Consider the following 57671-nt stretch of genomic DNA (forward strand, 5'->3'; position numbering starts at 1 on the left):
CTTCCCGAACTCAGAAGTGAAACCTCTTCGCGCTGATGGTAGTGTGGCACTTGCCATGTGAGAGTAAGTCATCGCCAGCTTTTAAATTCTAAACACCCCAGTCTCGTAAGAGGTTGGGGTGTTTTTTTATGGCGCATAGAAAATAATAGATAACTTTAAGGCCCAATTTAAGGGCCTTAAAATTTAAATAGAGAAAAATTTATTTAGTATTGATATTAGGACTGGCATGATTTTCTATACACTTTTATCTGGTATTGGCGCGGTCTATTTATGTTTCTTAATGTGGAGCAGATTGAAAAAATCCAAGCAAAAATATCAAGCACCTAGAATAATTCGTAAATGGGTCCTTGATAATCCTGAAGGAGAGCTTTATGAAGCTTTTATCACATCTGATAAGAAAGTCTGGTCTGCTTGCGGGCGTTATGCACATTCTTCTGGTTCAGCGAGTACAACTTGGTCTGATTTTCTCTCAGGCGATTTAAATGAACTTGTGCAAAGTACTATGGGGCAGAAAGTGCTTGAAGAAATGTTTGAATGTCTTAAGCAACAAAATATAAAGTAGTTGATACTTCCTCACCATAAAAAGAAGCAATCTGCTCTGATAAGTGTTTCCATTTAACTCGAACTATCATTTTCAAGAGAGCGTTGAGGTTAAAGTAGACTTCGTATTACAATAAATATTTATACTTTCGCTAGTTTTTTGAACAAATAAGTCAGTAGAAAAGAATTTTCCTTGTAGGCGTAAACATTTCTTTATGTTATAAATAATTTTATAGGCATGTTTTTTGCTTGATTTTTGAAGGAAGATTTTATGAGATTATCTGTTGGGTTGAAAGTTACGAATAGTCTATCGCTAACTCCTCAATTGCAGCAGGCGATTCGACTCTTACAGCTTTCAAGTTTAGAGTTAGAGCAAGAAGTACAAATACAATTAGATAGTAACCCGTTACTGGAAAAAATTGAAGAGATTGGCACAACAGAAAGCTTATCTACATTAGAGCCAGCGGAAAATGCGGATTTAACAACAGAACTTAATGCTGATCATCTACCAAATGATTTACCCGTTGATACAGAATGGGATGATATTTACACCCATCAGTCTACAGCTTTAGGATCACCTGAGTATGAAGAACGAGAAGATAATCGACAGGTTCAACATAATCTAAAAGAACATATTTTAGAACAAGTTAATTTATTACATTTTTCTAATATAGATAAGTTGATTGCATATTGTTTAGTAGATTCTTTAGATGATAAAGGATTCCTAGATGCTGATTTAGATGAAATTCTGTTTGCCGTAACGCGCATATTGCAAGAAATGGATAGTGAGGAAGAGGTTGAATTAGATGAAATCGTTGTTGTTCTTAAACATATTCAACATTTAGATCCAGTTGGTGTCGGTTCGCGAAACCTTGCAGAATGTCTTATGATTCAACTCGAAAGTTTGAACGAAAAATCTCCTTATGTGGCTGAAGCAAAGAAGCTTCTGAAGAGTTATGAGCTGCTCATTGCAAATGATTTAAATAAGCTGTTAAAACAAACGGGCCTATCTAAAGAGCAGTTAAAAAGTGCAGTTGATTTATTAAAAACTTTGAAGCCTTATCCTGGTTTAGAGTTCAATCAGCAAGAATCTGAATATCAAGTTCCAGATGTCGTTGTTGCTAAAAAAGATCTACATTGGCAAGTGCAACTTAATCCTGATGTCATTCCAAAATTGAGAATCAACTCCTTTTATTCCAGCATGATTCGTCGTGCTGATCAAAGTGATGATAATGTTTATCTACGCAATCAGATGTTGGAGGCTAAAAATTTCATTAAAAGTGTTGATGAGCGTCATAAAACATTATTAAAAGTCGCGACGTGCATTGTTGAACATCAAAGAGCATTTTTAGAGTTGGGACCTGAGGCGATGAAGCCTTTGGTGTTGCGTGATGTAGCTGAAGAAGTTGAACTACATGAGTCGACAGTGTCTCGCGTGACAACCAATAAATATATGCTGACACCACGTGGACTTTTTGAATTGAAATATTTCTTTTCAAGTCATGTCGGAACAACGGCAGGTGGGGAGGCTTCTTCCACAGCGATTCGAGCCATGATTAGAAAATTAGTTTCGAATGAAAATCCACGTAAACCTTTGTCGGATAATATAATTGCTGAGATGTTAAAGGTAGAAGGAATTGAGGTCGCTCGACGGACCGTCGCAAAATATCGTGAATCGTTACATATTCCATCATCTTCTGAAAGAAAAGTCTTGATCTGAATTTCAAGGTGTGACTATTCTAGGCATTCATTATGACCAAATAATGAATTTTTTAATAATCACTAGAGGACTCGCTAAGATGATTTAATGAGTGTTGAACCACATTATGTGCATTAGATTGCTTGGGCGATGTTTTCGTATCCTAAGAAAAGGTGAGGGATAGAATTATGCAAATAACGATTCGTGGACACCATTTAACCATTACACCTGCAATTGAAGAGAATATTAAAGAAAAGTTTAGTCAAATGACCAAGCATCTAGATCAAGTCAATAGTATGCAGATCAAACTGGCTAAAGATCATCAAGTCGATAAACGTTCACATAAAGGGAGTGCAAACCATATTGCAGAAGCAATTATACGTCTGCCGGGGGTTGAATTGTTTGCACAGGCGACAGCCGATGATATGTATACTTCGATAAAAAAACTAACAGAAAAATTAAAGCGACAGCTTGCAAAACATAGAAAAATACAATGTTCTTATCAACATGAACTTGCAATTTTGACTTAATTTTTAAGTTGAGTGAAAGAGGCTTTTTATAGAGCCTCTTTTTTTAGTGATAAAAAAAGAAAACGCTTACTGAATTATATGAAAAAGTTATAGTAAAATAGCGCGTTTTACACCAATGGTTGTATAAGAGGTCTTGGCAATGAATAGTGAGCAGCTCACGCAAATTTTAAAAGAAGCTTTTCCTGAAGCAGAAGTAGCAGTGAGCGGACAGGCTGGCAAGTTTGATCTTCGTATTGTTGATGACCAGTTTGAAGGTAAACGTACCGTCACTCGCCAACAGGCTGTTTATGCACCCCTGAATTCTTATATTGCGAGTGGTGCAGTTCACGCTGTTACGATTCGCGCAATGACAAAAGACGAATGGCGTAAAGCAAGCCTTTTCGGAGCATAAATATTAATGGATAAATTTTTAATTACGGGCGGTGTTAAGCTCGAGGGCGAAGTGCGCATTTCTGGTGCTAAAAATGCAGCTTTGCCTTTACTTGCAGCAATGATCCTTGCTGACTCTCCGATTACGCTAACCAATGTACCCAATCTAAAAGATGTAAATACATTAGTTGAACTGATTGCTGGTTTGGGGATCACCATGAGTTATGAGGGTGAAACGGTTTGTGCTGATGCTTCAACATTAGATAACCAATTCGCACCCTATGAGCTTGTAAGAACAATGCGTGCATCTATTCTGGTGCTTGGTCCGTTATTAGCGCGTTATGGTAATGCGAAGGTTTCATTGCCTGGTGGTTGTGCAATTGGTTCACGTCCTGTTGATCAGCATCTAAAAGCACTAGAAGCTTTGGGTGCGCAAATTGAAGTTGAAAATGGTTATGTCCATGCTTCAGTTGATGGCCGCTTAAAAGGTGGCGAAGTTGTTTTTGATATGGTCACTGTTGGCGGTACAGAAAACATTTTAATGGCTGCGGCATTGGCTGATGGTGTAACCACGATTCGTAATGCTGCTCGTGAACCAGAAATTACTGATCTTGCGCAAATGCTGATTAAAATGGGCGCTAAGATTGAAGGTTTAGACACGGATACGTTGGTTGTAACTGGTGTAGAAAGTCTACATGGTTGTGAATACGCTGTGGTTGCTGACCGTATTGAAACAGGTTCATATTTAGCTGCTGCTGCGATTACGGGTGGCAGAGTTAAAACCACACATACTGACCCTTTATTGCTAGAAGCGGTATTGGAGAAGTTTGAAGAAATGGGTGCGGAAGTTACTTGCGGTGATGACTGGATTGAACTAGATATGCAAGGTAAACGTCCTAAAGCTGTGAGTTTTAGAACATTACCACATCCAGATTTCCCTACGGATATGCAAGCACAATTGATGGCAGTGAATGCAATCGGTCGTGGTTTTGCAACGATTTCTGAAACAATTTTTGAAAATCGTTTTATGCATGTACCCGAACTGTCTCGTATGGGGGCAAACATTCAAGTTGAAGGGCATGACGCGGTTGTAACTGGAGTAGATACACTTCAAGCTGCACCTGTGATGGCGACTGATTTGCGTGCTTCATTTTCGCTTGTTCTTGCTGCTTTGGTTGCAGAGGGTGAGACATTGATCGATCGTATTTATCATATTGATCGTGGTTACGAACACATCGAAGAAAAATTGCAAAGTTTAGGGGCTCAGATTAAGCGAGTAAAAGGATGAATGACGTAAGAAACGATGATCCAAATTTTGATGTAATGGGCAATTTTGATCATGGTTTAACTTTGGCGCTCAGTAAAGGTCGTATTTTAAAAGAGACTTTACCTTTGCTTGAAAATGCTGGCATCAACTTACTGGAAGATCCAGAAAAGTCGCGTAAGCTGATTTTTCCAACTACGCATAAAAAAGTACGTATTCTTATTTTACGTGCTTCTGATGTGCCGACGTATGTTGAAAATGGTGCAGCAGACTTTGGCGTAGCAGGTAAAGATGTATTGATGGAACATGGTGCGCAACATGTTTATGAGTTACTTGACCTGAAAATTGCCAATTGTAAGTTAATGACTGCGGGGAAAGTGGGAATGGAACGTCCAAAAGGGCGTTTAAAGATCGCAACCAAATACGTCAACTTAACTCGTCAATATTATGCAAGCCTTGGTGAGCAGGTTGATGTGATTAAGCTCTATGGTTCAATGGAACTTGCACCGCTTGTTGGATTGGGCGATTATATTGTCGATGTGGTGGATACCGGGAATACTTTACGTGCCAATGGCTTAGAGCCATTAGAAGAAATTTGCAAAGTTTCTTCACGTTTAATTGTTAATAAAGCAAGTTTCAAACGTAAACAAGCTTTATTAAACCCAATCCTGACTCAACTTGAGCAGGCGATTAAAGAGCGTTAGAAATAAAAGCTCTTATTCTGTACAAAGGTCAACTTAGGTTGGCCTTTTTTTAGTTTGTCGGGATTTCGCATGACATAGATATTTTGAATCTGCTGATTGCGATCAAATGCAAATGTCATCGCGATCACACAATTATGCTGCTGATCATATAACTTAAAGCCAATATTGCCATTGAGATGACATATTTCCCAAAAAAGCTTATTCCAAGCCTGAAATAGCAAGCGCTCAAAAAAGCGTAACACACTGGGCTGATCGATGAGTGGTTGAGGAATGGCTGAAACCTTACCGCCACCATCTGCAGCAAGCTGAATATCTTCACTCAGTAGTTTTTTAAGTTGATCGAGATTGTGTGAGTGAACGGCATCTCTAAACGCATTTAGTAAAGTCATCTGATGTGAAGTTGGTAATGTCGAAAGTACTTTTGGTTGTTCTGAAATCCGTTTTCTTCCACGTGCTACTAATTGCCGACAATAACTGTGCCGCTCTTGAATAATTTCAGAAACCTCTTGGTACTCAAGATTAAAAATATCGTGTAGTAAGTAAGCTGCTCGTTCTTTGGGGGAGAGTTTTTCAAGAACTAAAAGAAATGCAGTAGATAGGGTGTAATCAGATTCAATCGATATCTGTTCTGTATGTTGATACGGTTCGGGTAACCATGTACCCACATATTCAGTCCGTGACTTGTGGTGTGAACGAAGTAAGTCAATACAATGACGAGTACATACCGAAGTCAGCCAAGCTTGGGGATTGAGGATTTCCTCTTTAGGCTGCATTTGCCATTTTAGAAAAATATCCTGTAATACGTCATCTGCATCATGTGTTGAACCTAAGAGACGATAAGCTAGGCCGAACAAGAATGCTCGGCTTGCTTGAAATAGATCTAAATCGTGTGTGGTTAGATTTTGTTGATTTTGCATCATCTTTAATGTTGTGAAATGCCAATACGATTCCATAAATTAATCATGCTAATCAACAAAGTTAAAGCAGATATTTGCTGTTCGTTGAAATATTCTAATAGGTTAGAACGTAGCGGCGCATAATCTGTTTGAGGGTGTAGTGTCGTTAATGCTTCTACCCAAGCAAAGGCGACTCTTTCTTGGTCGCTATAGTCAGCACAATGACGCCATACAATGAGGCGGTCTAGACGTGATTGGGTCTCACCATCTGCTAACGCTTCGGCAATATGCATTTTGACGCAATAAGCACACCCATTGATTTGTGAAGCTCTTAATAGAACTAAATGATAAAGAGAGCGCGGGATCAAGTCTAAGTCGTCAAGATTTTGGTGCACTTGATGGAGGTGCTGCACTGCATCCGGTAAATGTTTTTGAGGATGAATATTACTGTTCGTCATTTTAAAACTCCTGATATGAACAAATAGGGTTCTTAGATTGACGAATCAGCATTCAAATTTGTGACAAGGATCTAAAAATAATTTTTAAGAAGTTGTTTTTATTTTAAAAATATTTCTAATTAATTAGTAGTTTTTAGATGAGTAATGCTATTGGATTGCTTATTGATGTACTGATTTTCCCTCAATATTTTTTTAGGCTGATATTGCATCCACAAATAGAGTGAAAAAGAGTAAACTTAGCGCTCTCTTATTCGCCTTGTGGGTAAATTGATGCGACGTTTATCGACTCAGGATCAAAATTTTAAACAGACATTTGCTGAACTATTAGCATTTGAAACTGTCAACGATCCTCAATTAATACAAACTGTAGATCAAATTATTGCTGATGTTCGTCAACATGGTGATGATCATGTGCTTAAATTAACGCAACAGTTCGATCGACATCCCGCGCATCAATTCTCTGATTTAGAGCTGACTCAAGCACAACTTAAAACTGCATTTGAGGGATTAACGGTTGAAATCCGTGATGCATTAGAACTTGCTGCAAAGCGTATTCGTGCTTTCCATCAAGCTCAAAAGCAAGAAGGGTGGACTTATATTGATGAGTTAGGAAATACTTTAGGTCAAAAAGTCACACCACTTGATCGGGTCGGAATTTATGTGCCCGGTGGTTTAGCTTCTTACCCATCTTCTGTATTGATGAACGCACTTCCTGCCCATGTTGCAGGTGTTCCTGAAATCATTATGGTTGTTCCGGCACCCAATGGTGAGTTAAATCCATTGGTTCTAGCAGCAGCTTATTTGGCTGGGGTGAGTCGAGTATTTACAATTGGTGGTGCGCAAGCTGTCGCCGCTTTGGCTTATGGCACACAAACTGTTCCAGCAGTAGATAAAATTACTGGTCCAGGAAATCGTTTTGTTGCAGCGGCAAAAAGAGCCGTATTTGGTCAAGTCGGTATTGATATGATCGCAGGGCCTTCAGAAATTTTGGTTTATGCCGAAGGCGAAAATAATGCGGATTGGCTTGCGATAGATGTGTTGTCACAAGCGGAACATGATACGGTTGCCCAAGCTATTTTTATTACACCTGATGAAGATCTTTTGAATGCCGTTGATGCTGCGATTGAAAAGCATTTAAGTGAATTACCAAAAGCTGAGATTGCCAGAACTTCGATTCAAAATCGAGGTGCATTGGTTCTCGTTAGAGATCGAGCAGAAGCAGTTGAATTGATTAATCAAGTTGCACCTGAGCATTTAGAGCTGTGTTTAGATGATGCTGAACAGATGAGCCAAGAGATTCGTCATGCTGGTGCAATCTTTATGGGGCGTTATACGCCTGAAGCAATTGGTGATTATTGTGCAGGTCCAAACCATGTCTTGCCAACGTCGGGTACAGCGCGTTTCTCGTCTCCACTTGGCGTCTATGATTTCCAAAAGCGTTCTAGCCTAATCATGTGTTCACAGGAAGGTGTTAAACCTTTGGCGAAAACTGCAGATGTGCTTGCGGTACAGGAAAATCTAGATGCTCATGCCCGTTCAGCACGCTACCGTTATCAATAAATTTAATTTAAAACTTCTCCCTAAGCCTCTCCTTATAGGAGAGGGAATTAGCCACCTGCAGACTTAATATTTTGGTGGAATAAGTTTGAATATTCCTCTTCGAGAGCTTAGGTGAAGGTTAAAAGAGAAAACAAAATGTCAAATATCACAACAGAACAAATGCGTTTTTGGAGCCCTGAAGTTCGTGAATTGGAACCGTATGTTCCTGGTGAGCAACCTAAAATTCAGAATTTATTAAAACTTAATACTAATGAAAACCCTTATCCGCCCTCACCGAAAGTTGAGGCAGCGGTTCAAGCCGTTTTGGCAAATCAAGCAGATGCTTTGCGCCTATATCCAGACCCTGATGCAACAGCCTTGAAGCAAGCAATTGCTAAGCAACAAAATATTGATATTACACAAGTCTTTGTAGGAAATGGTTCTGATGAAGTTTTAGCGCATATTTTTAAAGCATTTTTTATTCAGAAAGAACCTGTACTTTATCCCGATATTACTTATAGTTTCTATCCTGTTTATAGCCAGTTTTTTGGAATCCACACCCAGCAAATTCCATTGAATGAAAATTTTGAAATTGATGTTGTAGATTATAAGCAAGTGAATGGTGGGGTTATTATTACCAATCCAAATGCACCAACCAGTATTGCTTTGGGTTTGGATCAAATCGAACAGGTTTTACAAGCAAATCCTAATCGTGTCGTTGTGATCGATGAGGCTTATGTCGACTTTGGTGCTGAAACTGCTGTTCAATTGGTTGATAAATATGAAAACTTAGTGGTCTGCCAAACAACCTCTAAATCACGTTCATTGGCGGGTTTACGTGTCGGGTTTGCCATTGCACAAAGTCATTTGATTGCTGCACTTGAAGCAGTAAAAAATAGCTTTAACTCTTATCCAATGGATCGTTTTGCAATTGCAGCTGCGGTTGCCTCATTTGAGGATCAGGCCTATTTTGAAGCACAATGTGAAAAAGTCATAGACAGCCGTGAAAAATTAATCAGTGAATTAACGGTTCTAGGTTTTCAAGTATTGCCATCAAAAGCAAATTTCATTTTTGCCACGCATCCAAAATATGATGCGGCTCAATTGATGCAACAATTACGTGAGCAGGGGATTCTAGTTCGTTATTTCAATAAACCTCGGATTAACCAATTCTTGCGTATCACGATTGGTACAGATGAACAAAATAAGCGTTTAGTAGATACGCTTAAAACGCATATTTTATAAATCCATTTTTGATTTAGAGATCTGTTTTCTGCCATGTGTTGAGTAAATCGAGCATGGCAGAAATTTTATCAAAGCATTCTTGATATTCGGCTTCAGCGTCAGAAGCGATGGTGATACCGCCGCCTGCCCACATGGATAATTCGTTTTGATATTTTTGAATACTGCGAATCAAAATATTCCATCGACCCGTCCCATCAAAATTAAAATATCCTAAACTGCCGCAATAAGCACCGCGGGGCGCACCTTCTAGTTCCTCAATAATTTGCATGGCCCGAATTTTAGGTGCCCCTGTAATTGAACCACCAGGTAGGGCAGACAATAACATTTGCATTGGATTGATTTCTTCTTTCAAGGTCGCGGTAATTTCACTGACCATGTGATGCACTTGATTGAAACTTTCGATTTCAAATAGTTTGGTAGTTGTAACCGAACCTGTCTCAGCGTAAACACTTAAATCATTTCTTAATAAATCAACGATCATGACATTCTCAGCTTGATCTTTTTCTGAGTGACTGAGTTTTTCTTTAGACATCTGATCCTGTTGAGGGTCATTAAAACGTGGCATTGTTCCTTTGATGGGACGTGTTTTTATTTTTCGATTATTTTGGAATTCAATAAATAACTCAGGAGAACAACTGAGTAGTTCAAAATCATTAATTTTTAGATAGCCTGCATAAGGCGCGTGTGTGAGCTGCCATAATGCTTGTGCTGAACTTAATAATGCACCTTGAGCAGTCGCTTTGAACTCTTGGGTGAGATTAATTTGATAACAATCTCCCGCTTTAATATATTCGTGAACGTGTTGGAATGCATTTAGGTATTGTTGTTTTGACCAGCGAGGGTGGAATGCTTCAAGTAAAGTAAGAGCGAACAGGTTCTTAGATGTTGGTTGAGCAATCAGATTAGATATATGTGCATAAATAGCCTGAGCATTTTCTTCACGGCTATGAAAATACCAAGCATTGTCCTGAAATCTCAAGAAAGTTGAATATTGACCTAAGAAAAAGCTGGGTTGAGGGTGGCTGGAAATATTGACATGCTGATTGGCACTGTAGTCATAACTGAAAAAACCAATATACCCTCCATCAAATGCAACATTTTTCTGGGGATTTTGAGTGGTTGGATCAAAGCTTGAGAACTCGGTAACGGTTGTTGTTTTTGGTTGTAATTGATATTGATTGAATGCAGTTTGATGAAACTGTTGAAGTATGGATTGCTGAGATAGTAGAAATTTTTTAGGTAAAAAAGCAATCACTGGAAAATTTTGGTCATGCAAATAGACCAAACCCGTTAAATCATAAAGTTGGGAGAGAAGGTCAAATGCAGATGTAAGTTCTGTATTAAGCTTTTGTTTAAAATAAGACATAAAATGAAAATATATTCATCTACATTTGGGAAAGAGGATTGTACTACAATCAAAAAATGCACGTGATATTTTATAATGATTTAGAATGAAAAACAGACAGACATTTTAATTGTATGATCAAAAAAGCTTGGGACGTAAATGTCAATGTTATTGATACAGAGAAAGGAAAGAAAAATTTTGCTTACATTTTATGGTTACTTTTTAGAGAGTAGACAGAGGGTGTGGTTTTTGACAACTATGATCAAAATTTAAGTGTTTAATTTTTATAAATAACTATGTTTTTTAGATACTTATTTATCTTTATTTATTACGAGTTTGAATGTCTTGATGCGCGCCGTTTATCGGGTTGTTACTAAAAAACATTTAACAGTAGTTGAACATAAAATAACAAACGAGTAATTTAGTAGTTGCTAAGCGAACTACTCAAGGATTGGAAGTTCAGGTTGTCATTTAATAAAAAACAACAGTGGACAGTTTAGAGTAGTGAAAGTCAAAAAATAAATGCTCTTGGGAGAGTGCTCAATGAAAATGTTTACTAAACTAGTTTTAGTTTCTTCAATGGCGATTAGCGCAAATGCAATGGCTATGCAGGCAATGGACGATACTGCACTCAGCGCTGCGACAGGTCAAGATGGGATCAATATTGGTATCGCTTTAGGTGCTGGCGGTATCTCTATCGATAAATTATATATTCACGATAACGATGGTTTACAAGCAGCAACTGGCATTACTGGTGCAACAGGTGTTGCGGGTGCGATCACAATTGATGGCCTTAGTATTACTCAAGTTGGTACTGGTAACTTACTCGATTTAGTGATCGATACTGATGCTGGTACTGGGGGTGAAGCATTCCTGAACATCGCGGCTACTGTTGGTGCGGTAGATGTGAGCATCGGTTCTATCGGTGTTGCGGCATCTAACGGCGCTGCTTTAACTGATACTACGACTGCTGTTCGTGGTGTGGTTGGTACACCAACGGAAATTCTATCTGGATTGGACTTGTCTTTAGGTTCGATTACTGCGAATGTTCAACTAGGTGCTACACCACAAGGCGCGATGATCAAACTTGATTCTACTTTACAAGGTGGTTTGACGATTTCTAACCTTGGTATCAATGATGCTGCGGGTGGCGGTCAAATCTTCTTAGACAATATTTATGTTCGTGGTACGGGTAATGCGACTGGTGACTTAGATATTCAGGCTGATATCTCAGTAACGCAAAATGGGCTTGTATTACAAAACAACAGTACTCAAGGTATGAATGTGTATATCGCTGGTGTGCGTTTGGGTGACAGTGCAACTGCTGCTACTAACGCTTCAATCGGTGATGTAGAAATTCAAGGTTTAAATGTTGGTTCATCAACAATTACCATTTCTGGTCACTAATTTTTATTTAAACAAAAAAAAGCGCTTCATGCGCTTTTTTTGCATTATATGTTTTCCATAATTATTGATATTGTCATATTGTATCTATGGCGATGTTTTGGATACATAAAATTAATCCAATTTAAAAGAAAAATATACATTTCGTCAAAAAAAATAAAAAAAAGCTGTATTTTTTCATAAAAAAAGGTATCTTCAACAAGCAAGGACGTAGTGTTTGTGACTAAACACTAAAAATAAAATGAATAAGGCAAGTGTTGCCACGGTTAGAAAAAGAGACTTATGTTAGAGATCGCTTTAGGCTCGGCATTGATGTATTACTTCTCAACGCAAGCCTTTGAAATAGAAAAAAAACCTGAGGGGACTGTTTACTATACAGAAACCCTAGATTCTCGTAACCCTTCTTTTACACGGAATCACCGTGAAGCAGTCACTATTAAACCAGCAGTAGAGGATCAGTTTCGCGGTATCGTCCGTCAAGCTTATGACTATAGCTGTGGTTCAGCAGCATTAACTACGTTGTTAAATGGTTATGGTGGTCTGAGTTTAACAGAACAGCAAACGATGTCTGGTTTACTTCAGTATGGTGAATATCAACGTATTATTGAGCGTCGTAGTTTTTCATTATTAGACATGAAGCGCTTTGTTACGGCATTGGGGTTGAATAGTGGTGGATATCGAGGGAAGTTCTCTGATTTGATCGAATTAAAACAACCCGCGATCGTTCCTATTACTTATGCAGGCTTTAAGCATTTTGTGGTTTACAAAGCTTATAAGGATGGACGTGTTTATGTCGCTGATCCTGCTTTGGGTAATATCAGTTTTGATGAGGTCCGTTTCAAAGAGGTTTGGGATAATAATACGCTTTTCCTCGTTGATGTGCCTGAGCAATACCGTAAAGACTTATTGGCATTGCAAGATGCGGATATGCGTCATGTAGAAGATGCGACCATAAATAAATATGCACTTGCAGACATTCAATTTCAAACACCTCGGTTTGAGCGTTTAGCGGATAGAGCATCGACCATGCGCCGCGTGTTGGAAACAAACAAAGATTCAGCGAACTACAATCAACCAGTGACGACATATATGCGGATGTACTATAAGCGCAAATAGTTCTTAAGTTTTAGTAAATTAAATGCATAAGTAGGATGTTATAATGAATAATCAATGGATGAATATGAGTGTGCTTGCCCTAAGTCTAAGTGCAATCACAACAACTCTTTATGCGGAAGATCAAACACCACTAGATCAGGTTGAGCAGGTTCAAGACGCGGAACAGACCTTAGCTGTAGAATCAGATGAAGCCGCTGACGTTACGTCAGTTGTGGTAGAGCCATCGCCGGCTGAAAATAGTGTAAATCAGGCCGCTAGTGCATTACAGCAGCAGGAGGGTGATGCGACACAAGAAGCCAATCTGCAAGAGGTCTTTACGTCCAGTGAACGTCAGTATTCATTGATCAAGAAGGGTGTGATTTCTTCCTATTATGACATTGATTATACTTATTATCGTGATAGCCGTATTGATGCTTCGATGGAAGATGGGCGATTAAATAATCTTCGGGTAGAAGAGGATGCCAATCATACATTGACCAATACCTTTACCTTGCAATATGGCTTTTTAGATAACGTTACCTTATCTGCTTCATTGCCTTTTATGGCGAAAAAACAATTATTAGATGATAAAACAGCAGCAGGACTCGGCGATATTTCTTTCAGTGCACGTTGGGAGCCATTTCCACTCAAACAAGGGCGTTTACCTCTGATTGTATTTGGTAGTCTATCAACCAAGACTGGTGATAGTCCTTATGAGATTGCGACTGATGAGCTATCAACAGGTAAGGGCTATTACTCAGTCGGTGGTGGTGCGAGTACGCGTAAATATATCGATCCTGTGGTTTTATTTAGCTCTGTTTCAGCAAGCTACGGTTTTAAGGAGTCAGGATTAAACCAAGTCCGTGGTAATCGTATTTTAGAAAGTTTTGATCCAGGTTTAAGTGGTGGATTCTCGTTTGGTTTTGCTTATTCATTTAACTATGATGTCTCATTGACGATGTCATATCAACAAAGCTTTAACACGGGTGCAAAATTCTATTTCAAAAATGATGAAAGCTTTAAGTCAGCAGATCAAAGTAGTTCCATGTTGTCGTTTGCTTTAGGTGTTCGTGTTTCACCTAAAACCATTGTTAATGGGACTGTTGGAATCGGCTTAACTGAGGATGCACCAGATGTATCATTAGGCTTGTCTTTCCCGCTTGATATTATAGGTTTCGGTAAGAAACTACGCTAAGGAGACGTAATGGTGAAATACCCTAAATTATGTCCTTTGACGATTAGTATCTTGATTGCGGGACTTTCCAATATTACACATGCTCAATTAGGGCAAGATTTGTCGGTTGATTTAAGGTCACTGGCATTGGGAAATGCGGTAACTGCAGATCCACCTGGTATTAGTGCAGTGCATTTTAACCCTGCTGCTCTCGCAAAGTTGGAGGGTTTACAGACCGATGTACAAGGGATTTTAGCTAACTTTTCAATTAAACGGGATTATACAGCACCCGCTGGATATAATGTGTTTGGTTATTCTGATGATCCATTGGTCTGTAATGATGGTCCAGAGATTGATGCGCGAATATGTACAGATTTTAAGGGCACGGTATCTGGAGATGTTGAGTACGCGAGTATTTATGTTCCAGGCTTAAAGAAAATTGTGGATTTAGGGCCGAATATGCCTTTGGTTGCGCCTACGGCGGGCATTTCATATAAGCCCCCAGGCTCTAAAGTAACCTATGCAACAGCAATTTATGCACCCTTAGTGGCTGGCTTTGGTGCTGAAGACGGTAACCCCAGTAACTATATGGGACAGCAAGTTGCATTAGAGCGTATTACGTATTTATCACCATCATTTGGTTATCAAGTCAATGATCACTTAGCGATAGGTGCTTCATTTGGGATGTCGTATCAAGCTATTGCAATGAAAACAGATTTACGTTTTCCCAATGAAATGATTGGCGTATTGCGTATGGTCGATGAGGTTGTCTGTGCTCCATTTAAAGGTAATGGCGATATTATTACCGATTTATTACTTTTTGGTATGTGTAATTCCAAGGAAGGAATGAATCCCTTTAACAAAATGGGATCGTTGGATGTTGCATTAGAACAATCACTAAGCCCAAGTTATAACTTAGGGATTTTATGGGAGCCAACAGACGATTTTAGTTTTGGTATGGTCTATCAAAGCGAAGCAAAAATGCGTCTGCGAGGTAAGTATTTAATCAATAATGCGGTTGCGCCACAGCAACTTGTTGCTGGTCTTAATTCATCAGCAACAGGGCAAATCCTTGCAGCAATTTTAGGCTTACCAGGAGTTGTGCCAGATATTGAGTCTGGTTTGGTTGCGATGGATTTTAAATATCCACAACATTTTAAGGCAGGGATCAAATATAAAATTTTTCCAGACTTACAGATGAATTTTGATGTCGGGTGGACAGATTTCTCTGCATGGGATAAATTTCAATTTGAGTTCGATCGCCAGATTTCATTATTAAAAGTTGCAAAATTATTGTCTGCTGATGTCACCGATCGTTCACTGGCATTGCCGTTGAAATTTCAGTCCTCATGGCGTTGGGGAATTGGTTTTGAATATTCAGCGACAGATCGTTTAAAGCTACGGATGGGATATGAGCCGCGAACCAGTTCAATTCCTGATGATAAACGCAATACCATGGTACCGATTAACAATGCACAGTTGTTTGGCTTGGGTTTAGGCTATCGATTTGACCAAGATACAGACTTAGATTTATCAATTGGTTTTTTACGCAGTCGTGATGATATTCCAGCAAATACCAGTAGCCTAGCCAATAAAACTGGGGTTGATAATATTCTACTCAACCCATATGCGGGTCTAGATATTAAAACAAATACGAAGGTTACATTACTTGGTATTAATTATAGAACAAGATGGTAATGCAAAAGACGATGAAACACGGATCAAAGTTTGCGATGCTCATGCTAGGCGTTGTATTGGCAAATGGATCGACTGGCTATGCAGATGGCTTTTATACAATTATTGGGCCAGATGGTCGCCCAATGATTGTGCCTAAAAAAAGTGTAAAGCAGGAGGCACCACAAAAAAAACAAGTTGAGAGCGTTATACCTCAAAAGAAAGCTGAACAGGTAGAAAAGTCAAAATCTGTGCGATTACAATCGCCTGAGCCGAGATTAAATATAGGCAAAGACAACGGTTTAGTACCACAGCAACCTCAAGCTTCAAATTCTGTCGCAGTTCACGCCTCTCATCCAAGCTCAACGAAAGATACAGCAATCGAAAATCGTGCTCTCAAGCCCTCAGCTGAGAAAGAAATCGTAAAACGCGTGGTGAGCAAGACAAATCCTCCGTTGGAGGGTAAACCTATTCTTCAACCGAAAACAATAGAAAAAATAGAAGTACCAGTTGCTAAGGAAAATAATCCATCACAGGTAAAAGAGACTACCAATCTCTCATCCTCAATCCCTAATCAGCAAACAACAACGCCAAGCGCCTTTGCTAATATTGATGGTATTGAATATGTGAATAATGAATATCTCGAAGACCAAGAATTCAATTTGGATGGAAAAAAGCGTTTTTATATGATGCCAGACGGTAGTGGTCGTTTAGAAACGGTGGAGCGGAAAAAAGGGGTGAGTCGATCAGTTCTTGACAAACTTCTAAATCGTTCAGTACAAGCTGATGCCCCCATTGTTTTGGCTGACAGTTATGTACGGTTGTCTGAACAGGATTTATCGCTCGCATTTGAAGATGACCGTTGCTTTTTAACAGATTACTCTAAATCAATTAAGACATTGGCACCTCAAAAGGAGGTGGGTGTATGGCCACGCAAGCCTTTAAAAGAAAAGTTTGAATATGACTTAGTTAAAATAGATGTTTCCATTGAGTTTATGCAGATTGATTCTTATGCTGTCAGTAATGAAAAGCCTGTTTATTATTGGCCTTTGGTCGTTTTTCTAGATGAAAAAGGCTGTATCAAAGAAGGCGCAAGCGGGTTTAAGAGCGGCGTGACAAATGCGAATTTTTTACAGCATGCGTCTATTCATGGTGTCATCAAAGTCCCTTCGGATGCTCGTTATATGATGATGACGCCGTTAGCTTCTGCAGTGGATGTATCAGAACATGAACTCTCGAATCAAGGACAGATCAAAATCTCTGCTATACAGTAATTAAAATTTAGGATGAATGATGTATGAATAAAAGAATAGTATTGCCATTTGCACTTTCTGCATTCGCCATTCTTTTGAATGGGTGTGGTGGAGAAAGCGCTAAAATTAATGAAGATCCGACAAAGGGTACGAAAGGTGTAACTTCAAATACCAGTTGTGATGTCACAGCAACAAACTGCTTACAGTTTGCTATGGACTATCCTATAGCAGGTTTAAATTTTGATTGTAGTTCAGACAACGTGCATCATTTTGCAACTAAATTTGACAGTAACTCAGTGACGGGTGCCTGTAAATTGGGTGATACGGTAACGTTTTATCTACAAGGGGAAGAGTCGCCGAAGATTAGTTTAGGTGCTGTGAAACTTGATGATATTTCTAAATTAAAAATGAAATCTCCATCTCGTATGAGAGTGATTGATTTGGCAATGGCGCTGACTGGGAAAACACCAACGACTTTGGATGAGACGGATGAGACCATTCGTGTCGCGATGGCATTGGTTAGAATTTTCCAAAGTTTAGGCGCGGAGAAAGGTAGTAATGTTATTGGTGATATTCAACCAACTGAAATAACGCAAGAAAAGAAGAATCAACTTGCGGGTATTGGTGGGTCGATTGGTGTCAATGAATTAAGTAGTGGTCAATATGCTGAGCTAATAAAACCTTGGGTCGATGTCAGCCCAGTTTCTAATAAGCAGGCATTGGATACGTTGACAACATTATTAAACTTTTCTAATACTGGTGTGTGGGTCGCGAACCGAACAGTTTTTAAATCTGGGGACAGTACTAATAAGACACTGCTGCCAGAAGGCTTTTTTGGCTGTAATACGGATTATTCAAAATGTTTAGATGCAAAGGTCAATAATTTATTACATGCGATCGGAGAGGCTTTGTTATTAACAGATCGCCAAGGTTATATCTTTGGTTATGGGCATCAATGGCGAGGAAGTGCGATTAAAGATGGGAATGTGATTGCACCTACTATCCTCACAACGACAACCAAATCTGTGAAAATGCAAGTCAATCCTCAGTACAGTTGGTTAAATCCATTTACACAAGTGATTGAAGTGGATCGACCTTTGTCTTTTAGTTTTAATTCGAATGCATCCGAGAATTTGATTGTTAAGCAAGGGAAGTTGATGAATGGAACGACGATTGCTGGAACAGAAGGATTCTATCGAGGTTTAGTCAATCTTAAAGATAGTGACAAAGTCGATAGCTCTCATTTAGGTCAATGGCAACAAGCCCTAGGCAATCAACCTTTTAGAGGTACGGTTGATATAATAAAAGTGAATCCCACCAGTTTCCTTGCAAAAGATATTTTTAAAACTGAGCTAAATGTTGCATCGGGACAACGATACGTATTCCCACTCTATGCGACATTAACCTTTAGGTTTGATGAAGTTGCAAAACTACCGTCAGTAGATTTAGGTATTGTCATTGATCAACATGGGGATATTCGGACTGATATTCGGAAAGATGCTACAGCAACAGATATGTCTGGACAATGTGCTACAGTCAAGACTGTGAATACCGATGGTACATATACAGATGAATATGATGAAACCCAATATCGTATTGGTACAACGGGCGCAACACAGTTTTCAACCAATGATAAATCTGTCTCTGTACGTATGATCTTATCTCATCCAAAATTTGAGACGATTGATGGTGCGTTATTTGGTTTAAATATTGATGGAATCGGTGGGGCGAAGATTAATCTCCATAATTTATTAGCAGGACAAGCAACAGGGATTAATTTAACGAATTTTTCGAATAATACTGTCGTTTGGGACAATATCCATGCAAATGCTTTGGATAGCTATATACGGTTTTATGACGGACTAAAAACGGATAAGGATAAATATGTTGCGCCTACAGCAGAAGAGCGTGAGCTGGCGAAACGTTGGGCTGGTACAGTAACCATTAAAATCGCAGATCAAAATATTCCTGCGTGTAATGCCATTAAAACCAAGTCCTAAATTTTAGTGATTTAAAAGACCGCGATTTGCGGTCTTTTTTATTTAACCAGTATGGTCTATGCGTGTGCCTAATGTTTCTAAATGGGGTGGAAAGACACCGCTTTTACGGTCAGCAAAATAGTGTCTTAAGGTTTGTTCCACACTTGGAAAGGCAAGTTCGTTCCAAGGGATCTCATGTTCTTCAAACAATCGACATTCTAAACTTTCTTCACCTGCACCAAACGCACCTTGTTTTAATACCGCTTTAAATAGCACATAGATTTGACCAATACGTGGGATATTGTAGGTGCAGTAGAGTTGTTCAATTTCAACGTCTGCTTCAGCTTCTTCACGGGTTTCTCTCGCTGCGCCTTGCTCCATGGTCTCGAATAATTCCATATAGCCTGCGGGTAATGTCCATAGTCCGTAGCGTGGTTCAATTGCACGACGACAGAGTAAAACTTTATTTTCCCAAATGGCCAATGCACCACAAATCACTTTAGGATTCTCATAGTGAATGTGACCACAATGGGTACAAACAAGTCGTGATTTATGATCACCTAGTGGAATTTTTTGTTCGGTTTGATGCCCACACGCAACGCAAAAGCTCATAATTATCATCAGCGATAGAGATAGCTCAGCATAACTGAATTTTTATGACTGCGCATCATCTCTATATTTGCTGTTCAAATTTCAGCTATGATGCATAATAAAGAAAAATGCGAAAAAGAGATGAGTCATATGGAAGAACCATCGTTAATACAAGTTTTACAACAACGGTTGCGTTTTTCCAAACGAATCCAACAGGCGGATGCGGCTGTTTTGATTGCGATTACGCAAGAGGCTCAACCTAAAGTGTTGCTGACACGCCGTTCGATCCATTTATCCCAACATGCGGGTGAGGTTTCATTTCCGGGTGGGAAGCGTGATCCGAGTGATACCAGTAATATTGTGGTTGCTTTACGTGAGGCCCAAGAAGAAACTGCATTAAATCCATTTGATGTGAAGCTGATAGGTGATTTGCCGATCCAACGTGCGCGTAGTGGCCTGCTGGTGAAGCCAATTGTGGGGTTGATCCCTGCGCAAGTCGACTTAATTGCACAGCCTTCTGAAATTGATCGCATCTTTTTTGCTGAGCTTCAAGCGCTGATCGATGCTCCACCTTTGCCGTATGAAGTTCGTTTAGCGCGTCAGTCATTGTATTTTCCAAGTATGCAGGTTGAGAGTGAGGTGGTTTGGGGCTTAACAGCGAGAATGTTGGTTTCTTTGTTCCAATATGGTTTAGGGCATAAAAAAAACTGGCCTTTTCTAGTCAATCCACCTAATTTTGGTCTGTCTAAGTTTTAATTTTTTAAAGAAGTATTTTCTCATGATGTATACGTATCAAGGATTGAGTCCGAAAGCATTGCATGAACCTTGGGATGGCTGGGTTGCACCAACAGCGACGGTTATTGGTCAAGTGGAGTTTGGTCGCCAAGTGAGTATCTGGTTTGGTGCTGTAGTTCGCGCAGATAATTGTGTTATTCGTATTGGTAATTTTTCCAATATTCAGGAAAATGCTGTGGTACATACGGATGCTGGGATTGAACTCAATATTGGTGAATATGTCACTGTGGGTCATAAGGCGATGTTACATGGTTGCAGCATTGGTGATAATTCCTTGATTGGGATGAATGCTGTGATTCTGAATCGGGCGGTGATTGGTAAAAATTGTATTATTGGTGCGAATGCATTGATCCCTGAGGGTAAAGTGATTCCTGATAATTCAGTCGTGATGGGTTCGCCAGGTAAAGTTGTAAAGACGATTGATGAACAGGATGTTGAACGTTTGCGTTGGAGTGCTATGCATTATGCGGAACACTATAAGCATTTTTTAGCATTAGAAGAATTTCATTTTTAAGCGTGTCTTAATCCAAAGTAAAATGTGCCAAACAGAAGTTTGGCTTTTTTGTATCAAAATAGAGAACAACTCGAATATCAGAATGGAGTGGGGTATGATATCGCTCGTTTTTCATCATACTTCGCTTAAGGTTTTTGCATGAAGTTGCTTGCATTGGAAACTGCCAATGAGCAGTGTTCCGTATCATTAATTGATGCGACTCAAGAGCTCTATTTTCAATTAGATGGCCGTGCAAAAGCACAAACACAAACGATTTTGCCTTTAATTGAACAAGCTTTATTACAAACACAAAATCAACTTAAAGATTTGACCGCAATTGCCTTTAGTCGGGGACCTGGTTCATTTAGTGGTGTACGGATTAATGCTGCAGTTGCGCAAGCATTGGCTTGGTCACATGATCTGCCAGTCATTCCTGTTTCCAGTTTACAAGCGTTGGCACAAGCAGCATATCGTTTGCATGGCTTAATTCAAGTAACTGCTGTGTTAGATGCGCGAATGCAAGAAGTGTATATCGCGAATTTTAGCTTGGATGAGCAGGGTGTCATGCAGGCGGTCGATGATGAAAAATTATTGAGATATGAGCAAGCCACAGCCTATTGCAAATATATTGCAGTGGGTTCAGGGGCCGCGTTGATTCAGTCAGAAAAAACACAATCACAAGCAATTGTGGCAACAGCACAAGATATTGCCAGTATTGCGATGGTTTATGCAGCAGAACAAAAATGGGTAGATGCAGCATATGCATTGCCAGTTTATTTGCGCGATGATGCATGGAAAAAAATTCCAGAACAAGGTAAAGCGGGTTAAATATGGATTTGTTACTGCTGCTTAAAGCAGCGATCATGGGTATTGTTGAAGGTATTACCGAGTTCTTACCGATTTCAAGTACAGGTCACTTGATTTTGGCATCGGAATTAATGGACTTTTGGACACCTGAAAAAAGTGCTGTTTTTGTCGTCTTGATTCAGATCGGCGCGATTGCTGCCGTGATCTATGAGTACTGGTCACGCTTGTGGAATGCTGCAACTGGTATGGTCACTGGCGAAGAAAAAGGGCGCCGTTTGGGCTTTAGTCTCATTTTTGCTTCGATCCCAATTGTCTTGGTCGGTTTAACCTTTGGACAAACGATTAAAGAAGTGCTCTTTAATGATCTTGTAGTTGCTTTAGGTTTGATTATTGGTGGCTTAATCATTATTTGGGTGGAGAAAAATCCCCCTCAGATTAAGGCCGTTGAAGTGGAAAATATCACTTTTAAACAATCTATTTGGATTGGTTTAATTCAAGTGCTGGCTTTGATCCCAGGAACATCTCGCTCAGGCGCAACGATTATCGGTGCAATGTATTTAGGTGTATCACGTAAAGCAGCAACCGAATTTTCCTTTTTCCTCGGTATTCCTGTAATTATTGGTGCGGGCTTATTGGACTTGTATCAGAGTTATCATGTACTTGATGGTTTCGATGATTGGGTCGTACTTGCGGTTGGTCTGATCGTTTCGTTTATCTCGGCTTTGCTCTTGATTCGCGCATTGGTTGCTTATGTGGCTAAGCGTGATTTTATGGTTTTTGCGTGGTATCGAATTGCATCGGGTTTACTCATTTTATTACTTTTCTTTACTGGTTGGAAATTATGGTAGGCGAGTTTCGCTTATTTTTTGAAAGCTCAGAAGTCGAGAAAGCACAACACTATCAAACTGTGCTTTCTTTGCGTGGGGTGGTGGTCGAGCTTTGTCTGATCGAGCAATTAAATGCTCGATTTTTGCGTTTGAACCCTGAACTTGCTTTATGCGTTGATGCATCGGGTTTGTGGTTATGTGCCAACGGCATGAAAATGCGACCTGATTGGCAGGCAGAAATTCCACGCTTAAAGCGTGCTAGTCTTAAGTCGGAAATGCTCGCTCGCGCATGTCAATTGGCTGAGAAACCGAATTTGGTTGATGCAACCGCGGGTTTGGGGCATGACAGTTTATTGATGGCGCATTTAGGTGCACAGGTTCATTTGGTCGAACGGAATCCGATTCTATTTTGTTTATTAGAAGATGCGAAAGTTCAAGCAGAGCAAGATGCATTTTTACAGCTAACGATGTCACGTATAGAACTCGTTTTTGCTGATTCAGCGGTTTATTTAGAACAGCTTAAACAACAAGATCAGTCCGTTGATGTGGTGTACTTAGATCCCATGTTTCCTCAACGTGATCAAAATCATCAAGCAATCAAAAAGCAAGCCCAAGTGAAGAAACAAATGCAATTATTGCACTTGTTGTTACCTGAGCATGGTGAAATGGATTTAGGTGATCAACTGCTTGCTTTGGCTAAGCAGGTGGCAAAACGTGTGATTGTGAAACGCCCACGGCATGCTATTTTTCTCGCTGAGCAAGTTCCTGATCATCAGTGGTTAGGTGATGCTTGTCGTTTTGATGCTTATTTTTCAAAAGATTAATTTTAAAATAGATTCAAATGATTGTGTGGCTTCGGTCAATGCTCAGTAAAGATTTGTGATATAGTGCCAAAGCATAATTGCTAAAAAAATCTGCTCCAGCATACACTAGCATTTCGCACCGCATCTTTTTAAAAAATGAAATTCATTCTGTAAAAGATTGGCATATTTTGAGTTTAATCCCGAAGAATTTTATGATAGACCTCAAACCATCGATAAATATCTGGCATGATTTTAAAAGTAACCAAATTGCTGGAATGTGGTTGTTTCTAGGGTCGCGTCGATCTCTACAAGTGGTTCACCCATCGATCACGCAGCTGATTCTGTGGGGGATTTTGGGCGCTTGTACCAACTCACTATATAGTTGGTTGGTGGCGGGGCAGGTTGGAGACTTTAACTCTCAAGGTTTGATCGGTTATGCGCTTTGGCCTTTTATTGCTTTAATCGTCGGTATTTTTCTATCACAACGGATGAACCAACCACGCTTGATGCTCGTTCCTGCATTACTGTGGTTAGTGCTTGATACCAATATCCTGCTTTTACAATGTTTGGTCCAATATCTTGGTTCCAATGGTTATCTTAACTTTATTCCCGATAGTATTTATAACGGCTTGTTGCCGCCATTATTTGCAGGACTTTTTGTTTGGCAAAGTTTGGCTGTAATTTGGGTTTTTTCTCGTGCGTTGAATTGGCCATGGTGGGAACGTGCTTTGGTCTTCGTGGCGACCATTGCAACTTTGGTGGTTTGGCAGTTATCGGTAAAAGATCAACCGATTTGGAAGGTTGAAGAAAGACCAGCCACTTTTGCAGAAGATGCCTTCTATGCCCAAAGCCATTTATTAAATAATGCGTTAGATCAAATTCAATACAGCGATATTGCCAACAGCCATTGGTATTTTTTTGGTGTGGCTGGAGACAGTTATGCGGATGTATTTAAGTCTGAAATTGAACGAATAAAAGAGCAGTTTGATACCCGTTTTGGCACTTTTGGTCGTTCTATTATGCTGGTCAATAATCCTGCAACACGTTTAGATATCCCGATTGCATCTAAAACCAGTATTGAATTGACTTTGCGCCGTATTGGTCAGCAAATGAATCGTGATAGTGACGTTTTATTTCTTTACATGACCTCGCATGGTGAGCGTAATCATTTTGAGCTTGAAAATGCGCCTTTAGATTTAGGTCAAATTGATCCGAAATGGTTACGTGAGACACTTGATAAATCAGGGATTCGTTGGCGTGTAATCGTCATTTCAGCATGTTATTCAGGCAGTTTTGTTCCAGCATTACAATCGCCAGATACCTTAATTATTACTGCTTCCGCGGCAGATAAGACCTCGTTTGGTTGTAATAGTGAAGCGGACTATACTTATTTTGGCCGTGCTTTTTTTGATTTAGCCATGCGCGAACAACATTCCATGAAAGCGGCTTTTGATCAAGCAAAGCAAACGGTAACCAAATGGGAAGTTGCACAAGGGGTTGAGCCTTCTGAGCCACAGTGGTCGATTGGTCGAAATATGGAACTCATGCTACCCCAATTGGAACCGTATTTATTCCCAACGCAGAATATGGCAACAACCGATATTACAAAAACACAGGATAATGAGCATGCAGCTACTACAAAAAAATCGTTGTTTTGAGGGTGAGCAACGTGTTTATCAAATTGAGTCTCAACATCTCAAAGGCTTAACTAAAGTTGGGGTTTATCTGCCACCTGCAGCTTTAGAGGGCAAAGCATGTTCAGCTTTATTTTATCTTGCAGGTTTGACGTGTACGGAAGAGACTTTTGCGATTAAAGCCCATGCACAGCGTATGGCAGCTCGACTGAGTTTGATTTTGATCACGCCTGACACTTCGCCTCGAGGTGATGATGTTGCACAAGGTGATCATTGGGATATCGGGCAGGGCGCAGGATTTTATCTGAATGCGACGCAACAGCCTTGGGCAGCGCACTATCAAATGGAGTCTTATTTGGTTGATGAGCTGTATGCACAAGTGTTGCATGCGTTTCCAATTATTGAAAACCAAGTCGGAATTTTCGGGCATTCTAAACAATGTTTTTATGAAAATATGGAAAATCTTTTAGTTTGTTGATTTTTATAAGTTTTAATAAGTAAATTAAAAATTCCATAAAAAAATCCATATTTCAGAAGAATATATCAAATTTTCTTATTAAAAATTCCATACTTTTTCATATCCACGCTACTATATTCAGTAATTAAAATTATTGGAGTATTTATCCGTGGAAAGATTGGAAAGACATGCTTCATTTGGCGGTTGGCAGGAAGTATATAAGCATGAGTCGGAAGTATTGAAGTGTTCAATGAATTTTTCAATTTATATTCCACCACATGATAATAATGAAAAACTACCCGTAATTTATTGGCTTTCAGGTCTTACATGTAATGAACAAAACTTTATTACAAAAGCAGGCGCACAAAAATATGCATCTGAACATAAAGTGATTATTGTTGCGCCTGACACGAGTCCAAGAGGTGAATTTGTGCCAGATGATGAAAGTTACGATCTAGGTCAAGGCGCAGGTTTTTATTTGAATGCAATTCAAGAACCTTGGTCAAAAAATTATAGAATGTATGATTACATTGTTGATGAGTTAAGAACTTTAATCGATCAAAATTTCCCTACAAATAAAGTCCAAAGCATTATGGGGCATAGTGCTGGTGGACATGGGGCACTAGTCATAGGGTTAAGAAATCCTGAGATATATAAGAGTATTTCTGCTTTCTCCCCAATTGTTGCACCTTCTCAAGTTCCTTGGGGTCAAAAGGCATTTACTGCTTATCTTGGTACTGATCAGACTTTATGGTCTGACTATGATGCTGTCGAGCTAATTAAATCCAGTTCCGTGAAGATGCCTATTTTAGTTGATCTGGGAACTGAAGATTCTTTTTTGAAAGAGCAGTTAAAGCCCGAACTTTTAGAAAATGTTTGTAGTGATAAAGAATATCCGATTTCTTTGAATATGAGAGATGGATATGATCATAGCTATTATTTTGTAGCTAGCTTTATTGAAGATCATATTAGATTCCACTTATCAAAGATTAAATAATTTAATTACCTGTGGTTGGGATTCTATTTGCTAATTTATGACATATGTAATTAAATATATTGTTAATTTTCTGAGATTTTATAGAAATGTCACTAGAAACTTTTCAACAAAAAATTGATTCAATTTTGAATAAAGATGATATTTCAATCTTGTTAGCAAATGGATTCTCACAAGCATGGGATCATACAGTTTTTAATTATAAGTCTTTATTTGAGAAGGCTGATTTTGGAACAAGGGAAATTGAAATTCGTAATTTATTTACTGAATTCGAAACCTATGATTTCGAAAAAATAATGCGGGCATTAGAGTCTGCACAAAAAGTATGTGAGTCTTATGGAGTTGATAAAAATAAAATTATAGAAATAAAAGATGATCAAGAGCAATTGAAAAATTCGTTAGTACAGGTTATTTCTGAAACTCATCCTTTAAGATCAAGTTATGTTTTAACCCCTCAGTATGAAAAAGCTAAGCCATTTATTAAGAGATTTTCAAAAATATTTACATTGAATTATGACTTATTGCTTTATTGGATCATCAATAAAAATGATATATCCCCTTTAGGTTACTTTACAGATGATGGATTTAGGGTGGAAACTTGGGAAAATGTAGGTAGTCAAAATGTTTTCTATTTACATGGTGGACTCCACATATTTGACAATGGAGTAACAATAAAAAAGCATAGATTTAAAGATCATTTGGATAAGGGGATTGTGGATCATGTAAAAGAGAATTTAAACATAGGTAAATTTCCATTATTTGTCTCAGAACCTAATTGTGAAGCAAAACTTCAAAGAATTAAACATAACCCATATTTAAACTCATGTTACAAAGAGTTAAAGAATTTAAATGGTTCATTATTTATTTATGGGCATTCAATGGATAAGAATGATAAACATATATTTGATCAAATTAATTTAAGCCAAGTAAAAAATATTTATATCAGTATTTTTGGGGATGAACACTCTGAACAAAATAAAACAACAATGGCTAATGCAAGACGTTTTATAGATACTAGAAATATCAAAATTGAATTTTATGATGCAGATACAACTCCAATTTGGAAATAAATTTTTGGAACTAAGAAATGACTGAAAAAATTAAACAGCAGATCACTTTTGAAATGAGTTTAGATACTAATATATCAATTGCTAAGTTCGAGGGTGGATCTACTGAGAGTAATGAGATAGCAATTGAAATAGCTAACCGCATTAATAATGTTATAAATAATTTATCTGATAAGTGGTTGTCAAAATTTTTAGATGAAGTTGAGAAAAGTAATTTTGATGAAGCATATATAATATTTGAAGAGAATAAGGGAACGTTGCAACATTCTAGAAAAGTTGAAGATTTAAATTCTTTGAAGAAAATGGATTTTTCAAAATTAGATGCACTTAAAAGAAAAGATTTTTTAATTTTTTTAATTTTATTCTCTGCAATGGTAAATGATAGAACTGATTCATTAGGTTATATTGATTTTCTTCTGAAAAACTATTCGGATAAATTAGATGCTGATTTACTGCAAAATATCATATTAGAAAAAGCTAATTGTTTAGCAAATGATGGACATATCAATATTGCACGAATAAATTATAATAAAGTAATAAATGCTGAAGGAGTGTCACCTGCTACAATTGCTTGGTCATACCAAGGATTATCAATAATATCAACAGATTTAGATAGAATTAAATATGCGCAATATGCGGCAGACTTTCATTTTCAATCAGGAAATAAAATGGAAGCAGTTAGAAATTTAATACAAATTTCTAACTTTAAAGGGAATATTGATCCAAAAGAAGCAATAGTTATATTTGATAAATGTATAGCATTATATGAAGAGAAAAGTCTTGTAGATAGAGAGTTGTTGGCATCATTAATACACAGAAAGTCAAATTATTTATATAAAATAAATCAAATAAAAGAGGCATTGATATTAGCTGAAAGAGCCTGTGATTTACGAAGAGGGTTAATAGGAAATGAGATTGAACTAAGTTCAAGCTTGTCATTAGCAGAAATTTTGGCTGGATTAGATAACCAAGCAGAAAAGGGAGAGAAATATAGGGCTGAATATGAATTATTAAAAGAAAAGATTAAAGATGAGAATTTTAATTTAAGAGAAAAAATCTTAGGGTTAATATCTAATTCTGAATTTGTAAGTAATGAATTCTTAACAGAAGTATTAGCCTCTGATGATAGTGAGCTAATTATATCAACTTTGCTTTATCAATCTACTGATAAAGACTTATCTTTAGATGATGCTATGACTTTATTGGAAAAATGTAGAGTCTATGCTGAGAAAGAAAGAAATAATAATGTTTTAGATGTCATCTATTTTAGTATTGCTGAAAAGTATAGGGTTGAAGGTTTATATGATGATGCTTATGTATTTTATACAAAATCATTAAAAATAAATCAATTTAATCAATCATCTGTGCAAAATTGTCTTGGAATGTTATTTCAGGAGGGAAAATGGAAGCAAGCACAAACTTTTCTTGAAGAAAGAATTAGAATCATAGGCGAGCTTCCAAATGTATGCTTTTTTTATGCAAGAGCATTATTGGAAGATAAGCAGTATCAGAAAGCACTAAAATACTTTAATAAGTCAGATAAGTCTAATCCAAAATTAGCAGATTATCAGTCAATTTGTATTGATAACTTAGATGATTCTCAATTTGAAAGTATGCCTATTAGAGAGGGTTGGAAAGAAACAATTACTTCGGATATTTTTTTTGAAATTTTAAAAGAATTTTCTAATTCTATTTCTACATCTTCTCGAATGTATTTTTGGGAAAAAGGGGAGGATAAAATTTCATACAAGTGGACAAAAAATCCAGAAGAAAAGTCAAAACAATTATTGATAACTTTTTTAAATGCGAAATTGGGATTTGATAGCACTGAAATTATTCAAGAGTGTAGAGCTGGTGCAGGGTTTATTGATTTATATATTATATTACCGGGTGGATTGAAAGTCATAGTTGAACTAAAAATGTGTGGTGGAGGCTACTCTTCAACTTATGCTCTTTCTGGCGAAAGTCAAATAATTCATTATCAACAAAATAAGACTACAAATTTAGGATATTTAGTTGTATTTGATGGAAGAACTAGAGATTATGGTAAAGGTTTTAAGGAGATTCAAAATATTAATAATCATACAATATATGCTATTGCTGTAGATATGCGCCATACAATAGATAAAAGTATATGAATTATATAGATTCATATAATTTGAATCTATACATATTAATTGAGGAGTTTAATGGGATTATTTTTGGATTTTAATATTTAAAAAAATATTGAGGAGAGATTAATTTATTTATTTTTTAAAATAATTTTAAAATATTAAAGAGTATATTTAGTAATAAGTTTAAGAAAAATATACGCAGGAAATGACAAGGTATTCATGGGCTTTGGATACCTTGTTAATTTTTATGATAAATTTAAAAATATTTAAACCTGCCTATTATTGTTAGGTGACCATAACAGACTATCAAAAAATGGATCATTTACAATAAAGGCTACACTAAAACGAGCTCTTGTAACGGCAACATAAAATTTATTTTGGCTGATTGAGCTATCACCAAATGGATTAGCTTCCCCTTTCAAAAAATTTAAAATAGGTTGTGTTGGTTGAACTAAAACATGATCAGCTGTTAAGCCTTTAGATTCACCAAAGGTCATTAATTTTTGATATTTTTCTAAAACCTTTCCCGAGCCTGAAGAGTAACGCAAAATTAATGGATCAAATTGGCTTACATAATCATCTATATGATCAGGCGATATGTATATTACGCTGTTATGAGAGGGTATGCTCTGATTATCAATTTTAGATATAGTTGGTGTATATCCTTGCCCTAAATGAATTGAATCTGCAAATTTGCAAATTGGTTCAATGGAGCGCCAACATTCATTAAGATCTTGGATTTTGAACCCCATTTTCTTGTAAGCAATTAATTTGTCAGAGCTTTCAAATGGTTTTTTAGGTGAGGAGGATGTATGGTAAATAGTTTGTCGGAAATCACCAACAGCATGGATTTCTAGTTTCTTAGATTTTACTAAGTGCTTAAATAGGTCAAAATCCCATCCTGCAAAATCCTGTGTTTCATCTAGATAAATACGATCATATATAGACTGTAAGCGTTCAGATATATTTACTTTTGATTCTGAAATGACTCTACAAGCTAACTTTGAAATAAACTCTGTATGAGCATGATGTTTAGTTGTTAAAAAATGATTTGGATTATACTTATTCCCAATTCTTTCAGCTCTACCACTAATAGTATATCCGTTACGTTTATGCGGATTTTGACTATTAAGGTATATTCCTTTTATTCGTTTTGGAAAAATACATTGCTGATAGGGTCTAATAACATCTTCAAGTAAAAAGCTATACCAACCTTTAACAATGAAAAGATCTCTTCTAGTACCCTTAAGTTCAATAAATTTTTGAATAAGTTCTTTTTGATTACTATGAGTATAAGTAATGATAAGAATTTTTTTACCATTATTCGTTAGTTGAATTGATTCATTAACAATTTTAGTTGTTTTTCCTGCACCAGCACAGGCGATCAATAATTGCTTAGTCAAATTTTAAAGCCTCTAAAAGATATGCTGGATAATTAACTGGTTTTGAATTCTCAAAAATTCTTATCGCAGAATCAACTTTTTTTGCTCCGTAGTTTTTATCACCATTTTCACCTACATAAACAGAAGTAAAATATAATTTTTTATCTAGTAAAGTTGTTTTTGCATTTAACTCATTAAAAGCTTTAGTAGATAAAGCAATTTTGGCAAGAGTTTCTAATGTTTTTATATCTTTAGAGTTTGCTTCAATCAGAGATGGTTCTAGAGATTTTAATGTATCATTTTTTTCAGAAAAGAAATTAATATTTTCATAATCAAATTGTTGGGAATATACCTCAATGTTTTTACGATATGAACCATCATTATCTTTGATTACATTGACTTTCGTTTTTATATGTTTAGCAATATTTAAATAATGTTTAAAGCCAATACCTCTAACAACAATAATATCAATTCCATCTTCTTCTGGTAATTTACTATATTTTTCATAATATATTTTTTTCAAAAGTAGCTCGTCAGATGGTCCTTCTACTAAAATAATTTTCTGTGATAAGACTATACGTAAGGTGTCATATCCAGGCAATCGTTGTAGTGTTTTAGCAGTTTCACTATCAATTTCACTAAGTCTCAAATATTCATTAGCTATTAAGCATAAATTTTTTAGACTTAATTTATTTAATACATATGAACTATGTGTCGTAATAAAAATTTGGCTTGTGCTATTATCATCAATGAATTTAATCAACTTACTTAAGTTTGTATGAGATAGATGATTTTCAGGCTCTTCTATCATAATAAAATTAACATTTCCTCCTTTGTTTATAAGAGCTAGTTTTATTTGAATTTTATTTTGCTCTCCTTTGCCAATATGAGGAAAAGAAATATCATTAACAGCGAGTTGAAGTCCTGCTTCAATATTTCCTGTTGTTGTATCAGCTATAATGGATAAATTTTGCTCTGTTACTAATTTAGTTGCATCAAGCTTTCCATTTAAACTTTTTATTTGTTCTTGCTCTCCAAAAGTTTTTTTAATTTTTCGGTAATTTAAGCTTAATAGTGCTTGCTCTGGTTTAGTTAAAGCTGTGTTAATAATATTAGAAAGATATTGTGATTTCCCGTAAGTTGGATGTAGCCTTGTTGGGTCAATAAATAGTCCTTTCATTTTTCTATTGAGGAATTTGATTGACTCCCAGCCAAAACTAAACCATTCCACTTTATAAAACTCTGTAGGAATGCTATCTACTTTTACTCCGCCACTTATGAAGTCATTATATGTTTTGGTTAATTCATCATCAAAGCAGATTCTAATATAAATACCATCTTCCTCTTTGTTTAAAGAGTTATTTTTACCACGATACTCAGGACAATCTTCTAGATACATTTCTATAAGTATTTCAGGTAATGTTCCAATCGAAAAATCACCTTTCAGAAACTTTTGTACAACAGTTTCATTGAACAGGTCTGAAGATATAACTTGGTTGAGATTTTTCCCTCTATAACAATTGTTTGCGACTAAATCTAGGGCTTCTAAGATTGTAGATTTACCAGAATCATTATCTCCAACAATTATGTTAACTTTTTCATTGAATTCAAAAGTTCGTGTAAGAATTTTTTTAAAGTTTTTCACAATCAATTTTTTGATATACAAGTCATTCACCCAAATAAATTTATAAGTGTTGGAGTTTTGTTTTTTATTTATACATTAAGTTAATATTTTTTACTATGGAAATAGCAAATTAGGTTGAAAATTATATCTAGACTTAAGTCTAGTAGGGGATAGCATTGCAGTACTAGTCAGAAACATATTTTGATAAAGAATTTAATGCTTTAAGCTTATTTCTTAAATAATCTAGCTTATGATTTTGAATAATTTTAAGTTGCTCAATTTTAAATTGTAAATCAGGATAGCATCGCTTCAATTCATCATAAATATCAATCTCTTCTCTAAGGCTCAAAATTTCTGAATCAAGTTGTTTTTGCTCGTCTAAAAGTTTATCAATAGTATCATTTGGCTCGATACAAAATTGATCTCTAAGATTCATCATTTCATCATTTCATCTGTTTCGGTATAGGTTGTATAGGGATTTTTAGCATCATCAATTATGAAATAGCCCTCTTTTACAAGCCGTTGTACTAAACGATAGATATTTTGGTAATTGATATTATTGTTTTCTACTCCTAAAAGTATGACTTTAGCTAATATATCACTGACTTGAAATGATGAGATTCGATAGCTACATAACACTCTCATAAATTGAGGGAATAGCGGTAAAGACTCTAGGTGCATGGCAATCTTTGACAAATAATGAGGATTATAGTCCGTGGATTAAAACACTTCAATTCCTGATAGTTCTTGTATTTATGGTTATCAACTATGAATACAGAATTAGCCTTGTCGATTGGCTCTAAAATTAGAGAAGCTCGAAAATATAAATCAATAAGCCAAGAGCAGTTAGCATTATTGACAATAATTGATCGTAGTTATCTTGGGCGAATTGAACGAGGTGAGGTGAGTGTGACAGTCGAAAAGTTGGCTCAGATTGCCCATGTATTGAACGTAGATATAAAGAGTTTAATACCTTAAAATTTGTTTTCGAGTACCCGTTTTAGTTCTAATAGTGCCTTTTTCTCAATTTTAAATATTCTTTAATTGACCATAAGAAGCTACCAATAAGAACTATTTCGAAAAAAGCGATACGACGCATTTTTTCGTAGTGTTTTACGAAAATAGGAGTGAAATCAATAATAGACTTTGATGTTTTATTGGGAGCTTCTAGAAGTAAATGTTGCATCCATGCATCTAGCAAAATGAATAAAATCATACCAAAACAAGGCAAGAGTAATATTGCTTTTCGTCTATGCAGAATTTCTACAAATGTATAAAACTCATTAATTAACCAGTCTTTCATGAAAAGTTTCTCTAATTTTTATTGATCTTAAAGCTTATGATTTTATTATTGTTTTCATCACTAAGAAACTGATTTTCTCGTTTCAACCTATGATTTTCGAAAATTAAAGAGTTGATTTGGCTAAGTTGAACATTATATTTATCCTTAAGTTCTTTTAATTGTTGCTTGAGCTTTAAGGCTTCATTTTGCATTACAATTTTTGAGTTCTTCTTACTATATTCCTTGCCAAGTCTTTTTGCTTCAGCTTCCCTAATATTATCTAATAATTCTGCAAGCTCAGGACGAGAGCGCTTTACAGCGCCTCTTTTAAGACCAGCTTCTAGTGCTACCGTATCATTATTGATTTTTGAGCCTTTAGGCACTCTAAGAGGTGCATTCGCCATTAGACGATTTAGTGCTTCATTAAGATTCACCAAAGCTTTAGACATTTTTTACCTCAATGTATTTTTTACGAAGTTTTTCTAGAAGATGTTCGACTGCTTTGATTTCTTGCATGTACTGCTCATATAACAAAGACTCGTTTGTATTTAATTTTTCATCAGCAATTTTAGCGTATGCATTTTTTGCTAATTCCAGAGCATCAATGGAGTCTTCGTTGAAAATTGAATAAGAGCAGGGGATACATGCGGTAATATAAGAAAATCCTAACTTATTACAACCTGAAGTACGAGAGCATCCTCCCAGAACTGTTTTCCGATAAGCAATTTTTCCTTCAAAAATATACTTTTCGGTCTGTTTTTTATCAGTTAAAAATACAGGAGCTTTATTTTGATCTTTAAGTACTTGTAGTCTAGTACCTTCACCTCCAAATAAAGGCGTATCTTTTTGTACTACATCCTTTGTGAAATCAGATAATTGTTCATATAAGGTTTGATTTCTATATTCTTTAATTAGACTAGATTCATACTCTCTATCTGAAAGATTTTGATCTTGTATGATATTTTGAGCATTCATATAGTTTTTGCCGTAGTACAGAGTCATATCATAAGTGATATGTTTTAACTGACGTTTAAGTGTTGGAATATTCACTAAACCACTTCGAGCACTGTATACCGTCAAAGATCTTCGAAACTGGTGGCTAGTAAACTTCCATGGCTTTCCAATTTCAAGTTTATAGTCATCTAACCAATTAATTAATGGATTAAAAATATTTAACTCATGTAAATCATCTTCTGTGAAAATGATGGGATCTATCGCCCTATAAATTGAATAATGATCTTCCATAAATCCGCCTAAAGGCATCTCAAAAATGGGATGGAAAGATTTTTCATGCTTAATGGCAAATGATGGAAACAGAGGATACGATTCAAGTTCTAAATGTGAAATGACTCCTCTTTTAGCACACCATGATTGATGTATTTTTGTCAGTTTCCGTAATGTATCAATAACATGGAGTATTACATTAGATGAAACCCAATACGTTGCGACGGCTCCAACTTGAGTAAACTTACTAGTAGTTCCTTTTAGAACCCATGCCGATGGTAGATTTCTTCTTTTTATCTCCTGATATGATACATAATTTAAATTTAATGCTTCTGATCGGCGCATTCCGCTAAAGCACAGTAGTAGAAAGGCACCTAAATTTTGAATAGACTGGATGAAGAATAAGACACGTTGACTAAACCTCATGTCATATTTTGCACTTAATTCGGTTAGTCCGTGCTTTTCTAGCATTGCTTTAAATATTTTGGATTTCTGACGATGATTATTCCCTTCTTTATGTGTATGAAAGTCATTTTCACGAACCAAATTATGAATTCCATTCATAAATGGCTGTATTTCATAAAAAAATTTTAAGCCACTGTCAATAAACTGCCCATAAATCCTAGATGGAATTAAAAGGGTCTGCTTGTGTTCTTTCATTTCAGAATGCTGAGCTATTTTTATTTCTTGAATATATTTTTCACTAAATCCAAAATTATCAATTTGATAAAGCATACCTGCTTTATTAATTGAATTTAATATATTTATATATTTCTTTTTACTTTCCCAGCTTAATTCCGATAGATGGTTTTTTAAAGATTTTAGAAAAATTCCATTATTTTTTATATTTGTAAAATCACAATTGAAGTCTAAACATAAATATGCAATTTTTCTAATGATAAAGAAATTACCTTGGATAGTTTTCAATGTAATATTGTTATCTCGTCTTTTTCTTGAGAACATTAGATAAAATAAAACAATTTTTGTTTGATGTGACAACGTATATTTTTTGGGGGATGTGTGGTCTAGATAAAAATTAATTTCAGATTGGTCAGTGTAATTATGTGCGTAGCAACCCAATTCCCAAATTTCACTTTCGAAGTAGCTAAGTGGTTTTCCTAATTGATCTAAGCTAATGACGGTATCATTTTTAGGGTGGTGATTAAATTCTTGTTTCGATGCACCAAATGTATCTGCAATAGCATGGATATTATTCATAAAAATTCACACCTAAATCTGTAAGTGTATTGAGCATAATTTCAAAAAAAGGGCTTAATTTTCCAGTGCTTATTAATTTAGAACTAAGCATAATAGTTTGTTCATTCTTTGGGTCGTTATTAAGAATAGAATCTAAAACATCATTTATTTTTTGAATAACAAGAAAAATATTTTCTGAGTTTTGGTTAGAATTTGCCATTTCAAAAACTTTTTTAGCTGATAAAAGCTTATGAATATCTTCTTTGTCTGTATGGATGACATAATTTTCGCAAAATAAACATGAAATTGGGTTTGAGCAATTGGGTGTATCTAGGTCAATATTTTGATAAATACTATGAAGTTTAGGTGCTTTAGTGAAACAGTGGCCCATGTCAGTACTTAACGTGTTAGCCAAGTTTAGCCTTATCTTTGAAGCAGTATTTGATATGATCGGTGCTGAAGTAGAGATACTTTGAAAGGTATTAGTCATTTCAGTTAAGACTTGAGATTCAGTAGCTTCTGTGTATGAGCTAGCAATGATTTGAGGAGTATTCCCTAATTTTTTAGCTACTATATTTAAGCTTTTACTTTCATTATGATAAATATTTGCAATAGTGGATCTTAGCTTTGATAATGGAATCCACTCTATTTCATAAAAATTTTTTATAAACCAACTTCTAAATATATTATGTTGGTTTTCAGAATAAGATATAATAAAGTTATCTTTATAGATAGCTTTAGTGTTATTTAAACCTATGAAAAGTAAGTTTTCACTTTCACCTATATCATCATCAAAATTGTAATTTTTTATTATCCATTCTCTAAGGTCTAAATAATCCAATAGTAATTTTCTAAATTTTAAAGGTAAAGTTAATTCAATATTTTTATAGCCAGCTCTCGGCTTTGTAGTAATAACTCTCATCCCTTTTGTTGAGGAGTGTAGGTCTTTTACGTCAGAGACTTTCAAACTGTATATTTGTGATGTGTTTAGTGCTGATGCTGATACAAAACAGTTTATAAATGCCGTGATTGCTAAATTGGAAATTTTTGCATTATTTTGATTAATCTTATCTATGTTATTCTGCTCTATTTTTTTGTTATTAAATACTTCATAAAATGAAATATCAATATCTTTATTTTTTATGTGAATTGGTAGGTTTTTCTTGTTAATCAAGAAGTCAGAAAAATTTAAAAATATTGTTTCATTTATCTGAAAGAAATTTTGAAATTTATGCTCATCAACTGGAATATTATGTTCTTTATGTTTGGATGCGATTTCTATATAAGAGTTCTTTACTTCTTTAATATCAATTTCCAGTGATCTTGATAAAATTTCTGCAAAAACATGTTGCCTCCTATTGTATTGACCAAGATCTGTAATCGAATTTTTAAGTTTAGTTGCTCGATCCATAATTAGATATTGTGTATATTCTTTATATATATCTAATGCTTGTGATCTTTCCTGTAATTCAAATATGCCATAACGAGAGTATAGATCTTTAACTACATTTCTAATGACTTTAAAAAAGTGTTTAATTGAGGCATGAGAATACTTTTGGGCCATATCCAACATATACTCATGTAATGGTGAGATTAATCCTGTGAACAATGAATTTTTATCAACTAATGCGTAGTGTGTTTGCCTACTCACTGCTGTATGGTTTTGAAAAAAAATTGTACCAAAATCTAGATATGATATTTTTCCTACTACTTTTAATTTTAAAACGACATTAGGTAAAAATGAGGTTGATAGGGCTTCATAATCTTCAGGAAAAAGATATTTAATGTCTCGTTCTTCAAACATGATCTTCAATTAATTCCTTGATAATCAAATAGTATTTCTTCAAATTTTTTGTCTACCTCAGCATTAGATTTTGAATAAGCAATGTACCTAACATAGTGAATTGTACTCATGATATTTCGATGCCCCATTCTGCTTTGAATGTAGGGTAAAATTTTATCAATATCATTAACATGCTTTGAGGCTGATAGAAGCAAGTTGACTCCAAAAGTTGCACGTAAATCATGTAGAGTGAATGTCTTGATATCCTCTTTATTTTTGTGCATGAGATTAATCAATTTAGTCAGTGCTTGTCTGGCTGCATTACCTCTATGTATTGAAAACTTTATTTCTTTTGAAAATAATTGAAGATTACGATTCTCAATTTCTTTGATGGATGTGTAGTATGGGTTTCCATGTTTAGTAAGAAAGACGTAATTTTCATCTTCAACCTTATAAAGGCTCTGAGATGCTCTTTGCTTCCAAGATTCAGAACTTAAATATTGATCTATATCTTGGATTAACCATGCTGGTACTTTCAAATTGTGTTCATAGCCACCCTTAGTATCAATAATTGATTTTCCACCTATTCGAATGCTGTAGGTATCATCAACACTATTCGGCATTTGTTTGGTAAGTAACTCTTTTATATGAAATGCTCTTAACGTACAGATAGATTGTAATCTTGCCCCAGTGTATAGAGCCATATAGCAAATAAGTTGAAAATCCCTAGAACCGTATTGTTCTAAATACTTAAGAAAAATTTGTTGTTCAATCATAGAAAGAGGGTGAAGCCGCCCTCCATCGATAATTTCATCACCATATGAGGGACGGGGGCTATGTCTAATTTTTAAATTTGAAGTATCAACCTGTTTTTTATAGACATCACCTGTCGCTGAAATACAAGATACATATGTCCTAATTTTCTCATATGGCCTATTTTTTAGCTCTTCTGGCGTAAAAACATTTTCTGAAATTAAGAAATCATAGAAACGTAGAATCCTATTCATCCTTTGACGAGCAGTACTTGGAGAAATTAAACCCAGTCGAATTCTTTGCAGAAGTGACGTATGGAATTGATAAGTGACTCTTTTTTCAGGTTTAGGAGGTAAATATAAAATGTCTAATTCTGTATTCTCTAGAAATCTAAGAAAATCTATCAGATCGGATGCAACAGATTCTAATAATGCTGTGCTCTTCCTCTGATCTATTAGTAAATGATTAAAATATGCAGAAGCAAGATGCCAAACAGTATTGTCGCTTTTGATTAAAGAAGGAAATCTCGGGCAATAGATGCTTTCCATCTGATCAAAGCTGTCACTGGCAGAATTAAAATAGGTCGGACGATATTCAGTAATAAAGTTGATGTGCGCTTTTGATTTTGAAAAATAAGATTCTGATTTGCTACCCATCTTTCCTTACTCTATGTTTAGTACCTGTTTACAACATGCTCGAAATTCCATATAGTTTTCATAGCACATTGCAGAAGCATACTACATAAAGTACATTGTCAATGGGTGGTCATGGCGCATTGACCTTAGCGTTTAAATATCCAGAACAATTTAGATCTGTTTCTGCATTCGCCCCAATTTGTGCGCCAAGTATTTGTCCTTGGGGTGAAAAGGCATTTAGCCAATATTTAGGTGATGATCGACAAGCTTGGTTGGCACATGATGCAACCGCTTTGGTTCAGCAAAAAGGGAAGTTGTTTGAGGAAATATTAATTGATCAAGGTATAGATGATCAGTTTTATAGCCAACTCAATCCCGAAGCATTCAAGCAAGCGTGTTTGGATGCAAGTCAACCGATTACCTTGCGTTTGCACCAAGGCTATGATCACGGATATTACTTTATCCAAAGTTTTATGGATGATCACTTACAGTTTCATGCGATTCAACTCGAAAAAGTAGGCGATTAACCTAAAAGAAGCTCAAATGGAGCTTCTTTTTAACTACGTTGCCATTCAGCAGTAAATTCTTGCTGTGCCATGCGATTTAAATGATCAATCACCACTTGTTCTAAACGTTCGACATCTTCTTGTTGGTTTTCAATAAGGACGTCTAAATGTTGTGGTTGAGGTGTCAATGTTACGGTTGCAGTCGGCATAAAGATTTTTGAATGCGTTTCCGTTTCAGACACTTCAAACTTATGTTTCCAGTGATTTACTAAACGTTTGCTAATGCGTTTTCCTTCGATGGTTGTAATTTGTGTGGTGCTATTCATTTCTCTAAGTCTTGTTGTGGCTTGGTTTTCAACTTAGCAAATTTGATTTTATTTGAAAATAGCATTCCTGCAACGTGCTGTTGCAACTTTGCAATGCTGTATTGATGACTTTGTAACAGACGGAGTTACGGTAAATTTGTTATACTTAATCCATCATTTTCTTAGTTTTTGCCAGGTCATCCATGTCCAAGCCGTATTTAATTGCTCCTTCGATTTTATCTGCTGATTTTGCACGTTTAGGTGAAGATGTAGAAAAGGTTTTAGCTGCGGGTGCAGACGTTGTACATTTTGATGTGATGGATAACCACTATGTACCGAATCTGACTTTTGGTGCTCATATTTGTACCGCATTAAAAAAATACGGCATCAAAGCACCGATTGATGTGCATTTAATGGTGTCGCCTGTTGACCGTATGATTGGTGATTTCCTTGATGCAGGCGCAGACATTATTACCTTTCATCCTGAAGCATCCCATCATATTGATCGTTCTTTACAATTGATCAAATCGGGTGGTGCAAAAGCAGGTTTGGTGTTTAATCCTGCAACGCCGTTACATTATTTAGATTATGTATTAGATAAAGTTGATCAAGTTCTTATTATGAGTGTAAATCCGGGTTTTGGTGGACAAAAGTTCATTCCAATGACTCTGGAAAAGCTACGTCAAGCTCGTAAAATCATTGATGCGAGTGGTCGTGATATTCGTTTAGAAGTTGATGGTGGTGTAGGTCCAGCCAACATCCGAGAAATCGCAGAAGCAGGTGCAGATATGTTTGTGGCGGGTTCAGCAATTTTTGGTCAACCAGACTATAAAGCCGTGATTGATCAAATGCGTGCAGAGTTGGCTAAAGTGGGTGCGAAAGAAGTCTAGTATTTTTTTAACACAGGGTGTGGATAACTTTGTTTATAACTAGGTGGATAACCGTGTTGATAAGCAAGGGGATAACATGTTGTTAAAATAAACAAAATGATTTCAACTGTTTATATTCACAGCAAAACGATGAAAAAAGGACAATTTTTTGTCCTTTTTTTGTGCGCTAAGATGTTTATTTTGCTTTATTTTTATTCATGCGTTTCTTTGGGCACAATTGTGTGATTAAACAGCAGCTTTAATCTAAACGACGATTAAGTTATTACAATTTGAACATGAAGTTGATTGTACAAATCAATGAAAGAAATTATGCTAAACATATCGAGCAGCTTTCATCATTGAAACCAAGGACATTCAGTGCAACTTCGCAAACAATACAAACAACTGTGGTTTGTATTCCTGATGATATTTTTCATTGGGGGAAGTGGTGTGGTTGCTGCTGCAGTTCCAGCGATTCAATTTGAACAAAAAGCGGATATAACAACACAAACGATGCCGTGTCATGAACTATACAGGGCAGATCAACATCATCAGATGCACATGCCCGATACAGATGTTTCGACTTCAGCAAAATGTCATGAAGCACATCTGCAAGATGGTCAGCATTGTCAGGACTGCAATAGTCTAACGCATTGTCAAACGACAAACTTTGCGTTAGATCAACAGGCGCCGAAGCTTTCTTCCTTAGTGTTGTTAGAGCTGCATACGCATAAAAATACCGACTATCAAGCCCGACATCTTGCTGGATATTGGCAAGAGATATTACGCCCTCCTAAAGCCTGATCTGCTTTAAGTTTCCCTCTTTTTCCTTACGCCATATCTGGCTTGGGTCTAGTGGAAATTTATACCGCTTAAAGTCAGTTTTATTAGATTAGGAAAATATCATGTCTTCAAAAATATACGCTGGCGTTGTTGCCAGTCTGAGCCTATTGTTTGCACCCTATAGTTGGGCTGCGATTAAAGAATATCATCTCAATATCAATCAAGAGATGGTCAACATTACTGGGAAACCAGTCAAACGAATGACGGTAAATGGTAAATTTATTGCACCGCTTTTAGAGTTTGAAGAGGGCGATGAAGCGGTCATCCATGTCCATAATCAATTAAAGGATCAAGATACCTCTTTGCATTGGCATGGTTTACTTTTACCCGGTCTGATGGATGGAGTCCCCGGGTTTAATGGTTTCAATGGAATTAAACCAAATGGCAGTTTTGAGTATCGTTTCAAGGTACGACAAAATGGAACCTATTGGTATCACGCGCATAGCAAGGGACAAGAACAAGATGGGCTATATGGCGCACTGGTGATTTATCCAAAAGGCAAACAGCCTGTTGCGGCACATGAAAAAGCACAACGTGACTATGTGGTGATGTTGTCTGATTTCCATGAAACGAAAAGCGATCAGATCATGGCAAATCTAAAAAAGTCTGCGGAGTATTATCAGAATCAACGTGAAACGGTTGCCGATGTTTGGAAACAAGTCAAACAACAAGGTCTAAAAGCGACATGGCAAGACCGTTCGATGTGGAATCAGATGCGGATGCTTAAAACAGATTTGTCTGATGTCACAGGCTATACCTTTCTTGTAAATGGAAAAACACCACAACAGAACTGGACAGGCGCATTTAAAACAGGTGAAAAAGTTCGTTTGCGTTTTATCAATGCCTCGGCTATGTCATTCTTTGATGTGCGTATTCCAAATCTAAAAATGACGGTGGTGAGTGCGGATGGTCAGCCAGTACAACCTGTAGCAGTCGATGAGTTTCGTATTGGTGCAGCAGAGACTTATGATGTGCTGGTTGAGCCAAAGCAGCCACATTATCAAATCGAAGCTGAATCCATTGATCGTTCGGGTTTTGCCATCGCTTCGTTACATAATGAAATTCAAACTCAGCATCAGCATACGATTGAAATGCCTAAACCACGTCCACGTTCATTATTGACGATGGATGATATGGGGCATAGTTCGAATGCTCAGATGGATCACAGTGCGCATAGTCAAATGAAGATGGCTGAAATGGATCACAGTGCGCATGGTCAAATGAATATGGCCAAAATGGATCATAGTACCCACGCGCAGATGAATCATGATGCTCATGACCAAATGGATCATAGCGCCCATCAACAGCAGACAACTGCTCGTAATGAAAAATCAAAACCTGAAACAGTATTTGGTTGGGCCAATGCAGCAACGCCTGCGGGACATAAAGCGTTACAGTACGTTGATCTGAAATCCTTAACGCCGCAACTTGATACGCGTCCAGCTGAAAGAGAATTGGTCATTCGTCTAGGTGGCACCATGGAGCGTTATATCTGGACCATCGATGGGAAGAAATTTAGTGACAAAGATTTTGAACCGTTGAAAGTACAGTATGGTGAACGTATTCGTTTGAAGTTTGTGAATGAAAGCATGATGGCTCATCCGATGCATTTACATGGCATGTTTATGCAACTAGAAAATGGGCAAACTGCAGCCAATATGCCCAATAAACACACCATCGTGATTCCACCTGGTCAAACGGTCACTGCTATGCTTACCGCGGATGAATTGGGCGAGTGGGCGATTCATTGTCATTTATTATTCCATATGTCAGCAGGCATGATGAGTAAGTTGATTGTTGCAAATGTCGATGATTCAAAAACCGTAAAGCAAAAAACCAGCCCTGTTCAATCTACTCAAGGAGAGAGCCATGCACATCACTAAGCGATCTTCTGAGATCAAGCGATATACTCAATTGGTTTTTATTGGTGGTCTCATATCTTCGATCAGTCTATTGACCTCGGCACATGAAGGCCATGATCATCAAATGATGCAGTCACAATCAAGTATGCAATCAAATGCATCTGCATCAATGGATCATTCACACCATCCAATCCCCCCAACACAGCAAGTTCAGATTACTCAACATGGTCAGCATGATCATCGCCTAGAACATGGCGGGCAAGTTTATCAGGCGACCAGTTTGGAAAATGCTTGGACTATAGATGATCATGGTCGGGGGCGTGCCAGTACTGAATTAAAAACTTGGGTCGGAACAGATGAGAATAAAGTTTTCATCAAAGCCCATCTAGAAAAGGCTGAATCCGAACAAGCTGACACTGAAGCAAAGGTATTGTACAGTCGTAATATTGCAGATTTTTGGGATATACAGGCAGGTTTGCGGTATCAATATCAGTCTGAACAACAGCAAAATAAAGATCAATGGAGTGCAGTATTTGGCTTACATGGTTTAGCACCTTATTTCTTTGAAACGGATGCGTATGTATATGCAGGCCAAGATCAGCGTTGGCAGCTGAGTTTAGAAACAAGTCGTGATTTCTTGTTTACTCAAAAATTGATTGCTCAGCCTTATCTCAATGTAGATGTGGTATTGAATGATGAATCTAAATATGCACGTAAAACAGGTCTATCTAAGCTGCAAACGGGCGTACAAATGCGTTATGAAATCAGTAAAAAAGTAATGCCGTTTATAGATGTTGCCTACGCTTATCATAAAGGTGTAAAGCAGACGGAATGGCAAACCGCATCGCAGCGCGAAAAAGGTGGATTGTACGGTGCTGGTGTTACGCTAAAGTTCTGATATTTTGCTTAATTTTTAACATTTTTGAGATACTGCTGGTTTATACTAGCAGTATCTTTTTTGAGTCATTTATGGTGCATCAATGGCTTTAGAACAACAAGACAATCAAATAACAGAAAGAACAAAGCAATCTGAAAAGATCGGGCGTACCCAAGATACGTTAGCGTCGCAATTAGAGTTAATTGCACCCGATGGCAGTATGTACGTGAGTTACTATTATATTCCACAGATGAATAGTGTTGTGGAGGCTCAACGTGTCAGAAAAGCACTGATTCCTTTTGCTGCGATACTGGTAGAACATAATATTGATTTAGAAGTACGTCATTTAACCCTTTATCATCACGATGACTCAATTGATGAGGTCACGTCTGTATTACAAGCGTTGAACTTAGGCGCAGAACTACAGCAAACCATGTCTCATTATGAGCCATTGGAGCTTGCAAACTTCAAACCACCACAATCTGATGAATCGAGCAACAAACAAGAAAGAGTAGGATTTTATTTAAAAGCAGCTCAAAAATTTTTATATGTGGTTTTAGAAAAGTGTAGACAATGGATTAAAGCATTGCGAAGCGAAAAGGATAAATAATATGCCGAGATGGATGTATGGCCTCATGGGCTTTGCATTGATTTGGCTGGTTTGGACCAATTGGCTTAAACCTGTACCTAATCTCACTCAAGTTACTGCACAGGGTGTGCAAATCGTAGAATTACAGTCTTATGAAGGTACTTTTCGTGTGCTTTCACGCAAAGATTATCATTCGGGGCGAGAGGCTGAGTTTTCTCCAATTGATTTAGCGGTCGGTTGGGGCGATATGGCGAAACCCGATATCTATAAACATGTTGATATTTCACAACGAAATCGTTGGTATTATTGGCGTGTAGATGCACAGCCTCCCATCGCGTTACGTGAAATCGCAGTACAAAGTGCCAATATGCATATCGTGCCTGCAACCGCACAGGTCGCCGAGCAGCTTAAGAAAATTAAAAAAGATGATTTGGTTAATTTGAAAGGTGCATTAATAGAAATTCAGGCGCCTGATGGATGGCGTTGGCGGAGTTCCTTGTCACGTGAAGATACGGGGAGTGGGGCATGTGAGTTGATGCGAGTCGATAGTGTGGTTTGGTATTGAGTGTTTGGTATAAGTAAACCATTGAATAAGCATCGTTTAGATACATAATAATTCACATGATTGCAAGATTGTAAATTATACTATTGGGTTGAGTAGGACGACCTCTCATTAAAGAATCACGTTGGGACGACCCAACCCTTGCTATACACGAGAGAAAAAATGGCGTGGGCAATTTTAATTTTGGCAGGTATTTTCGAAATTATTTGGGCGTATTCAATGAAACTGTCAGAGGGTTTTACTCGTTTAACTCCGACAGTGATTACCCTCGTTTTTATGATTTTGAGTTTCGGTTTACTTGCGACAGCAATGAAAACTTTGCCGTTGGGCACTGCTTATACCGTTTGGACAGGAATCGGTGCAATCGGATCATTTATTATTGGTATTATGGTATTAAATGAACCTATGACCGCTATGCGAATGATCGCAGCGGTACTCATTGTATCTGGTTTAGTTTTGATGAAACTTTCATCAAATTAAGAAAAATTCCCCCTCTTTATTAAAGAGGGGCTAGGGGAGATTTTTTTCATGCAACTGGTTTATATGTATATGGATTCTCCAGTGGGTGCATTAAAACTGGTTGCGCATGATCACGCCTTAGTTGCTGTGATGTGGGACAATGAAGATCATAAGCGCGTACGCTTGGCAGCGTTGTTAGAGAACACTCAACATCCGATGCTGCTCAAAGCGAAACAACAATTACAACAATATTTTGTAGGGCAACGCCAGCAATTTGATTTGCCTTTGGATTTTCAGGGTACGGACTTTCAACAGCAAGTCTGGCAAGCTTTGCTGACCATTCCTTATGGGGAAACGCGTAGTTATAAGGATATTGCGCTTCAGGTTGGCAATGAAAAAGCCGTACGTGCAGTCGGTGCTGCTAATGGGAAGAATCCAATTTCAATTATTGCGCCGTGTCATCGGGTGATTGGTTCTGGTGGGGCTTTAGTCGGTTTTGCTGGTGGGTTAGATACGAAGCAGATTTTACTCAGTTTAGAGCAAAACCAAAATCAATCTTCAATATAGCTAATCTCTTTTATTTATAATAAGCTATTAAGCACTTTAAGGAATTTATCGCATTAATTGAAGAATAAATTACAGGCGTGGCGGAATTTTATCTCGTGTAATTTAATTCTTGGATTAACCTTCGGTTCGAGTTACTTTGGTTTCGCCCTGAGAAGCGGTTGAAGCTTCGTAAGAGCAAAGGCATTGTCATCTACATGAGGAGTGATTGAAGCTCCGCAAGGTTCAATTCCTCTTTCTTGCGCTTCACCAAAGCTTTAGTCGCTTTGGCTTGCTCAGGTTGCGAATGACTTCTCCGAGTATCGTGTTAAGGAGATATGCTCTATGCCGAATTCTATATATTTAATTTAATTGAATGGAAGTTTAAAAATGGCTGTTGGTGACGTAACGATGCCACTTATGCATGTGGTGCAGGGTGTAAAAATTGGCTCAACTGAGGCGTATGTACGTTATCCAAACCGACGAGATCTGGTCATTTTTGAATTTGCTGAAGGTTCAAATGTAGCAGGGGTCTTTACCCAAAGCGCATTTGCGGCTGCGCCAGTTTTACTCAGTAAAAAACATTTGGCTGAGAGCACTTCACAAAAGCAGCCACGTTATCTGATTATTAATACAGGCAATGCCAATGCCGCAACGGGAACAGTCGGCTATCAAAATGCCGAAGCAACTTGTGCCAAACTTGCTGAATTGACAGGTGTGCAAAGCAATCAGATTTTGCCATTTTCAACAGGTGTGATTGGTGAGCAGTTGCCAATTGAACGTTTGGTTCAAGGTATTCAACCTGCGTTGAATGATCTAAATACTGATCATTGGGTAGATGCTGCATCGGGGATTATGACCACGGATACCACACCGAAAGGCGCGTCTGAACAATTTGAATTCGATGGCATCACTTATACTATGACCGGTATTAGTAAAGGTGCAGGTATGATTCGCCCGAACATGGCGACTATGTTGAGCTTCGTTGCCACAGATGCTCCGATTGCAAAAGCATTGGTTGAACAGCTTCTAAAAACAACGGTCGAGCATTCATTTAACCGCATTACCATTGATGGGGATACCTCAACCAATGACTCCTGTATTTTTGTTGCAACAGGTTTAGCTGGTGGTGCTGAGATTGAAAGCCAAGATGATCCGCGTTATCAACAGGTACTCAATGTACTTGCTCGGATGATGAATCGTCTCGCACAGCTGATTGTACGTGATGGTGAAGGTGCAACCAAATTCATTACCGTTCAAGTTGAAGGTGGGGCAAATACTCAAGAGTGTTGTGATGTTGCCTATAGTGTCGCTGAGTCACCATTGATCAAAACGGCTTTATTTGCATCAGATCCAAACTGGGGACGTATCGTGATGGCAATTGGTAAAGCCGGTGTGCCTAATTTAGACAGCAGTAATGTTCAAGTTTGGTTGGGTGATGTACAAATCTGCTTAGATGGTGGCGCAAATCCAGACTATACCGAAGAAGCGGGCGCGGCAGTGATGGTAGAGAAAGAAATCACTATTCGTATTGATCTTGGACGAGGTACTGCACAGGACACCGTTTACACCTGTGACTTTTCTTACGACTATGTGAAAATTAATGCCGATTATCGTTCGTAAATTTGCGTTATAATGCAGCCTCCACAGTGAGGCTTTTTTTATATCGCTTGTTTGTGGATGTGATTAATCCCAAATCTCAACAGATACCCACGTTATTAGTTTGCAGTGATGCAAGCGCGCAGGATAGAGAAGACGCTTTATGAATGATGCGAATTTAATTGCGAACGACGCCAAAAATATTGTGCAGACGCATTTAGATCGTTTGGGCGAGCCAAAGGACAATAGCCTAAGCCCAGAAGTGAAACAACAGAAGTTTGCTCAAATCGCAGCCGAGCTTAAAAAAAGAAATGCGGTATTGGTCGCACACTATTACTGTGATCCTGACGTACAAGAGCTTGCTGAACTTACTGGTGGTTGTGTTTCTGACTCATTAGAAATGGCACGTTTTGGTCGTGACCATCCAGCGACGACACTTGTGGTTGCTGGAGTTAAGTTTATGGGTGAAACCTCAAAAATTTTATCGCCTGAAAAAACGGTGCTGATGCCAACTTTAGAGGCAACCTGTTCACTTGATATTGGTTGTCCAGTCGAAGAGTTCTCTGCATTTTGCGATCAACATCCTGATCATACTGTGGTGGTGTATGCCAATACTTCCGCAGCAGTAAAAGCACGTGCGGATTGGGTGGTAACTTCAAGTTGCGCGGTCGAGATTATTGAACATTTAGACAGTTTAGGTGAAAAAATTATTTGGGCACCTGACCAACATTTGGGTCGTTATATTCAGAAGAAAACAGGCGCAGAAATGTTGTTGTGGGATGGTGCGTGTATCGTGCATGAGGAGTTTCGTGCGCGGGGCATTATTCAGATGAAAGCACTTTATCCAGATGCCGCTGTTTTAGTCCATCCAGAGTCACCTGAAGCGGTTGTAGATATTGCAGATGCGGTGGGAAGTACCTCGCAATTGATCAAAGCAGCACAGACATTGCCGCAGAAACAAATGATCGTGGCAACAGATCGAGGCATTTTTTATAAAATGCAACAAGCTGCGCCTGATAAAGAGTTATTTGAAGCGCCGACAGCAGGTGAGGGTGCAACATGTCGTTCATGCGCGCACTGTCCTTGGATGGCAATGAATGAGTTAGATGGTATTTTGCATGTGTTACAACATAGCGATCAAGAAATACACGTCGATCCAGCATTGGCTGAACGCGCCAAATTACCTTTAGATCGAATGTTGAACTTTAGCGCGTCGTTAAAGCGTTAAAATGTTTGTTAAATATACATTTGATAAGGAAAAATCATTTTTTTTAAAACTAGGTGTTGACGTGATGCAACGTCAAGCCTAGAATGCACACCGTACCGCACGATGTGCGATACAATAAAAGCTGAGATAGATCGGAGCATAGCACAGCCTGGTAGTGCACCTGGTTTGGGACCAGGGGGTCGTAGGTTCGAATCCTACTGCTCCGACCAATTAAAACATGTTGAAAAACATTGTTTTAGGATCGGCCAAGTATCGCATGATAGTTTTATCATCGGTTATGCGCCTGTAGCTCAGTTGGATAGAGCATCCGCCTTCTAAGCGGATGGTCACAGGTTCGAATCCTGTCAGGCGCGCCATTTGGTAGCTTGGTACATAGAATCAAAAAACATGTTATGGTGGATGTAGCTCAGTTGGTAGAGCCCCGGATTGTGATTCCGGTTGTCGCGGGTTCGAATCCCGTCATTCACCCCACATTCGGAGCATGGCGCAGTCTGGTAGCGCACCTGGTTTGGGACCAGGGGGTCGTAGGTTCGAATCCTACTGTTCCGACCATCATCTTAAAGATGAAATAAAAATCCGCTAAATGAGCGGTTTTTTTGTGCCTAAATTTTTAGGCAACTCTCACTCGCTTCGTGATGAAGTCTCTTCTGTTTTGATTGATTCATTTAAACGATTCAAGTTTAAATATGGATTTGTTTGTCACAATTTCAATCTAGTATTTTATCTTTCATATCTGTTGTTATATAACAGACCTAAAAAGTGATCTTAATATTTGCACGGTCAAAATATGAAATATTAATCGAAAGTTGATAGCTCATTGTATTTCATTCCTACTCTATAAATCAGTTTTAAAAATTCTAAAAGAGAGTGAGTGTATGCATAACATAAACTATGTATTTATTAGTCTTTTGGGTGGGCTTATCGTGCCGCTACAATTGGCTATGATTAACGCCTTTCGTCATGCAAGTGGCGCCACTCAAATACAATCAACATTTTTCTTATATGTTGGTGGGGCGATTGCATCATTGGTTATTGCACTATTTGTCGATGGCAGTATTAAGCCGCCGTTGTATCAACAAACCTCATGGTGGATGTGGCTATCTGGCTTATTAGGATCACTTTATATTCTGTGCATGTTTCTAGCTGCTCCACATATTGGGGCAACCAATACATTACTTTGGATTTTTCTAGGTCAAATGATCTTTGCCACAATAATTGATAGTAGCGGTTTTCTCGGAATGCAGATTAAAAAAATAGATGGTCTTAGATTATTTGGTCTGGGACTTATTTTTATGGGAGGATTGATCATGATCTATAGCGAATATAGACATTCGACAGCTTAAAAATATTGTAAGTGTGGTTGAGAAATGATGAATAAATTATTCAGATATCTTGTCATTAAATCGAAAATTTAAAATATGAAAAATCAGAAAAAGTATTGATAACTTAATCCTTTGATCAGAGTGATTATTTATTGCAACTGTCTTGCAGGATTTGGCTATTGTGATTTGATGGTTAACACGTTATTTTGCACTTTATGATTTAAGTCAGTTAGACAACGACAATAGTATTTAAATACCATATTCTGCATAATGCATGCACTTTTTAAAAAGAAAAAATAGAGATAGATATGACGCAAACGGCTTTTGATTTTGTAATTATTGGTGGTGGCTCAGCAGGATGTGTATTGGCTGGACGGTTATCTGAAAATCCAAACATTTCTGTATGTTTATTAGAAGCTGGTGGCGATGGAAATAGCTGGTTGGTGAATACACCTGCGGCGGCTGTGATTAGTATCCCAACTAAACTGAATAACTGGGCAATCGAAACGATTCCACAAAAGGGTTTGAATCAACGAAAAGGCTATCAACCCCGCGGTAAATGCTTGGGTGGAAGTTCAGCGATTAATGCGATGGTGTATATCCGTGGGCATCGTGATGATTATGATCATTGGGCTGCACTGGGAAATACCGGCTGGTCATATGACGAAGTGTTGCCATATTTTAAAAAATCAGAACATAACGAAAGAATTAAAAATGAATATCATGGGCAGCATGGTCCATTGAATGTCAGTGAGTTGAATTCAGATAATCCTTATCAGAAAACATTTATTGAAGCGGCAAAACAGGTTGGCTATCCACTCAATGATGATTTTAATGGCGCTGAACAAGAAGGTTTGGGCGTGTATCAAGTCACACAAAAAAATGGTGAGCGTTGGAGTGCTGCACGAGGCTATTTATTGCCTTATTTAGGTAAACGTCCTAACTTACATGTGATTACCCATGCGACCGTCTCCCGTATCATTATCGAAAATGGTCGTGCGATTGGGGTCGAGTATAAACAAAAAAGCCAAACCACGATCGTTAAAGCCAACAAAGAGGTGTTGTTGTCAGCTGGCGCATTTCAATCGCCGCAAGTATTGATGTTGTCGGGCATAGGTCCACGCCAAGAGTTAGAAAAGCATGGTATTCCTGTGGTCAAAGACTTAGCAGGGGTAGGTGAGAACTTGCATGATCACCCCGACTTTATCTTTGCTTATAAAACCAAGCAGATGGAGGGGACATTCGGTTTATCTGTTGGTGGGAGCTTAGATTTAATCAAACAAATTGGGCGCTATCGTAAAGAGCGCCGTGGTTTTATTACCACCAATTATGCTGAATGTGGTGGTTTCTTAAAAACGCGACCTGAATTAGACAAGCCGAATTTGCAATTACACTTCGTGATCGCCATCGTGGATAACCATGCGAGAACAATGCATGCTGGACATGGTATCTCGTGTCATGTTTGTTTGTTGAATCCACGTGCGCGTGGTTCAGTCAAACTTAGTGGTAAGCACGTGAATGATCCTTTATTAATTGATTTCAAGTTTCTTGAGGATGAGCAAGATCTTCAAGATATGGTAGATGGCTTTAAAGTCACACAAAAGCTCATGCAAGCGCCAGCGTTAAATGAAAAGATCAAAGAAGATATGTTTACTGCCAATGTGAAATCGGATAATGAAATTCGTGAAATTTTATGTCAGCGTGTAGATACGGTTTATCATCCTGTCGGTAGCTGTAAGATGGGTGTAGATGAGATGGCGGTGGTTGATCCTGAGCTGAAGGTTTATGGGGTCGATGGTCTTCGTGTCATTGATGCTTCAGTGATGCCAACCGTGGTCAATGGTAATACCAATGCACCGACGATTATGATTGCAGAAAAAGCAGTTGATATGATTCGTCAGGCTTGGAAATAAAATCAATCTTCATCAAAATCAGATGAATTTTTACTTATAGAGGGCGAATACAATTCGCCCCTACGCAGTTTCATTTTCAATAGGGTGTCGTCGTGGAGTTTCTAACATTCGAGGAAAGCTAAAATTATAATTTTTAAGTAGTAGAGAGAGCTTATATTGGTTTAACAATAATAACTTTGAGACAACACATTTCTTGCTGACCTGATTTGATAGAGATATTGATATTTAAGCCATAGATTTTGACAATGCAGTTTGTCAAGATTAAGCAAGATTTTGTTGGCTATACTGTTTCAGTAGATCAAAAAAACTGAAAAGCGAACAAATGCAATAAAACAATAAGGAAAGCATCCTATGAAATCGTTAGTTTGTCATAATGCCGAGCTGAAGCTGGAAGACAGTTTTCAATTAGTCCCCGCGAAAGGGCAAGTATTACTTGAGGTGGTACGTTGTGGAATTTGTGGCTCAGATTTACATATGCAACACCACTGTGATCATATGCATGATTTGGCAGCGCGAGTCGGTTTTAATGGGGTTGCAAAATCCTCTGATAAGCTCGTTTTCGGACATGAGTTTTGCGGAAAGGTATTGGATTATGGCCCAAAAACACGCCGTAAATTAAAAGCAGACACTTTGGTTTGTGCGATGCCATTGCTCAATGTTGATCCACAAGGATATGTGCCAACAGGTCTTTCACCAAGTGCATCAGGCGGTTATGCAGAACAAATTTTAGTTCAATCCAGTTTAATGTTTGAAGTTCCGAATGGTTTGGATGCGGATAGTGCTGCGCTGACAGAACCGATGGCTGTTGCCTTGCATGCGGTGCGTCGTAGCCGAATTAAGAAAAATGAGCCAGCAATCGTGATCGGTTGTGGTCCAGTTGGTTTAGGTGTGATTATTATGCTCAAAGCGATGGGTGTTAAAACTGTCGTTGCCAGTGATTTTTCACCAAATCGCCGTAAGTTGGCTGAGCAATGCGGTGCAGATATATTGATTGATCCTAAACAACAATCTCCATTTAGCAGTTGGAAAGAGCTGGGTTTGCTGGGTAATGTCTCTGAAGCAATTAATATGGGGATGGGTATTTTTGACAAAGTTCAGACTTTCTCATTGCCATGGGTCAATGCGATGCGCGTGGGTGACAAACTCGGTTTGTTACCGAAGCGTCCAGTGATTTTTGAATGTGTGGGTGTCGCTGGCATCATGCAGCAAATTTTGGAGGGTGCGCCACTGTTCTCACGTATTGTGGGGGTTGGTGTTTGTATGCAAAGCGATAAGATAGAACCAGCTTTGGCGATCAATAAAGAACTCGAAATCCAGTATGTGCTGGGTTATACTCCACTGGAGTTCCGTGACACCTTGCATATGATTGCGGAAGGTAAAATTGATGTTTCACCATTGATTACAGGTGTGGTTGGTTTGGAAGGGGTAAGCAATGCCTTTGATGCATTACGTGATCCGGAACAACATGCAAAAATCTTGATTGATCCAAAACGAGCAGGATCGGATATTCAGTTGATTAAAGCTTAAAAGAAATTCAAAAAAAGCTGCTATTTTTGGAAATAGCAGCTTTTTTGTTTTAAGTGACTAAAATAGCCTAAGCAATCTCCGTCTCAGTAGATCTTGGAATTTAGTTAAATTGAGCACTTAAAAGCTTTTGGTGAGAGAGAATGTCACAGTCGAATCAATTGGATCTGAGACTCGGGCATTCGGATTACCATTACTGTATTCTTTGTAATAATCCTCTTTGTCCCATGCTTTGCTATACATGAGGCTAGCTGCAAGATCATAAGGCAGTTCTTTATTGACCGAGAAACTGGCATCTTGAAAGCTTGCTGCTGAAAAGTTTTTAATACGTTGATTGCCATAATGTGCATCTGCCGACCAACCTTGACCTAACGGTTGATGCCAATTCACATCCAAATAGCCTGAACCACGTGAGTGTTGATCATTGCCTACACCTAAAGTCTTTGAGTTATTACCAAAATAATCTTGGGTATAAGTCACGGCATATTTGACGGTGACGGGTCCATAAGCAATCTCTGGAATAATTTCACCATAGTCAAAACTAGTATGACCTGCTTCAGCTGTGGTTTCTGCGCCTGGATAAAAATAGTAAGCGACAGTTACACCGAGAGAGAGATCACCAAAGCTACGCGAATAACCCGTATAAACATCCCACTCTACAGAAGCGTCGCGAATAAAATGATCACTTACCGTCGATGCCCACGTACCTACGAACAAGCCATTGGGATGTGCATAATCAAGACCGCCTTGTAGGGCTGGTTTGCCCCATGTTTGCTGGAAGCCGCGTGATACATATTGGCTTGCAACGGTGAGATTGGCACTAAACGGTGATACTGTTTCAGTGGTTGACTCGGTTGCATGAGCCGTGTGTAAAAAAAAGCCCAAAGGTAAAGTGAATAAAATTCTTTTCATTTGAATTTTCCTAATGATTGGCAGCACCTTCGCTATGTAAGGCGCTGAACATAACTTAACTAGGTTATGCAAATGGACGTAAAGGGGATTGGCGTACTGGAGCTGTACCAGCTTTGTAGTAGTCTGCTTGAGAGCGTGGTAGCTTTTGTCCACGAATTTGATCAGCAATTTTCTCTGCCATCATAATGGTGGTGGCATTTAAATTACCTGTGATGATCAACGGCATAATCGAGGCATCAATGACACGTAAACCTTGTAGGCCATGAACACGACCTTGTCCATCAACCACCGCCATCTCGTCTTCGCCCATTTTGCAACTACATGATGGGTGGTAGGCCGTTTCAGCATGATTGCGAATAAAGTCATCCAGTTCAGCATCACTTTGTACGTGTTTTCCGGGACTGATTTCTTCGCCACGATATGGATCAAGTGCAGGTTGATGCATAATCTCGCGGGTAATACGGATACCATCGCGGAACTCACGCCAATCTTGTTCTGCGGACATGTAGTTGAACAAAATACTTGGATGCTCAAATGGGTCTTTAGATTTCAGCTTAATTCGACCACGTGATGGTGAGCGCATCGAACCAACATGGGCTTGAAAACCATGTTCTTTTACCGCGTTACTGCCATTGTAGTTGATTGCAACAGGCAAGAAATGGTATTGGATATTTGGCCAGTCAAACTCATCTGAACTGCGGATAAAGCCACCTGCCTCAAACTGATTGCTTGCGCCGATGCCTTTGCCAAGGAACAGCCATTCAGCACCAATCGCGGGTTGGTTATACCATTTCAATGCAGGGTAAAGAGAAACAGGTTGCTTACATTTGTATTGCAAGTACATTTCCAAATGGTCTTGTAGATTTTCACCTACACCAGGAAGATCTTGTACAACTTCGATGTCCATAGATTTGAGGAAGGTACTTTCACCAACACCTGAGCGCTGTAAAATTTGTGGCGATGCAATTGCCCCTGCGCATAGCAGCACTTCACGTTTGGCTTGTGCTTGTTTCATGTTGGCTTGATCAGTGCCAATGATATATTCCACACCAACGGCTTGTTTTTGATTGAACAAGATTTTGTTGGTCATGGCATGCGTAACGATGGTCAAATTAGGACGACCTTTGGCCATATCTAAATAGCCACGTGCTGTACTTGAGCGACGTCCTTGAGGTGTTACAGTACGATCCATTGGACCGAAACCTTCTTGTTGATAGCCATTTAAATCATCGGTACGTGGGTAACCTGCTTGTACGCCTGCTTCAACCATTGCGTGGAACAGCACATTATTATCATTTTTAGGTGTTGCGACTGAAACAGGACCATTGCCACCATGATAGTCATTGCCACCAATATCACGCGTTTCTGATTTTTGGTAGTAAGGTAAACAGTCTGCATAAGTCCAGTCTTCAAGACCTTTAAGCGTTGACCATTGATCTAAATCCATGGCATTGCCACGGATATAGCACATCCCATTAATCAAGGATGAACCACCTAGTCCTTTACCACGTCCACATTCCATACGACGATTGTTCATATGTGGTTCTGGATCGGTCAAATACGCCCAGTTATAGCGGCGACCTTGTAGAGGAAAAGCCAAAGCTGCTGGCATTTGTGTACGAAAATCTAAACGATAATCTGGACCGCCTGCTTCTAATAATAAAACAGTCACATCTTGGTCTTCTGTGAGACGTGCTGCGAGAACATTCCCGGCAGATCCTGCGCCAATGATAATGTAATCGAATTCTTGCTTATTCATAATTAGCCTTTATTGTTGCATGATCAACTGAATACATAGTGATTCAGTTGATCAAGTGAAGATAAAGCGCAACGCTTTTTAGAAAATGCTTTGGTAATCACCAAGCTCAACTTGAATGGATTTAATACGGGTGTAATGTCCCAAAGTGGTTAAACCATTTTCACGCCCAACGCCAGATTGTTTATAACCACCGACTGGCATTTCAGCAGGGGATTCGCCCCATGTGTTGATCCAGCAAATACCCGCTTCGATCTGATGAATCATGCGATGTGCTCTACTGATATCTTGAGTCACGATGCCAGCGGCTAAACCAAAGGTGGTATTGTTCGCACGACGAATCACTTCTTCTTCAGTGGTATAACTGAGAAT

At 37.8% G+C, this 57671-nt stretch carries 53 protein-coding genes, 4 tRNA genes and 2 pseudogenes (1 of these 59 running past the window's edge); 43 read left to right on the plus strand and 16 right to left on the minus strand.

From position 1 onward, the window contains the following. The first annotated feature begins 226 nt into the window (after positions 1-226). From EAH57_RS10655 to hisG, 6 genes are all read left to right on the plus strand, one after another. On the plus strand, positions 227-562 hold the full coding sequence (locus EAH57_RS10655) for a hypothetical protein (protein WP_121930043.1): 336 nt from the start codon (positions 227-229) through the stop codon (positions 560-562). Between the two features lie 249 nt (positions 563-811). Continuing rightward, a complete protein-coding gene (locus EAH57_RS10660; RefSeq protein ID WP_004669793.1) occupies positions 812-2260 on the plus strand; it encodes an RNA polymerase factor sigma-54 in 1449 nt (482 codons plus the stop codon). Positions 2261-2427: 167 nt separating this feature from the next. Beyond that, positions 2428-2769, plus strand: coding sequence for a ribosome hibernation-promoting factor, HPF/YfiA family (gene hpf, locus EAH57_RS10665; RefSeq protein WP_121930044.1), 342 nt, complete (start codon positions 2428-2430; stop codon positions 2767-2769). A 139-nt stretch (positions 2770-2908) separates the two neighbouring features. After that, entirely contained in the window at positions 2909-3160 is a 252-nt protein-coding gene (gene ibaG / locus EAH57_RS10670; RefSeq protein WP_005198374.1) for a BolA family iron metabolism protein IbaG, read from the plus strand. Between the two features lie 6 nt (positions 3161-3166). Beyond that, positions 3167-4426, plus strand: a complete 1260-nt coding sequence (gene murA / locus EAH57_RS10675; RefSeq protein ID WP_121930045.1) for a UDP-N-acetylglucosamine 1-carboxyvinyltransferase — start codon at positions 3167-3169, stop codon at positions 4424-4426. After that, the gene (gene hisG, locus EAH57_RS10680; protein WP_121930046.1) at positions 4423-5106 is read left to right on the plus strand and encodes an ATP phosphoribosyltransferase; all 684 of its coding nucleotides are present in this window, start codon (positions 4423-4425) and stop codon (positions 5104-5106) included. The genes murA and hisG overlap by 4 nt, the downstream gene beginning before the upstream one ends. Here the strand turns inward: hisG and EAH57_RS10685 are convergent. After that, on the minus strand, positions 5103-6026 hold the full coding sequence (locus EAH57_RS10685; protein WP_171407446.1) for a sigma-70 family RNA polymerase sigma factor: 924 nt from the start codon (positions 6024-6026) through the stop codon (positions 5103-5105). The two genes, hisG and EAH57_RS10685, sit on opposite strands and share 4 nt — an antisense overlap. A gap of 2 nt (positions 6027-6028) precedes the next feature. Further along, positions 6029-6460 (minus strand): carboxymuconolactone decarboxylase family protein, encoded by a 432-nt coding sequence (locus EAH57_RS10690; RefSeq protein WP_121930047.1) that lies wholly within the window; start codon positions 6458-6460, stop codon positions 6029-6031. A 270-nt stretch (positions 6461-6730) separates the two neighbouring features. Between EAH57_RS10690 and hisD the strand changes: the two genes are divergently transcribed. Together hisD and hisC are read left to right on the plus strand one after the other, a co-directional pair. Then, positions 6731-8020: a histidinol dehydrogenase gene (hisD, locus tag EAH57_RS10695; RefSeq protein WP_121930048.1), complete on the plus strand. Its 1290-nt coding sequence runs from the start codon at positions 6731-6733 to the stop codon at positions 8018-8020. Between the two features lie 135 nt (positions 8021-8155). Beyond that, positions 8156-9244 carry a histidinol-phosphate transaminase gene (hisC, locus tag EAH57_RS10700; RefSeq protein ID WP_121930049.1) on the plus strand — a complete coding sequence of 363 codons (1089 nt, stop codon included), beginning with the start codon at positions 8156-8158 and terminating at the stop codon, positions 9242-9244. A 13-nt stretch (positions 9245-9257) separates the two neighbouring features. On the opposite strand, the gene pabB is transcribed toward hisC, so the two are convergent. After that, a complete protein-coding gene (gene pabB / locus EAH57_RS10705) occupies positions 9258-10610 on the minus strand; it encodes an aminodeoxychorismate synthase component I (protein ID WP_121930050.1) in 1353 nt (450 codons plus the stop codon). A gap of 522 nt (positions 10611-11132) precedes the next feature. On the opposite strand from pabB, the gene EAH57_RS10710 reads away from it, so the two are divergent. From EAH57_RS10710 to EAH57_RS10735, 6 genes are all read left to right on the plus strand, one after another. Further along, positions 11133-11996, plus strand: a complete 864-nt coding sequence (locus EAH57_RS10710) for a DUF6160 family protein (RefSeq protein WP_121930051.1) — start codon at positions 11133-11135, stop codon at positions 11994-11996. A gap of 279 nt (positions 11997-12275) precedes the next feature. Continuing rightward, a complete protein-coding gene (locus EAH57_RS10715; protein WP_121930052.1) occupies positions 12276-13109 on the plus strand; it encodes a C39 family peptidase in 834 nt (277 codons plus the stop codon). A gap of 43 nt (positions 13110-13152) precedes the next feature. Further along, a complete protein-coding gene (locus tag EAH57_RS10720; RefSeq protein WP_121930053.1) occupies positions 13153-14283 on the plus strand; it encodes a transporter in 1131 nt (376 codons plus the stop codon). Between the two features lie 12 nt (positions 14284-14295). Next, complete coding sequence (locus tag EAH57_RS10725; protein WP_171407447.1) at positions 14296-15960, plus strand: OmpP1/FadL family transporter; 1665 nt, start codon at positions 14296-14298, stop codon at positions 15958-15960. Next, positions 15960-17210 (plus strand): putative pilus assembly protein FilE, encoded by a 1251-nt coding sequence (gene filE, locus EAH57_RS10730; protein WP_121930055.1) that lies wholly within the window; start codon positions 15960-15962, stop codon positions 17208-17210. The genes EAH57_RS10725 and filE overlap by 1 nt, the downstream gene beginning before the upstream one ends. Before the next feature lie 23 nt (positions 17211-17233). Next, positions 17234-19189, plus strand: coding sequence for a hypothetical protein (locus tag EAH57_RS10735; RefSeq protein WP_121930056.1), 1956 nt, complete (start codon positions 17234-17236; stop codon positions 19187-19189). A gap of 42 nt (positions 19190-19231) precedes the next feature. Here EAH57_RS10735 and EAH57_RS10740 read toward each other — a convergent pair whose 3' ends face one another. After that, positions 19232-19780: an NUDIX hydrolase gene (locus tag EAH57_RS10740; RefSeq protein ID WP_121930057.1), complete on the minus strand. Its 549-nt coding sequence runs from the start codon at positions 19778-19780 to the stop codon at positions 19232-19234. Between the two features lie 120 nt (positions 19781-19900). On the opposite strand from EAH57_RS10740, the gene EAH57_RS10745 reads away from it, so the two are divergent. The 10 genes and pseudogenes from EAH57_RS10745 to EAH57_RS10790 all read left to right on the plus strand — a co-directional run bounded on the left by EAH57_RS10745 (position 19901) and on the right by EAH57_RS10790 (position 29774). Next, positions 19901-20515, plus strand: a complete 615-nt coding sequence (locus tag EAH57_RS10745) for a CoA pyrophosphatase (protein WP_171407440.1) — start codon at positions 19901-19903, stop codon at positions 20513-20515. A gap of 25 nt (positions 20516-20540) precedes the next feature. Next, entirely contained in the window at positions 20541-21068 is a 528-nt protein-coding gene (locus EAH57_RS10750; protein WP_171407448.1) for a gamma carbonic anhydrase family protein, read from the plus strand. Positions 21069-21206: 138 nt separating this feature from the next. Continuing rightward, on the plus strand, positions 21207-21875 hold the full coding sequence (gene tsaB, locus EAH57_RS10755; protein ID WP_121930060.1) for a tRNA (adenosine(37)-N6)-threonylcarbamoyltransferase complex dimerization subunit type 1 TsaB: 669 nt from the start codon (positions 21207-21209) through the stop codon (positions 21873-21875). A gap of 2 nt (positions 21876-21877) precedes the next feature. Then, the gene (locus EAH57_RS10760; RefSeq protein WP_004757269.1) at positions 21878-22702 is read left to right on the plus strand and encodes an undecaprenyl-diphosphate phosphatase; all 825 of its coding nucleotides are present in this window, start codon (positions 21878-21880) and stop codon (positions 22700-22702) included. Further along, complete coding sequence (locus EAH57_RS10765) at positions 22696-23505, plus strand: class I SAM-dependent methyltransferase (RefSeq protein WP_121930061.1); 810 nt, start codon at positions 22696-22698, stop codon at positions 23503-23505. Before EAH57_RS10760 ends, EAH57_RS10765 begins: the two co-directional genes overlap by 7 nt. 191 nt (positions 23506-23696) lie before the next feature. Further along, on the plus strand, positions 23697-25142 hold the full coding sequence (locus EAH57_RS10770) for a C13 family peptidase (protein ID WP_121930062.1): 1446 nt from the start codon (positions 23697-23699) through the stop codon (positions 25140-25142). After that, positions 25111-25551 (plus strand): annotated as a pseudogene (locus tag EAH57_RS10775) (alpha/beta hydrolase-fold protein); the annotation flags it as partial. The gene EAH57_RS10770 and the pseudogene EAH57_RS10775, both read left to right, overlap by 32 nt. Positions 25552-25744: 193 nt before the next feature. Next, a complete protein-coding gene (fghA, locus tag EAH57_RS10780) occupies positions 25745-26572 on the plus strand; it encodes an S-formylglutathione hydrolase (RefSeq protein ID WP_121930063.1) in 828 nt (275 codons plus the stop codon). An 86-nt stretch (positions 26573-26658) separates the two neighbouring features. Then, the gene (locus EAH57_RS10785) at positions 26659-27639 is read left to right on the plus strand and encodes a DUF4917 family protein (RefSeq protein ID WP_121930064.1); all 981 of its coding nucleotides are present in this window, start codon (positions 26659-26661) and stop codon (positions 27637-27639) included. Between the two features lie 17 nt (positions 27640-27656). After that, a complete protein-coding gene (locus EAH57_RS10790) occupies positions 27657-29774 on the plus strand; it encodes a tetratricopeptide repeat protein (RefSeq protein WP_121930065.1) in 2118 nt (705 codons plus the stop codon). Positions 29775-30016: 242 nt separating this feature from the next. Here EAH57_RS10790 and EAH57_RS10795 read toward each other — a convergent pair whose 3' ends face one another. The 3 genes from EAH57_RS10795 to EAH57_RS10805 form a co-directional block, all read right to left on the minus strand. Beyond that, entirely contained in the window at positions 30017-31153 is a 1137-nt protein-coding gene (locus EAH57_RS10795) for a UvrD-helicase domain-containing protein (RefSeq protein WP_121930066.1), read from the minus strand. Further along, positions 31146-32798, minus strand: a complete 1653-nt coding sequence (locus EAH57_RS10800) for an ATP-dependent nuclease (RefSeq protein ID WP_121930067.1) — start codon at positions 32796-32798, stop codon at positions 31146-31148. The genes EAH57_RS10795 and EAH57_RS10800 overlap by 8 nt, the downstream gene beginning before the upstream one ends. Before the next feature lie 142 nt (positions 32799-32940). Next, positions 32941-33195: a hypothetical protein gene (locus EAH57_RS10805; RefSeq protein ID WP_147440125.1), complete on the minus strand. Its 255-nt coding sequence runs from the start codon at positions 33193-33195 to the stop codon at positions 32941-32943. A 329-nt stretch (positions 33196-33524) separates the two neighbouring features. On the opposite strand from EAH57_RS10805, the gene EAH57_RS10815 reads away from it, so the two are divergent. Then, positions 33525-33734 (plus strand): helix-turn-helix domain-containing protein, encoded by a 210-nt coding sequence (locus EAH57_RS10815; protein WP_121930070.1) that lies wholly within the window; start codon positions 33525-33527, stop codon positions 33732-33734. Between the two features lie 28 nt (positions 33735-33762). On the opposite strand, the gene EAH57_RS10820 is transcribed toward EAH57_RS10815, so the two are convergent. From EAH57_RS10820 to EAH57_RS10840, 5 genes are read right to left on the minus strand one after another with little or no spacing between them, the layout of a single operon-like run. Then, positions 33763-34059 carry a hypothetical protein gene (locus tag EAH57_RS10820; protein ID WP_121930071.1) on the minus strand — a complete coding sequence of 99 codons (297 nt, stop codon included), beginning with the start codon at positions 34057-34059 and terminating at the stop codon, positions 33763-33765. Between the two features lie 11 nt (positions 34060-34070). After that, positions 34071-34487, minus strand: coding sequence for a hypothetical protein (locus tag EAH57_RS10825; RefSeq protein WP_121930072.1), 417 nt, complete (start codon positions 34485-34487; stop codon positions 34071-34073). Further along, the gene (locus tag EAH57_RS10830) at positions 34480-36480 is read right to left on the minus strand and encodes a hypothetical protein (protein ID WP_121930073.1); all 2001 of its coding nucleotides are present in this window, start codon (positions 36478-36480) and stop codon (positions 34480-34482) included. Before EAH57_RS10830 ends, EAH57_RS10825 begins: the two co-directional genes overlap by 8 nt. Then, positions 36473-38263, minus strand: coding sequence for a hypothetical protein (locus tag EAH57_RS10835; protein ID WP_121930074.1), 1791 nt, complete (start codon positions 38261-38263; stop codon positions 36473-36475). Before EAH57_RS10835 ends, EAH57_RS10830 begins: the two co-directional genes overlap by 8 nt. 5 nt (positions 38264-38268) lie before the next feature. Continuing rightward, on the minus strand, positions 38269-39651 hold the full coding sequence (locus EAH57_RS10840; RefSeq protein ID WP_121930075.1) for a tyrosine-type recombinase/integrase: 1383 nt from the start codon (positions 39649-39651) through the stop codon (positions 38269-38271). A 98-nt stretch (positions 39652-39749) separates the two neighbouring features. Here EAH57_RS10840 and EAH57_RS10845 point away from each other — a divergent pair. After that, positions 39750-40157 (plus strand): annotated as a pseudogene (locus tag EAH57_RS10845) (alpha/beta hydrolase-fold protein); the annotation flags it as partial. A gap of 29 nt (positions 40158-40186) precedes the next feature. Here EAH57_RS10845 and EAH57_RS10850 read toward each other — a convergent pair. Next, positions 40187-40462 carry a DUF2218 domain-containing protein gene (locus tag EAH57_RS10850; RefSeq protein WP_121930076.1) on the minus strand — a complete coding sequence of 92 codons (276 nt, stop codon included), beginning with the start codon at positions 40460-40462 and terminating at the stop codon, positions 40187-40189. Between the two features lie 182 nt (positions 40463-40644). Between EAH57_RS10850 and rpe the strand changes: the two genes are divergently transcribed. From rpe to EAH57_RS10935, 17 genes are all read left to right on the plus strand, one after another. Next, on the plus strand, positions 40645-41331 hold the full coding sequence (rpe, locus tag EAH57_RS10855) for a ribulose-phosphate 3-epimerase (protein ID WP_121930077.1): 687 nt from the start codon (positions 40645-40647) through the stop codon (positions 41329-41331). A 357-nt stretch (positions 41332-41688) separates the two neighbouring features. Beyond that, entirely contained in the window at positions 41689-42114 is a 426-nt protein-coding gene (locus EAH57_RS10860) for a hypothetical protein (protein WP_121930078.1), read from the plus strand. A 101-nt stretch (positions 42115-42215) separates the two neighbouring features. Then, on the plus strand, positions 42216-44036 hold the full coding sequence (locus EAH57_RS10865; protein WP_121930079.1) for a copper resistance system multicopper oxidase: 1821 nt from the start codon (positions 42216-42218) through the stop codon (positions 44034-44036). After that, positions 44023-44913 (plus strand): copper resistance protein B, encoded by an 891-nt coding sequence (locus EAH57_RS10870; RefSeq protein WP_121930080.1) that lies wholly within the window; start codon positions 44023-44025, stop codon positions 44911-44913. Before EAH57_RS10865 ends, EAH57_RS10870 begins: the two co-directional genes overlap by 14 nt. Positions 44914-44995: 82 nt before the next feature. Further along, complete coding sequence (locus EAH57_RS10875; RefSeq protein ID WP_121930081.1) at positions 44996-45502, plus strand: cobalt transporter; 507 nt, start codon at positions 44996-44998, stop codon at positions 45500-45502. A 1-nt stretch (position 45503) separates the two neighbouring features. Beyond that, positions 45504-46046: a hypothetical protein gene (locus tag EAH57_RS10880; RefSeq protein WP_004669828.1), complete on the plus strand. Its 543-nt coding sequence runs from the start codon at positions 45504-45506 to the stop codon at positions 46044-46046. A 159-nt stretch (positions 46047-46205) separates the two neighbouring features. Next, a complete protein-coding gene (locus EAH57_RS10885) occupies positions 46206-46523 on the plus strand; it encodes a DMT family transporter (protein ID WP_004669829.1) in 318 nt (105 codons plus the stop codon). 48 nt (positions 46524-46571) lie between these two features. Continuing rightward, positions 46572-47069 (plus strand): methylated-DNA--[protein]-cysteine S-methyltransferase, encoded by a 498-nt coding sequence (locus tag EAH57_RS10890; protein ID WP_121930082.1) that lies wholly within the window; start codon positions 46572-46574, stop codon positions 47067-47069. Positions 47070-47435: 366 nt separating this feature from the next. Then, complete coding sequence (argJ, locus tag EAH57_RS10895; protein ID WP_121930083.1) at positions 47436-48668, plus strand: bifunctional glutamate N-acetyltransferase/amino-acid acetyltransferase ArgJ; 1233 nt, start codon at positions 47436-47438, stop codon at positions 48666-48668. A 139-nt stretch (positions 48669-48807) separates the two neighbouring features. Further along, positions 48808-49872 carry a quinolinate synthase NadA gene (gene nadA, locus EAH57_RS10900; RefSeq protein WP_004669832.1) on the plus strand — a complete coding sequence of 355 codons (1065 nt, stop codon included), beginning with the start codon at positions 48808-48810 and terminating at the stop codon, positions 49870-49872. Between the two features lie 132 nt (positions 49873-50004). Continuing rightward, positions 50005-50081: transfer RNA gene (locus EAH57_RS10905), tRNA-Pro, on the plus strand. Positions 50082-50151: 70 nt separating this feature from the next. Then, positions 50152-50228 (plus strand) — tRNA-Arg (locus tag EAH57_RS10910). A 39-nt stretch (positions 50229-50267) separates the two neighbouring features. Beyond that, positions 50268-50343, plus strand: a tRNA-His gene (locus tag EAH57_RS10915). A gap of 4 nt (positions 50344-50347) precedes the next feature. After that, a tRNA-Pro gene (locus EAH57_RS10920) sits at positions 50348-50424 on the plus strand. Positions 50425-50747: 323 nt separating this feature from the next. After that, entirely contained in the window at positions 50748-51215 is a 468-nt protein-coding gene (locus EAH57_RS10925; RefSeq protein ID WP_004669833.1) for a DMT family transporter, read from the plus strand. A 287-nt stretch (positions 51216-51502) separates the two neighbouring features. Beyond that, positions 51503-53107: a GMC family oxidoreductase gene (locus EAH57_RS10930; RefSeq protein WP_121930084.1), complete on the plus strand. Its 1605-nt coding sequence runs from the start codon at positions 51503-51505 to the stop codon at positions 53105-53107. A 351-nt stretch (positions 53108-53458) separates the two neighbouring features. Beyond that, positions 53459-54634 carry a zinc-binding dehydrogenase gene (locus tag EAH57_RS10935; RefSeq protein WP_121930085.1) on the plus strand — a complete coding sequence of 392 codons (1176 nt, stop codon included), beginning with the start codon at positions 53459-53461 and terminating at the stop codon, positions 54632-54634. Positions 54635-54751: 117 nt separating this feature from the next. Here EAH57_RS10935 and EAH57_RS10940 read toward each other — a convergent pair whose 3' ends face one another. From EAH57_RS10940 to betB, 3 genes are all read right to left on the minus strand, one after another. Further along, the gene (locus EAH57_RS10940; protein WP_121930086.1) at positions 54752-55543 is read right to left on the minus strand and encodes a TorF family putative porin; all 792 of its coding nucleotides are present in this window, start codon (positions 55541-55543) and stop codon (positions 54752-54754) included. A 64-nt stretch (positions 55544-55607) separates the two neighbouring features. Next, a complete protein-coding gene (gene betA, locus EAH57_RS10945; protein ID WP_121930087.1) occupies positions 55608-57302 on the minus strand; it encodes a choline dehydrogenase in 1695 nt (564 codons plus the stop codon). Positions 57303-57380: 78 nt separating this feature from the next. Further along, a protein-coding gene (gene betB, locus EAH57_RS10950; protein WP_121930088.1) for a betaine-aldehyde dehydrogenase crosses the window boundary here: on the minus strand, positions 57381-57671 show its end. 1182 nt of this gene lie beyond the right edge of the window; 291 of the gene's 1473 nt are visible here — the last part of the coding sequence; the start codon falls outside the window, past its right edge; the stop codon is at positions 57381-57383.

It is taken from the genome of Acinetobacter sp. 2JN-4 (assembly GCF_003687745.1).
Classification (GTDB): Bacteria; Pseudomonadota; Gammaproteobacteria; order Pseudomonadales; family Moraxellaceae; genus Acinetobacter; species Acinetobacter halotolerans.

Coding starts and splice junctions, on each gene's coding strand:
- EAH57_RS10655 (WP_121930043.1), top strand. CDS start 227: ATGATTTTCTATACACTTTTATCTGGTATTGGCGCGGTCTATTTATGT.
- EAH57_RS10940 (WP_121930086.1), bottom strand. CDS start 55,543: ATGAAAAGAATTTTATTCACTTTACCTTTGGGCTTTTTTTTACACACG.
- hisD (WP_121930048.1), top strand. CDS start 6,731: ATGCGACGTTTATCGACTCAGGATCAAAATTTTAAACAGACATTTGCT.
- EAH57_RS10815 (WP_121930070.1), top strand. CDS start 33,525: ATGAATACAGAATTAGCCTTGTCGATTGGCTCTAAAATTAGAGAAGCT.
- EAH57_RS10835 (WP_121930074.1), bottom strand. CDS start 38,263: ATGTTTGAAGAACGAGACATTAAATATCTTTTTCCTGAAGATTATGAA.
- EAH57_RS10840 (WP_121930075.1), bottom strand. CDS start 39,651: ATGGGTAGCAAATCAGAATCTTATTTTTCAAAATCAAAAGCGCACATC.
- EAH57_RS10740 (WP_121930057.1), bottom strand. CDS start 19,780: ATGAGCTTTTGCGTTGCGTGTGGGCATCAAACCGAACAAAAAATTCCA.
- EAH57_RS10710 (WP_121930051.1), top strand. CDS start 11,133: ATGAAAATGTTTACTAAACTAGTTTTAGTTTCTTCAATGGCGATTAGC.
- argJ (WP_121930083.1), top strand. CDS start 47,436: ATGGCTGTTGGTGACGTAACGATGCCACTTATGCATGTGGTGCAGGGT.
- EAH57_RS10760 (WP_004757269.1), top strand. CDS start 21,878: ATGGATTTGTTACTGCTGCTTAAAGCAGCGATCATGGGTATTGTTGAA.
- EAH57_RS10720 (WP_121930053.1), top strand. CDS start 13,153: ATGAATAATCAATGGATGAATATGAGTGTGCTTGCCCTAAGTCTAAGT.
- filE (WP_121930055.1), top strand. CDS start 15,960: ATGCAAAAGACGATGAAACACGGATCAAAGTTTGCGATGCTCATGCTA.
- hpf (WP_121930044.1), top strand. CDS start 2,428: ATGCAAATAACGATTCGTGGACACCATTTAACCATTACACCTGCAATT.
- EAH57_RS10875 (WP_121930081.1), top strand. CDS start 44,996: ATGGCTTTAGAACAACAAGACAATCAAATAACAGAAAGAACAAAGCAA.
- hisG (WP_121930046.1), top strand. CDS start 4,423: ATGAATGACGTAAGAAACGATGATCCAAATTTTGATGTAATGGGCAAT.
- EAH57_RS10750 (WP_171407448.1), top strand. CDS start 20,541: ATGTATACGTATCAAGGATTGAGTCCGAAAGCATTGCATGAACCTTGG.
- EAH57_RS10685 (WP_171407446.1), bottom strand. CDS start 6,026: ATGATGCAAAATCAACAAAATCTAACCACACACGATTTAGATCTATTT.
- EAH57_RS10735 (WP_121930056.1), top strand. CDS start 17,234: ATGAATAAAAGAATAGTATTGCCATTTGCACTTTCTGCATTCGCCATT.
- EAH57_RS10770 (WP_121930062.1), top strand. CDS start 23,697: ATGATAGACCTCAAACCATCGATAAATATCTGGCATGATTTTAAAAGT.
- tsaB (WP_121930060.1), top strand. CDS start 21,207: ATGAAGTTGCTTGCATTGGAAACTGCCAATGAGCAGTGTTCCGTATCA.
- EAH57_RS10825 (WP_121930072.1), bottom strand. CDS start 34,487: ATGTCTAAAGCTTTGGTGAATCTTAATGAAGCACTAAATCGTCTAATG.
- pabB (WP_121930050.1), bottom strand. CDS start 10,610: ATGTCTTATTTTAAACAAAAGCTTAATACAGAACTTACATCTGCATTT.
- EAH57_RS10690 (WP_121930047.1), bottom strand. CDS start 6,460: ATGACGAACAGTAATATTCATCCTCAAAAACATTTACCGGATGCAGTG.
- EAH57_RS10790 (WP_121930065.1), top strand. CDS start 27,657: ATGACTGAAAAAATTAAACAGCAGATCACTTTTGAAATGAGTTTAGAT.
- EAH57_RS10850 (WP_121930076.1), bottom strand. CDS start 40,462: ATGAATAGCACCACACAAATTACAACCATCGAAGGAAAACGCATTAGC.
- EAH57_RS10890 (WP_121930082.1), top strand. CDS start 46,572: ATGCAACTGGTTTATATGTATATGGATTCTCCAGTGGGTGCATTAAAA.
- nadA (WP_004669832.1), top strand. CDS start 48,808: ATGAATGATGCGAATTTAATTGCGAACGACGCCAAAAATATTGTGCAG.
- EAH57_RS10930 (WP_121930084.1), top strand. CDS start 51,503: ATGACGCAAACGGCTTTTGATTTTGTAATTATTGGTGGTGGCTCAGCA.
- EAH57_RS10805 (WP_147440125.1), bottom strand. CDS start 33,195: ATGATGAATCTTAGAGATCAATTTTGTATCGAGCCAAATGATACTATT.
- EAH57_RS10785 (WP_121930064.1), top strand. CDS start 26,659: ATGTCACTAGAAACTTTTCAACAAAAAATTGATTCAATTTTGAATAAA.
- EAH57_RS10765 (WP_121930061.1), top strand. CDS start 22,696: ATGGTAGGCGAGTTTCGCTTATTTTTTGAAAGCTCAGAAGTCGAGAAA.
- EAH57_RS10885 (WP_004669829.1), top strand. CDS start 46,206: ATGGCGTGGGCAATTTTAATTTTGGCAGGTATTTTCGAAATTATTTGG.
- EAH57_RS10745 (WP_171407440.1), top strand. CDS start 19,901: ATGAGTCATATGGAAGAACCATCGTTAATACAAGTTTTACAACAACGG.
- murA (WP_121930045.1), top strand. CDS start 3,167: ATGGATAAATTTTTAATTACGGGCGGTGTTAAGCTCGAGGGCGAAGTG.
- EAH57_RS10715 (WP_121930052.1), top strand. CDS start 12,276: ATGTTAGAGATCGCTTTAGGCTCGGCATTGATGTATTACTTCTCAACG.
- EAH57_RS10925 (WP_004669833.1), top strand. CDS start 50,748: ATGCATAACATAAACTATGTATTTATTAGTCTTTTGGGTGGGCTTATC.
- ibaG (WP_005198374.1), top strand. CDS start 2,909: ATGAATAGTGAGCAGCTCACGCAAATTTTAAAAGAAGCTTTTCCTGAA.
- EAH57_RS10820 (WP_121930071.1), bottom strand. CDS start 34,059: ATGAAAGACTGGTTAATTAATGAGTTTTATACATTTGTAGAAATTCTG.
- EAH57_RS10870 (WP_121930080.1), top strand. CDS start 44,023: ATGCACATCACTAAGCGATCTTCTGAGATCAAGCGATATACTCAATTG.
- rpe (WP_121930077.1), top strand. CDS start 40,645: ATGTCCAAGCCGTATTTAATTGCTCCTTCGATTTTATCTGCTGATTTT.
- EAH57_RS10830 (WP_121930073.1), bottom strand. CDS start 36,480: ATGAATAATATCCATGCTATTGCAGATACATTTGGTGCATCGAAACAA.
- EAH57_RS10865 (WP_121930079.1), top strand. CDS start 42,216: ATGTCTTCAAAAATATACGCTGGCGTTGTTGCCAGTCTGAGCCTATTG.
- hisC (WP_121930049.1), top strand. CDS start 8,156: ATGTCAAATATCACAACAGAACAAATGCGTTTTTGGAGCCCTGAAGTT.
- EAH57_RS10660 (WP_004669793.1), top strand. CDS start 812: ATGAGATTATCTGTTGGGTTGAAAGTTACGAATAGTCTATCGCTAACT.
- EAH57_RS10935 (WP_121930085.1), top strand. CDS start 53,459: ATGAAATCGTTAGTTTGTCATAATGCCGAGCTGAAGCTGGAAGACAGT.
- betA (WP_121930087.1), bottom strand. CDS start 57,302: ATGAATAAGCAAGAATTCGATTACATTATCATTGGCGCAGGATCTGCC.
- EAH57_RS10880 (WP_004669828.1), top strand. CDS start 45,504: ATGCCGAGATGGATGTATGGCCTCATGGGCTTTGCATTGATTTGGCTG.